The 56350-nt window shown below is 72.1% G+C and carries 51 protein-coding genes and 1 pseudogene (1 of these 52 only partly in view); 24 read left to right on the top strand and 28 right to left on the bottom strand.

Going from position 1 to position 56350, the window contains the following annotated elements:
* The 4 genes in view from ACZ56E_RS23225 to ACZ56E_RS23210 are tightly spaced (each overlapping or abutting the next) and all read right to left on the bottom strand, a layout consistent with a single transcriptional unit that may run on beyond the window.
* Positions 1–96, bottom strand: partial view of an ABC transporter permease gene (locus ACZ56E_RS23225; RefSeq protein WP_471216895.1) — the 5' end (the start) only. The gene continues 1125 nt to the left of window position 1, outside the view; 96 of the gene's 1221 nt are visible here — the first part of the coding sequence; its start codon is at positions 94–96; the stop codon falls past the left edge of the window.
* On the bottom strand, positions 93–812 hold the full coding sequence (locus ACZ56E_RS23220) for an ABC transporter ATP-binding protein (protein WP_471216893.1): 720 nt from the start codon (positions 810–812) through the stop codon (positions 93–95). Before ACZ56E_RS23220 ends, ACZ56E_RS23225 begins: the two co-directional genes overlap by 4 nt.
* Positions 809–1879 carry an efflux RND transporter periplasmic adaptor subunit gene (locus tag ACZ56E_RS23215; protein ID WP_471216891.1) on the bottom strand — a complete coding sequence of 357 codons (1071 nt, stop codon included), beginning with the start codon at positions 1877–1879 and terminating at the stop codon, positions 809–811. Before ACZ56E_RS23215 ends, ACZ56E_RS23220 begins: the two co-directional genes overlap by 4 nt.
* Positions 1876–2409 (bottom strand): hypothetical protein, encoded by a 534-nt coding sequence (locus ACZ56E_RS23210; protein WP_471216889.1) that lies wholly within the window; start codon positions 2407–2409, stop codon positions 1876–1878. The genes ACZ56E_RS23215 and ACZ56E_RS23210 overlap by 4 nt, the downstream gene beginning before the upstream one ends.
* Positions 2410–2528: 119 nt before the next feature.
* On the opposite strand from ACZ56E_RS23210, the gene ACZ56E_RS23205 reads away from it, so the two are divergent.
* Both ACZ56E_RS23205 and ACZ56E_RS23200 read left to right on the top strand, forming a co-directional pair.
* Positions 2529–3197 carry a response regulator transcription factor gene (locus tag ACZ56E_RS23205; protein WP_468610556.1) on the top strand — a complete coding sequence of 223 codons (669 nt, stop codon included), beginning with the start codon at positions 2529–2531 and terminating at the stop codon, positions 3195–3197.
* On the top strand, positions 3194–4405 hold the full coding sequence (locus ACZ56E_RS23200) for a sensor histidine kinase (protein WP_471216887.1): 1212 nt from the start codon (positions 3194–3196) through the stop codon (positions 4403–4405). Before ACZ56E_RS23205 ends, ACZ56E_RS23200 begins: the two co-directional genes overlap by 4 nt.
* Before the next feature lie 8 nt (positions 4406–4413).
* On the opposite strand, the gene ACZ56E_RS23195 is transcribed toward ACZ56E_RS23200, so the two are convergent.
* Positions 4414–5190 carry an SIS domain-containing protein gene (locus ACZ56E_RS23195; protein WP_471216885.1) on the bottom strand — a complete coding sequence of 259 codons (777 nt, stop codon included), beginning with the start codon at positions 5188–5190 and terminating at the stop codon, positions 4414–4416.
* A 160-nt stretch (positions 5191–5350) separates the two neighbouring features.
* Between ACZ56E_RS23195 and ACZ56E_RS23190 the strand changes: the two genes are divergently transcribed.
* Both ACZ56E_RS23190 and ACZ56E_RS23185 read left to right on the top strand, forming a co-directional pair.
* Entirely contained in the window at positions 5351–6043 is a 693-nt protein-coding gene (locus tag ACZ56E_RS23190) for a metal-dependent transcriptional regulator (RefSeq protein ID WP_355807864.1), read from the top strand.
* 511 nt (positions 6044–6554) lie between these two features.
* The gene (locus ACZ56E_RS23185; protein WP_471216884.1) at positions 6555–7421 is read left to right on the top strand and encodes an alpha/beta fold hydrolase; all 867 of its coding nucleotides are present in this window, start codon (positions 6555–6557) and stop codon (positions 7419–7421) included.
* Between the two features lie 116 nt (positions 7422–7537).
* Here the strand turns inward: ACZ56E_RS23185 and pdxH are convergent, their stop codons facing one another.
* A complete protein-coding gene (gene pdxH, locus ACZ56E_RS23180; protein ID WP_471217218.1) occupies positions 7538–8173 on the bottom strand; it encodes a pyridoxamine 5'-phosphate oxidase in 636 nt (211 codons plus the stop codon).
* A gap of 293 nt (positions 8174–8466) precedes the next feature.
* Between pdxH and ACZ56E_RS23175 the strand changes: the two genes are divergently transcribed.
* Positions 8467–9567: a citrate synthase 2 gene (locus ACZ56E_RS23175; protein ID WP_306334899.1), complete on the top strand. Its 1101-nt coding sequence runs from the start codon at positions 8467–8469 to the stop codon at positions 9565–9567.
* Between the two features lie 12 nt (positions 9568–9579).
* On the opposite strand, the gene ACZ56E_RS23170 is transcribed toward ACZ56E_RS23175, so the two are convergent.
* From ACZ56E_RS23170 to ACZ56E_RS23135, 8 genes and pseudogenes are all read right to left on the bottom strand, one after another.
* Complete coding sequence (locus ACZ56E_RS23170) at positions 9580–10215, bottom strand: TetR/AcrR family transcriptional regulator (RefSeq protein WP_468610563.1); 636 nt, start codon at positions 10213–10215, stop codon at positions 9580–9582.
* Entirely contained in the window at positions 10203–10937 is a 735-nt protein-coding gene (locus ACZ56E_RS23165; protein ID WP_471216881.1) for an enoyl-CoA hydratase family protein, read from the bottom strand. The genes ACZ56E_RS23170 and ACZ56E_RS23165 overlap by 13 nt, the downstream gene beginning before the upstream one ends.
* 11 nt (positions 10938–10948) lie before the next feature.
* On the bottom strand, positions 10949–12139 hold the full coding sequence (locus tag ACZ56E_RS23160) for an acyl-CoA dehydrogenase family protein (protein ID WP_471216880.1): 1191 nt from the start codon (positions 12137–12139) through the stop codon (positions 10949–10951).
* Positions 12140–12195: 56 nt separating this feature from the next.
* Positions 12196–14091 carry an acetyl/propionyl/methylcrotonyl-CoA carboxylase subunit alpha gene (locus ACZ56E_RS23155; protein WP_471216878.1) on the bottom strand — a complete coding sequence of 632 codons (1896 nt, stop codon included), beginning with the start codon at positions 14089–14091 and terminating at the stop codon, positions 12196–12198.
* Positions 14092–14103: 12 nt separating this feature from the next.
* Complete coding sequence (locus ACZ56E_RS23150; RefSeq protein ID WP_471216876.1) at positions 14104–15711, bottom strand: acyl-CoA carboxylase subunit beta; 1608 nt, start codon at positions 15709–15711, stop codon at positions 14104–14106.
* A gap of 16 nt (positions 15712–15727) precedes the next feature.
* Positions 15728–17494, bottom strand: coding sequence for an acyclic terpene utilization AtuA family protein (locus ACZ56E_RS23145; RefSeq protein WP_471217214.1), 1767 nt, complete (start codon positions 17492–17494; stop codon positions 15728–15730).
* A gap of 2 nt (positions 17495–17496) precedes the next feature.
* On the bottom strand, positions 17497–18342 hold the full coding sequence (locus ACZ56E_RS23140; protein ID WP_471216875.1) for a TIGR03084 family metal-binding protein: 846 nt from the start codon (positions 18340–18342) through the stop codon (positions 17497–17499).
* 307 nt (positions 18343–18649) lie between these two features.
* Positions 18650–19606, bottom strand: a pseudogene (locus ACZ56E_RS23135) (EamA family transporter); the annotation flags it as partial.
* A 221-nt stretch (positions 19607–19827) separates the two neighbouring features.
* Here ACZ56E_RS23135 and ACZ56E_RS23130 point away from each other — a divergent pair.
* On the top strand, positions 19828–20709 hold the full coding sequence (locus ACZ56E_RS23130; protein WP_471216873.1) for a LysR family transcriptional regulator: 882 nt from the start codon (positions 19828–19830) through the stop codon (positions 20707–20709).
* 42 nt (positions 20710–20751) lie between these two features.
* Here ACZ56E_RS23130 and ACZ56E_RS23125 read toward each other — a convergent pair whose 3' ends face one another.
* Complete coding sequence (locus ACZ56E_RS23125) at positions 20752–23634, bottom strand: FAD-binding and (Fe-S)-binding domain-containing protein (RefSeq protein ID WP_471216871.1); 2883 nt, start codon at positions 23632–23634, stop codon at positions 20752–20754.
* 167 nt (positions 23635–23801) lie between these two features.
* Here ACZ56E_RS23125 and ACZ56E_RS23120 point away from each other — a divergent pair, with 167 nt between their 5' ends.
* From ACZ56E_RS23120 to serC, 7 genes are all read left to right on the top strand, one after another.
* A complete protein-coding gene (locus ACZ56E_RS23120; RefSeq protein ID WP_471216869.1) occupies positions 23802–26000 on the top strand; it encodes a sensor histidine kinase in 2199 nt (732 codons plus the stop codon).
* Positions 25997–26443 carry a roadblock/LC7 domain-containing protein gene (locus tag ACZ56E_RS23115; protein WP_468086956.1) on the top strand — a complete coding sequence of 149 codons (447 nt, stop codon included), beginning with the start codon at positions 25997–25999 and terminating at the stop codon, positions 26441–26443. The genes ACZ56E_RS23120 and ACZ56E_RS23115 overlap by 4 nt, the downstream gene beginning before the upstream one ends.
* Positions 26440–26796 (top strand): DUF742 domain-containing protein, encoded by a 357-nt coding sequence (locus ACZ56E_RS23110; protein WP_468610583.1) that lies wholly within the window; start codon positions 26440–26442, stop codon positions 26794–26796. The genes ACZ56E_RS23115 and ACZ56E_RS23110 overlap by 4 nt, the downstream gene beginning before the upstream one ends.
* Positions 26777–27496, top strand: coding sequence for a GTP-binding protein (locus ACZ56E_RS23105; protein WP_471216866.1), 720 nt, complete (start codon positions 26777–26779; stop codon positions 27494–27496). Before ACZ56E_RS23110 ends, ACZ56E_RS23105 begins: the two co-directional genes overlap by 20 nt.
* Positions 27493–28767: a cytochrome P450 gene (locus ACZ56E_RS23100; RefSeq protein ID WP_471216864.1), complete on the top strand. Its 1275-nt coding sequence runs from the start codon at positions 27493–27495 to the stop codon at positions 28765–28767. Before ACZ56E_RS23105 ends, ACZ56E_RS23100 begins: the two co-directional genes overlap by 4 nt.
* The gene (locus ACZ56E_RS23095) at positions 28764–29984 is read left to right on the top strand and encodes a cytochrome P450 family protein (protein ID WP_471216861.1); all 1221 of its coding nucleotides are present in this window, start codon (positions 28764–28766) and stop codon (positions 29982–29984) included. The genes ACZ56E_RS23100 and ACZ56E_RS23095 overlap by 4 nt, the downstream gene beginning before the upstream one ends.
* A gap of 169 nt (positions 29985–30153) precedes the next feature.
* Positions 30154–31272, top strand: a complete 1119-nt coding sequence (serC, locus tag ACZ56E_RS23090) for a phosphoserine transaminase (RefSeq protein WP_471216858.1) — start codon at positions 30154–30156, stop codon at positions 31270–31272.
* 81 nt (positions 31273–31353) lie between these two features.
* On the opposite strand, the gene ACZ56E_RS23085 is transcribed toward serC, so the two are convergent.
* Positions 31354–32193, bottom strand: coding sequence for an ABC transporter permease (locus tag ACZ56E_RS23085; RefSeq protein WP_471216856.1), 840 nt, complete (start codon positions 32191–32193; stop codon positions 31354–31356).
* Complete coding sequence (locus tag ACZ56E_RS23080; RefSeq protein WP_471216854.1) at positions 32190–33176, bottom strand: ATP-binding cassette domain-containing protein; 987 nt, start codon at positions 33174–33176, stop codon at positions 32190–32192. Before ACZ56E_RS23080 ends, ACZ56E_RS23085 begins: the two co-directional genes overlap by 4 nt.
* Before the next feature lie 139 nt (positions 33177–33315).
* On the opposite strand from ACZ56E_RS23080, the gene ACZ56E_RS23075 reads away from it, so the two are divergent.
* On the top strand, positions 33316–34092 hold the full coding sequence (locus ACZ56E_RS23075) for a TetR/AcrR family transcriptional regulator (RefSeq protein ID WP_471216850.1): 777 nt from the start codon (positions 33316–33318) through the stop codon (positions 34090–34092).
* A 15-nt stretch (positions 34093–34107) separates the two neighbouring features.
* Here ACZ56E_RS23075 and ACZ56E_RS23070 read toward each other — a convergent pair whose 3' ends face one another.
* A complete protein-coding gene (locus ACZ56E_RS23070) occupies positions 34108–35121 on the bottom strand; it encodes a TolB-like translocation protein (RefSeq protein ID WP_471216848.1) in 1014 nt (337 codons plus the stop codon).
* A gap of 85 nt (positions 35122–35206) precedes the next feature.
* On the opposite strand from ACZ56E_RS23070, the gene ACZ56E_RS23065 reads away from it, so the two are divergent.
* Positions 35207–35938 (top strand): GDSL-type esterase/lipase family protein, encoded by a 732-nt coding sequence (locus ACZ56E_RS23065; RefSeq protein WP_471216846.1) that lies wholly within the window; start codon positions 35207–35209, stop codon positions 35936–35938.
* A gap of 92 nt (positions 35939–36030) precedes the next feature.
* Here the strand turns inward: ACZ56E_RS23065 and ACZ56E_RS23060 are convergent, their stop codons facing one another.
* Both ACZ56E_RS23060 and ACZ56E_RS23055 read right to left on the bottom strand, forming a co-directional pair.
* Positions 36031–36936 (bottom strand): hypothetical protein, encoded by a 906-nt coding sequence (locus ACZ56E_RS23060; protein WP_471216844.1) that lies wholly within the window; start codon positions 36934–36936, stop codon positions 36031–36033.
* A 106-nt stretch (positions 36937–37042) separates the two neighbouring features.
* Complete coding sequence (locus ACZ56E_RS23055; RefSeq protein ID WP_471216836.1) at positions 37043–37453, bottom strand: hypothetical protein; 411 nt, start codon at positions 37451–37453, stop codon at positions 37043–37045.
* An 83-nt stretch (positions 37454–37536) separates the two neighbouring features.
* Here ACZ56E_RS23055 and ACZ56E_RS23050 point away from each other — a divergent pair, with 83 nt between their 5' ends.
* Positions 37537–38346 carry a helix-turn-helix domain-containing protein gene (locus ACZ56E_RS23050; protein WP_471216833.1) on the top strand — a complete coding sequence of 270 codons (810 nt, stop codon included), beginning with the start codon at positions 37537–37539 and terminating at the stop codon, positions 38344–38346.
* Positions 38343–38588 carry a DUF397 domain-containing protein gene (locus ACZ56E_RS23045; RefSeq protein ID WP_471216830.1) on the top strand — a complete coding sequence of 82 codons (246 nt, stop codon included), beginning with the start codon at positions 38343–38345 and terminating at the stop codon, positions 38586–38588. Before ACZ56E_RS23050 ends, ACZ56E_RS23045 begins: the two co-directional genes overlap by 4 nt.
* Before the next feature lie 5 nt (positions 38589–38593).
* Here the strand turns inward: ACZ56E_RS23045 and ACZ56E_RS23040 are convergent, their stop codons facing one another.
* Positions 38594–39100 (bottom strand): carboxymuconolactone decarboxylase family protein, encoded by a 507-nt coding sequence (locus tag ACZ56E_RS23040; RefSeq protein WP_471216828.1) that lies wholly within the window; start codon positions 39098–39100, stop codon positions 38594–38596.
* A gap of 41 nt (positions 39101–39141) precedes the next feature.
* Between ACZ56E_RS23040 and ACZ56E_RS23035 the strand changes: the two genes are divergently transcribed.
* The 4 genes from ACZ56E_RS23035 to ACZ56E_RS23020 all read left to right on the top strand — a co-directional run bounded on the left by ACZ56E_RS23035 (position 39142) and on the right by ACZ56E_RS23020 (position 42111).
* Positions 39142–39663: a MarR family winged helix-turn-helix transcriptional regulator gene (locus tag ACZ56E_RS23035; protein WP_471216827.1), complete on the top strand. Its 522-nt coding sequence runs from the start codon at positions 39142–39144 to the stop codon at positions 39661–39663.
* A gap of 81 nt (positions 39664–39744) precedes the next feature.
* Complete coding sequence (locus ACZ56E_RS23030) at positions 39745–40350, top strand: Uma2 family endonuclease (RefSeq protein ID WP_471216825.1); 606 nt, start codon at positions 39745–39747, stop codon at positions 40348–40350.
* Between the two features lie 134 nt (positions 40351–40484).
* Entirely contained in the window at positions 40485–41069 is a 585-nt protein-coding gene (locus tag ACZ56E_RS23025; RefSeq protein ID WP_471216823.1) for a Uma2 family endonuclease, read from the top strand.
* Between the two features lie 49 nt (positions 41070–41118).
* Positions 41119–42111, top strand: a complete 993-nt coding sequence (locus tag ACZ56E_RS23020) for an aldo/keto reductase (RefSeq protein WP_471216821.1) — start codon at positions 41119–41121, stop codon at positions 42109–42111.
* A 139-nt stretch (positions 42112–42250) separates the two neighbouring features.
* Here ACZ56E_RS23020 and thpR read toward each other — a convergent pair whose 3' ends face one another.
* The 3 genes from thpR to ACZ56E_RS23005 all read right to left on the bottom strand — a co-directional run bounded on the left by thpR (position 42251) and on the right by ACZ56E_RS23005 (position 44855).
* Positions 42251–42844, bottom strand: a complete 594-nt coding sequence (gene thpR, locus ACZ56E_RS23015) for an RNA 2',3'-cyclic phosphodiesterase (RefSeq protein ID WP_471216819.1) — start codon at positions 42842–42844, stop codon at positions 42251–42253.
* Between the two features lie 79 nt (positions 42845–42923).
* A complete protein-coding gene (locus ACZ56E_RS23010; RefSeq protein ID WP_471216817.1) occupies positions 42924–44270 on the bottom strand; it encodes an MFS transporter in 1347 nt (448 codons plus the stop codon).
* A 147-nt stretch (positions 44271–44417) separates the two neighbouring features.
* A complete protein-coding gene (locus tag ACZ56E_RS23005) occupies positions 44418–44855 on the bottom strand; it encodes a MarR family winged helix-turn-helix transcriptional regulator (RefSeq protein ID WP_362998070.1) in 438 nt (145 codons plus the stop codon).
* Between the two features lie 143 nt (positions 44856–44998).
* Here ACZ56E_RS23005 and ACZ56E_RS23000 point away from each other — a divergent pair, with 143 nt between their 5' ends.
* The gene (locus ACZ56E_RS23000) at positions 44999–45181 is read left to right on the top strand and encodes a ribbon-helix-helix protein, CopG family (RefSeq protein ID WP_362998072.1); all 183 of its coding nucleotides are present in this window, start codon (positions 44999–45001) and stop codon (positions 45179–45181) included.
* 11 nt (positions 45182–45192) lie between these two features.
* Here the strand turns inward: ACZ56E_RS23000 and ACZ56E_RS22995 are convergent, their stop codons facing one another.
* Positions 45193–46641: an NCS2 family permease gene (locus ACZ56E_RS22995; RefSeq protein ID WP_468612313.1), complete on the bottom strand. Its 1449-nt coding sequence runs from the start codon at positions 46639–46641 to the stop codon at positions 45193–45195.
* A 190-nt stretch (positions 46642–46831) separates the two neighbouring features.
* On the opposite strand from ACZ56E_RS22995, the gene ACZ56E_RS22990 reads away from it, so the two are divergent.
* Both ACZ56E_RS22990 and ACZ56E_RS22985 read left to right on the top strand, forming a co-directional pair.
* Positions 46832–47089, top strand: coding sequence for a DUF2530 domain-containing protein (locus ACZ56E_RS22990; RefSeq protein ID WP_468612314.1), 258 nt, complete (start codon positions 46832–46834; stop codon positions 47087–47089).
* 117 nt (positions 47090–47206) lie between these two features.
* Positions 47207–49609, top strand: a complete 2403-nt coding sequence (locus tag ACZ56E_RS22985; protein ID WP_471216814.1) for a cation-translocating P-type ATPase — start codon at positions 47207–47209, stop codon at positions 49607–49609.
* 39 nt (positions 49610–49648) lie between these two features.
* Here the strand turns inward: ACZ56E_RS22985 and ACZ56E_RS22980 are convergent, their stop codons facing one another.
* From ACZ56E_RS22980 to ACZ56E_RS22970, 3 genes are all read right to left on the bottom strand, one after another.
* The gene (locus ACZ56E_RS22980) at positions 49649–50491 is read right to left on the bottom strand and encodes a calcium-binding protein (protein WP_471216812.1); all 843 of its coding nucleotides are present in this window, start codon (positions 50489–50491) and stop codon (positions 49649–49651) included.
* Positions 50492–50699: 208 nt separating this feature from the next.
* Complete coding sequence (locus ACZ56E_RS22975) at positions 50700–53942, bottom strand: sacsin N-terminal ATP-binding-like domain-containing protein (RefSeq protein WP_471216810.1); 3243 nt, start codon at positions 53940–53942, stop codon at positions 50700–50702.
* 899 nt (positions 53943–54841) lie between these two features.
* Complete coding sequence (locus tag ACZ56E_RS22970) at positions 54842–55780, bottom strand: DUF3027 domain-containing protein (protein ID WP_471216808.1); 939 nt, start codon at positions 55778–55780, stop codon at positions 54842–54844.
* Between the last annotated feature and the right edge of the window lie 570 nt (positions 55781–56350).

Below are 56350 nucleotides of genomic sequence, written 5' to 3'. Positions count from 1 at the left end.
GCTGCGCAGCCCGGCGGAGCCGACGTGCAGGACGTCGCAGGGGCTGAGCCGCGCCGCCTTCAGGACGCGCCCCTTCGCACGCTTCCGCGCCCTCACGCCACGACCTCCGCGCCCCGCGTGTCCGCGACGAGCCGCCCGTCCCTGATCCGCACCTGCCGGGGCAGGCGTCCGGCGATCTCCGTGTCGTGGGTGATGACGGCGATGGTCGCGCCCTCCGCGTTGAGGTCGTGGAGCAGGGCCATGACGGCCTCGCCGGACTCGGTGTCGAGCGCGCCGGTGGGTTCGTCGGCGAGAAGCAGATCGGGTTCGCCGACGACAGCGCGGGCGATGGCGACGCGCTGTTTCTGCCCGCCGGAGAGTTCGTGCGGCCGGTGCCGCATGCGGTCGGCGAGCCCCACGCGCTCCAGGGCGTACGCGGCCCTGCGGCGCCGTTCGGCGCGGGAGAGGCCGGAGTACAGCAGGCCCTCGGCGACGTTGTCGCGGGCGCTGACGCCGGGGACCAGGTGGAACGCCTGGAAGACGAAGCCGATGTGCCGGGCGCGCAGCGCGGAGAGGCTGCGGTCGGTGAGCGCGGCGACGTCGTGCCCCGCGATGGCGACGGAGCCCGCGGTGGGGCGGTCGAGGGTGCCGACGATGTGCAGGAGGGTGGACTTGCCGGATCCGGAGGGCCCGACGATGGCGAGGAGTTCACCGGCGGCGACGGTCAGGTCGACGCCGCGGAGGGCCGCGACCCCGCCCGGATACTCCTTGGTGACGCCGGCCAGCTCCACGACAGGGGGCGCGTCCTGGGGTGCGTCCTGGAGGGTGCTCATGCCTTCGGCACCCCGACCTTCGCGCCTTCCCGCAGCCCGCCGCCGCGCACCTCGACCCTGCCCTGCCCGAACATGCCGAGCTCGACCTCGACCTCCCGGGTGCGGCCGCCTTCGACGACCTGGACGCCGAAGCCGCCGCCGGGCAGCGCGAGGAGCGCGTTGACGGGGACGGACAGGACGTCCTCGCGGGTCTCGCCGGTGAGGTGCACGGTGACCGGCGACTGGTCGAAGCCGCCGACCTTGCGCGGGTCGTCGAAGGTGACGGTGACGGGGATCTTGGGGGTCTTGTCGGACGGGTCGTCGCCGGGCTTGGCTGTCCTGCCGACGGCGGAGACCCTGCCGTCCGCCGTGGAGCCGTCCGGGAGCGTGACGGTGACCTCGGTGCCCTTCTTCGCCGTGCCCGCCTCCGCCACGTCGAGCTGGACGCGTACGACACGTTCCGAGCCGGTCGTCGAGAGCACCGGCCTGCCCGGCGCGACCTGGTCGCCGACGGTGGACCCGGCGGACTTCACGCGGACCGCGGACGGCTGGAAGGAGACCTGGTCGGGGCCGACGCGGCCGGTCCGCTTGCGGTCGTGCGCCTGCTGCCACCGCTTGACGGCGGCCGCCGTGCCGTCGGTGTACGTGTCGTCGACGGCGAGCCCCGCCCCGTACCCGAGCGCGACCAGATTCTGTTCGAGCTGGCGTACGTCGTTGCCCTTGGCGCCCGTCTTCAGCGTGCGGTACATGGGCTCGGTGCCGTACATGAGGCGGACGGGGACGCCGTCGACCTCGTAGAGCCGGCCGTCGCGCCGGATGGTGGAGCCGGCCGCGGCGGACCAGGTGAGCGTGCCCGTCGTACCCGCGTTGACCTTGCGTTCCTTGGCGTAGCCGAGCGTGCCGTCGACCTGGGTGCCGCTGCTGAGGTCGCCGCGTTCGACGGGCGCGGTGGCCGGCGGGAGGCCCGCGTTCCGGTGGCCTGCGTCCTGGGTGCCGCCCGCGTCGGCGAGGGCGGTGACGGCGATGCCGCCGCCCGTGACGGCGAGCAGCGCGACGACGGTGGAGACCACGGCGGTGCGGCGCCTCATCCGACGATGCCCTTGCACGCCTCGGCGGCCTTCTCCATCTTCTTGGCCTCGGCGCCCTTGGGCATGGGCTGGGCCTGCATCGCGCCGCCGTCGAACTTGGGGTCCGGCATGTCGAAGCCGTTCTTGCGCATGCACTGCGCGTACTTGAGCATCTTGTCCTTGTCGGCCTGCGAGACGCCGCCGCCCTTGGAGCCGCCGCCCAGGCCGCACTTCTTCATGGCGGCCTGCATCTTCTCCTTGCTCATGTCGCCGCCGATGGTGATGCCGCGGCTGTCCTGCCCGCTCTTGGGCTCGGGCACCTTCAGGCCCTGCTCGCGCAGGCATTCGCGCTCCTTGAACGCCTTGTCGGCGTCGGCGCCCTTGCCGCCGTCGGCGCTGTTGCCCTTGGTGTCGGACCCGGAGTCCGAGCCGGCCGAGCAGCCCGCGGCGAACAGGGCGAGCGCGGCGAACGCCGACGCGACGGCCACTGAGCCGGTACGGGTACGGGTACGGGTGCGGGTATGGGTACGGGAGACGGTCCTGGTCTTCATGGCTTCCCCTTCACGTGCGGCGTGAGTGACGCGCACAGGCTGGCGGGGAGCGGGGTTTCGTTTCTCTCAGCGGAGACGCTTACACCGGCGAAAGGTCACTCTCGGGTACACAGAGCGGCATGCGCGTACTGCTGGTGGAGGACGAGGAATTCCTGGCCGAGATGATCGCCGAGGGGCTGCGCCGCGACGCGCTTGCCGTCGACGTCGCCGCCGACGGACTGACCGCGCTGCGAAAACTGCAGCTCGGCGAGTACGACGTGCTGATCCTCGACCGCGATCTGCCGGGCGTGCACGGCGACGAGGTGTGCCGCAGGGTCGTCCGGCAGCGCCTGCTGACCCGGGTGCTGATGCTGACGGCGTCGGGCACGGTGCGTGACCGCGTGGCGGGTCTGGGTCTCGGCGCGGACGACTATCTGACCAAGCCGTTCGCGTACGACGAACTGCTCGCCCGGGTCCTCGCGCTCGGCCGCCGCGCGCGGCCCGCGCTGCCGCCGGTGATCGAGCGGGCCGGTCTCGTCCTCGACACCGCGCGCCGCCAGGCGAGCAGGGACGGCCGTCATCTGACGCTTTCCCGCAAGGAGTTCGCGGTCCTGGAGGCCTTGCTGCGGGCGGACGGCGCGGTGGTCAGCGGCGAGGACCTGATCGAGCAGGTCTGGGAGGAGGACACCAGTTACCGCACGAACGCGGTCCGCGTCACCCTCTCCAAGCTCCGCGCGAAGCTGGGCGAGCCGCCGGTCGTGGAGACGGTGCAGGGAGCCGGGTACCGGATCGCGGGGCAGTCGCTGTGAAGGTGACGGCAGGCGGCGAGCGGGCCCGGCTGACCGCCCTGTACGGAGGGCTGCTCGTGCTGGCCGGTGCGCTTCTGACGGGGCTCGTGTACCTGCTCGTGCAGCAGGGCCTGTACACGTCGATCAGTACGGCGGTGACCACGGCGGTGCCGCGCGGCCCGGTCCCGCCCTGGAACACCGTCCCGCTGCCCGCGACCTCCGCGGTGCCCGCCCAGCGGGTGGAGGGCGCACCGGTGGACCCCGACAAGGGCCTCGCCGTGACGAGGATCAGCGACCTCGCGGGTGAGGCCGCGCTGAACCGCCTCCTCACGGTCTCCGTGATCGTCCTCACCGTCTACGCCGTCCTGTCGATCGCCCTCGCCTGGTGGATGGCGGACCGGGTGCTGCGCCCGGTGTCGGTCATCGCGGAGACCGCGCGCCGCCTCTCGGGCGCCAATCTGCACGAGCGGATCGCGCTGGACGCGCCGCCGGGCGAGCTGAAGCACCTCGCCGACACGTTCGACGAGATGCTGGACCGGATGGAGCGGCTCGTCGGCGCGCAGCAGCGGTTCGCGGCCAACGCGGCGCACGAGCTGCGCACTCCGCTCGCGGTGCAGCGGGCGGCCGCCGAGATCGGTCTCGCCGGGGAGCCGGACGCGGAGCGCGTGGCGAGAATCCGTACGAAGCTGATCTCCGTCGCCGACGACAGCGAGCACCTCATCGAGGGGCTGCTGCTGCTCGCCGCGTCGGAGCAGGGCCTGGAGCGGCGCGAGCCCGTCACGGTGGACGTCCTCGCGCACGCCGTCGCGGACGGCCTGGCCGAGGAGGCCGCCGGGCGCGGCGTCACGGTGGCCGTGCGGGCGGATCCGCTGACCGTGGCGGGCGACGGGGTGCTGCTCGACCGGCTGGTCCACAACCTGGTGGCGAACGCGGTGCGGTACAACACGCCGGAGGGCCGGGTGAGCGTCCTCGTCACCGGCGACGGCACCCTGGAGGTCGCCAACACGGGCCCGGAGGTCCCGCCGGACACCGTCCCGCAGCTCTTCGAGCCCTTCCGGCGCCTCGCGGAACGCACGCACGGGCGCGGGGAGGGCGCGGGTCTCGGGCTGTCCATCGTGGCGGCGATCGCGCGGGCGCACGGCGCGGAGGTGACCGCGGAGGCGAACCGGCGGGGCGGCGGCCTCACCGTGCGGGTGGGCTTCCCGGGCCCCACGGGAGCCGACGGGTGATTCAGTGCTCAGTGCCGGTAGAAGATCCGGTCCCCGTACTCCCGGAAGACGCGGCCGTTCCAGTCGTGGCCGCCGTCCACGTTCCCGGACCTGAGGAGCGGTGGCTGGATGCCGCGCTCGGCGAGCTGCTCGACGGCCGCGGCGGTCATGGCCTGCATCAGCGCGTTGGTGACGACGCTGGAGGCGGGTCCGAACGGGGCGTCGACCCCGTCGAGGGAGAGCTCCGCGTCGCCGACGCCGATCTTGGAGTCGACCACCACGTCGCAGTGATCCTTCAGGAAGGTGCCCGAGACGTGCCGCGACCTGGTCTCCGTCGCGTACGCCACCGAGGTGACGCCGATGACCTTCAGGCCGAGCGCGCGGGCATTCATGGCCATCTCGACCGGCAGCGAGTTCCGCCCGGAGAGCGAGACGATCACGAGTACGTCGCCGGGGCGGGCCGGCGAGGAGTCGAGGACGGCGCCCGCGAGGCCGTCGACCCGCTCCAGGGCGGAGCCCAGCGTGGCGGGCATCACGTCGACGCCGACCACGCCGGGCACGGCGAGGAGATTGACGAGGGCGAGGCCGCCCGCGCGGTAGACGACGTCCTGCGCGGCGAGGGAGGAGTGCCCGGCGCCGAAGGCGAAGAGGCGTCCGCCGGCCTCGACCGCGTCGGCGAGCAGCGTGCCGGCCTCCGCCACGTGCCCGGACTCCTCGTCGCGGACCCGCTGGAGCAGTCCGATCGCGGCGTCGAAGTACCGACCTGCCGACTTGCTCTCGCTCTTGCTCTCGCTCTTCGAGCTCATTCGCATCACGTTGCGGTCTGGACCAGTGCCCTGTCAACACCGTCGCAGGCCCTCACAGGCCGGTACTGGGCGGGAATTCCACCGGCGCGACACGGTTGTCAGTGGTATGCGTCAGAATTGAGGGCAGGGCCAGCGCACGAGCGAATTCTGAGGGGCACCCATGTCGGGGCTGATTGACACCACTGAGATGTATTTGCGCACCATCCTCGAGCTGGAGGAGGAAGGTGTGGTCCCCATGCGCGCCCGGATCGCCGAGCGGCTCGACCAGAGCGGACCGACGGTGAGCCAGACCGTGGCGCGCATGGAGCGCGACGGCCTGGTGGCGGTCGCCAGCGACCGGCACCTGGAGCTGACCGAGGAGGGCCGCCGCCTGGCGACCCGCGTGATGCGCAAGCACCGCCTGGCGGAGTGCCTGCTCGTCGACGTGATCGGTCTCGAGTGGGAGCAGGTGCACGCCGAGGCCTGCCGCTGGGAGCACGTGATGAGCGAGGCGGTGGAGCGCCGCGTCCTGGAGCTCCTGCGCCACCCCACCGAGTCTCCGTACGGCAATCCGATCCCGGGCCTGGAAGAGCTGGGCGAGAAGGACGGCGCGGACCCGTTCCTGGACGAGGGCATGGTCTCCCTGACGGAGCTCGACCCGGGCTCCGAGGGCAAGACGGTCGTGGTGCGCCGCATCGGCGAGCCGATCCAGACGGACGCGCAGCTGATGTACACGCTGCGGCGGGCCGGCGTGCAGCCGGGCTCCGTGGTGAGCGTGACGGAGTCGGCGGGCGGTGTCCTGGTGGGCAGCAGCGGCGAGGCCGCGGAGCTCACCGCGGAGGTCGCGTCGCACGTCTTCGTCGCCAAGCGCTGAGGTCAACTCCCGTTGCGGATGAGGTAGTTGACGGTTCTTCATGGTCTCCGGGGGATTTTGCGGAGTCCAAGATTCAGTGTGCGGAATCGCAGCGCCCGAGCGTTTTGCGTGCGAGGCTGTCGCGAGAGGCATATGACCTGAGGGCTCTTGACCGTGTCGGCGCCAGGTCTGGCCGGTCGGCCGGAGAGGGGGCTGGAGGATGTGCCCGTCTGGTGAGCGCGAGCAAGGCGAGGGCCCCGGCGCTCAAGAGCGCCGGGGCCTGTCCTCCCCTGTACTGACCCGGAGCCCCGAGCTCTCAGGGTCATTCCCCTCGGACCGAACTCCCCGAGCGGCCCGCCTCCCGATGAAGATCTCCCCTCGGCCGCGCCGGTCAATCCTTGAGCGTGGTCACCCGAAGGTGGGGTGTTATCGGCGAAACGGCCGATTTCGAAAGGGAGTTCGATAGCGTGCGGGGGTGTGAAGCAGGGCCAGGCGTGAAACCCGAGCGGAACCAAGGGGGGTGCCAGGAACCATGGTGCGGCGCATCGACGTGACGGGTGCGGGTGGCGTACGCCTCGCCGCCTGGGAGTACGCCGACCCTCCCAAGCTCAGGGAGGCCGACGGGGCGTCCGGCGGGGTGCTGTTGCTGCACGGCCTGATGGGCCGCGCCTCGCACTGGGCCGGCACCGCCCGCTGGCTCGCCGAGCGGCACCGCGCGGTCGCCCTCGACCAGCGCGGCCATGGCAGGAGCGAGAAGCCCGCCGACGGTCCGTACACCCGCGACGCCTATGTGGACGACGCCGAGGCCGCCCTCGTCCAGCTCGGTCTCGCCCCCGCCGTCCTCATCGGCCACTCCATGGGCGCCCTCACCGCCTGGCAGCTCGCCGCGCGCCGCCCCGACCTCGTCCAGGGCCTCGTCATCTGCGACATGCGGGCCTCCGCCCTCGGGGCCGCGTCCCAGCGCGACTGGGAGGACTGGTTCAAGTCCTGGCCGGTGCCGTTCGCGACCCTCGCCGACGTACGCAAGTGGTTCGGCGAGGACGACCCCTGGGTGGAGCGCCCCAACCCCGCGCGCGGTGAGTTCTTCGCCGAGGTGATGGCCGAGGGCCCGGACGGCTGGCGGCCCGTCTTCGACCGCGCCCAGATGCTCAGCTCCCGCGAGACGTGGGTGCACGACGCGCACTGGGAGGAGCTCATCCAGGTCCGCTGCCCTGCGCTCGTCGTGCGCGGCCAGGACGGTGAGCTCGGCCGGGCCGAGTCCCAGGAGATGGTCCGCGTGCTGCCCCGCGGGGAGTATGCCGAGGTGACCGACGCGGGGCACCTCGTGCACTACGACCAGCCGGACGCGTGGCGCGCCGCGGTGGAACCGTTTCTGGACGGGGTCCTGGCCGGCGGGTGACGTGGTGCCCCGTGCGGTGCCCGGCGTGTACGGCGCCGTCGATCGTGGCCTTCGGCCTACTCGTCCTCAAACGCCGGACGGGCTGATGATCCCCGGCCCGGAAGGCCGGCGCCGCCTCACGGGCTGAGGCGTTCCACCCGCCAGCCCTCGCCGCTCTCCGCGCGCACGTACCGCAGGCGGTCGTGCAGACGGTCCACGCGGCCCTGCCAGAACTCCACCGCCTGCGGGCTCACCCGGAAGCCGCCCCACTCCGGCGGCACCGGGACCTGCTCGCCCTCGGGGTAACGGGCCGCCAGGTCGGCGTACGCGCGGTCCAGTTCGGCGCGCGAGGCGAGCACGGAGGACTGGGCGCTGGCCCAGGCACCGAGCTGCGAGCCGTGCGGGCGGGTGCGGAAGTACGCGACCGTCTCCTCGCGCCCCACGCGCTCCGCGGTGCCGGAGACGATCACCTGGCGGGCCACGGCGTGCCAGGGGAAGAGCAGCGACACGTGCGGGTTCTCGGCGAGCTCACGGGCCTTGCGGGAGCCGTAGTTGGTGTAGAAGACGAAGCCCCGCTCGTCGAAGCCCTTCAGGAGCACCGTGCGGGAGCTGGGCCGGCCCTGCGCGTCGGCCGTGGAGACGACCATGGCGTTCGGCTCGTGGACGGCGTCCCTGTCGCGTGCCGCCTCCTTGAACCAGAGGGCGAACTGGTCCATGGGGCCGGCGGGCAGCTCGGCCTCGGAGAGCCCTCCGGTGACGTACTGCTCGCGCATGTCAGCCGGTTCCGGAAGAGGAGCACTGGAGTCGGTCACGCGGTCATCTTGCCGTATTGGCCTCGGCCGCAGGGCTGCCCTAAGAGGCACGTCGCGCGGCGGAGAGGTGACGTGTGGCACTGAGTGCCGCATTCCATCGCCAAAGGTGGCACCAAGGGATATCGTCCCTCTGCCGTATCGGTTGGGTGACCGCCGGCCTCACGGGGCATCACCGGGTTACGTTCCGGTCCGCGAGTCGCCGAAGCCGCCTCTCTCGCCACCATCATGTCGAACCCATCACGAGGAGCCGCCTGATGTCCGACTTCGTACCTGGTCTTGAAGGAGTCGTCGCGTTCGAGACGGAGATCGCCGAACCGGACAAGGAAGGCGGCGCGCTCCGCTACCGCGGCGTCGACATCGAGGACCTGGTCGGCCACGTCTCCTTCGGGAACGTGTGGGGCCTGCTCGTCGACGGCGCCTTCAACCCCGGTCTGCCGCCCGCCGAGCCCTTCCCGATCCCGGTGCACTCCGGCGACATCCGCGTCGACGTCCAGTCCGCCCTGGCGATGCTCGCGCCCGTCTGGGGCCTGCGGCCGCTGCTCGACATCAGCGAGGAGCGGGCCCGCGAGGACCTGGCGCGCGCCGCCGTCATGGCCCTGTCGTACGTCGCCCAGTCGGCCCGCGGGCAGGGCCTGCCGATGGTGCCGCAGCGGGAGATCGACAAGGCCGGGACGGTCGTCGAGCGGTTCATGAAGCGGTGGCGCGGGGAGCCCGACCCCAAGCACGTGCAGGCCGTCGACGCGTACTGGACCTCGGCCGCCGAGCACGGCATGAACGCGTCCACGTTCACCGCCCGCGTCATCGCCTCCACCGGCGCGGACGTGGCGGCGGCGCTGAGCGGGGCCGTCGGCGCGATGTCCGGCCCGCTGCACGGCGGTGCCCCGTCCCGGGTCCTCGGCATGATCGAGGAGATCGAGCGGACGGGCGACGCGGTGGCGTACGTGAAGCAGGCCCTGGACAAGGGTGAGCGGCTGATGGGCTTCGGGCACCGGGTGTACCGGGCCGAGGACCCCCGCGCGCGCGTGCTGCGGCGCACCGCCCGTGAGCTGGGCGCGCCCCGCTTCGAGGTCGCGGAGGCGCTGGAGAAGGCGGCCCTCGACGAGCTGCACGCCCGCAGGCCCGACCGTGTCCTCGCCACGAACGTGGAGTTCTGGGCGGCGATCGTCCTCGACTTCGCCGAGGTTCCCGCGCACATGTTCACGTCGATGTTCACGTGCGCGCGGACCGCGGGCTGGTCGGCGCACATCCTCGAGCAGAAGCGGACGGGACGCCTCGTCCGGCCTTCCGCCCGCTACACCGGGCCCGGCAGCCGGTCCCCGCAGGCCATCGAGGGGTACGACGAGATCGCGCGCTGACGTCCGGGGGGGTCAATCCTTCGTCCTCAACGCCTCCTCCACCAGCACCGTCCACTGCGCCACCACCCTCTCCCGTCTCGTCCCGTCGTCCGTCAGCAGGTTCGCGAGGCCCAGGCCCCGCGCCATGTCCAGGAGGCCCTGGATCGTCTCGCGGACGCCGGGGCGTGACTCGTCGGCGTGCAGGAGTTCCACCGCGATGCGGTGTGTCTCGCGGCCCACGCGGGATTCGAGTTCCGTGACGCGGGAGCCGAGCTGCGGCTCGTTCGACGCGGCGACCCACAGGTGGAGGGCGGCGCGGAAGAGCGGGCCGGTGTAGAGGTCGACGAGGGCGGCGACCACCGAGGCCCTGTCCTGGGCGGGCAGGGCGCGCAACGCCGTGGAGCGTTGTTCCGCGACGTACTCGACGGCCGCCGTGAACAGGTCCTCCCGCGTGGGGAAGTGGTGCTGGGCGGCGCCCCGCGAGACGCCCGCCCGTTCGGCGACCACCGAGACCGTGGAGCCCGCCCAGCCGTGCTCGGCGAGGCAGGACACCGCCGCCTCCAGGAGTTTCTGCCGCGTCGCGCGACTGCGGTCCTGCTTCGGCGCACGCTCCTGCTTCGTCGCACGCTCCTGCCGGGGCGCGCGGTCGTCGGCGGTCACAGCACCCATGGGCGCTCCCGTCGTTCGAGGAACGCCGTCATGCCTTCGCGCGCCTCGGAGGAGCCGAAGAGCCGCGCGGACAGGGCCGTGAGGGCGTCCGATTGGTCGTCGAATGCGTCGAGCACCCTAGCCGTGAGCAGCTTCTTCGTCTCGGCCAGGGCGCCCGGCGCCGCCGTGCGGAACCCGTCGAGCAGCGGTTCCAGTGCGGCGTCGACGTCGGCCGCGGCCACCGTGACCAGCCCGGCCCTGGCCGCCTCCGCCGCGTCGAAGCGCTCCCCGGTGAGGTAGTAGCGGGACGCGGCGCTCGGGTCGAGGCGGGGCAGCAGGGGCAGGGAGATCACGGCGGGGGCGACGCCGATGTGCACTTCCGTGAACGCGAACGACGCCCCCGGGCCCGCGACCGCCACGTCGCAGGCGCCGAGCAGCCCGAGCCCGCCCGCCCGCACATGCCCGTCCACCCGCGCGGCGACCGGTTTGGGGAGCGCCACGAGCTGCCGGAGCAGCGCCACGAAGTCCCGCGGGTCGGGCGGCGCCTTCAGGTCGGCGCCCGAGCAGAACGTCGTGCCGGTGTGGGTGAGGACGACCGCACGCGTGTCACGGTCCTCGCCGAGGTCGCCGAGCGCCTCGGCGAGGGCGCCCACCAGCTCCGCCGAGAGCGCGTTGCGCCGCTCGGGCGCGTCCAGCGTGACGGTGGTGATGCCGCGCACCGGTGAAGAGACGGAAAGACTCACGGGAGCGCTCCTCAGTAGGACTTGGGCAGGCCGAGCGTCTGGTGCGAGACGTAATTGAGGATCATCTCCCGGCTCACCGGGGCGATCCGCGCCACGCGTGACGCCACGATCAGCGAGGCGAGGCCGAACTCCTTGGTCAGGCCGTTGCCGCCCAGCGTGTGCACGGACTGGTCGACGGCCTTCACGCAGGCGTCGGCGGCGGCGAGCTTGGCCATGTTGGCGGCCTCGCCCGCGCCGACGTCGTCGCCCTCGTCGTAGAGCCTGGCGGCCTTCTGCATCATCAGGCGGGCGAGTTCGATCTCGACGTGGGACTGGGCGAGGGGGTGCGCGATGGCCTGGTGGGCGCCGATCGGGGACTTCCACACGCTGCGTTCCTTGGCGTACTCGACGGCGCGGGACAGCGCGTAACGGCCCATGCCGAGCGCGAACGCGGCGGTCATGATGCGCTCGGGGTTGAGGCCCGCGAAGAGCTGGAGCAGCCCCGCGTCCTCGTCGCCGACGAGCGCGTCGGCGGGCAGCCGCACATCGTCGAGGGTGAGCTCGAACTGCTTCTCCGCGGCCTGGAGTTCCATGTCGATCTGCCGTCGCCCGAAGCCGGGGGCGTCGCGCGGGACGATGAACAGGCAGGGTTTGAGGTTGCCGGTGCGCGCGTCCGACGTACGGCCCACGATGAGCGTCGCGTCGGCGATGTCGACGCCGGAGATGAACACCTTGCGGCCGGTCAGGAGCCAGTCGCCGGAGTCGGGGTCGCGGCGGGCCGTGGTGGTGATGCGGTGGGAGTTGGAGCCCGCGTCGGGCTCGGTGATCCCGAAGGCCATGGTGCGGGAGCCGTCGGCGAGGCCCGGCAGCCAGGCCCGCTTCTGCTCCTCGGTGCCGAAGCGGGCGATGACGGTGCCGCAGATCGCGGGCGAGACGACCATCATGAGGAGCGGGCAGCCCGCGGCGCCCAACTCCTCCAGGACGATGGAGAGTTCCGCGATGCCGCCGCCCCCTCCGCCGTACTCCTCGGGCAGGTTGACGCCCAGGTAGCCGAGCTTGGCGGCGTCCGCCCACAGCTCGTCGGGGTGGCCGCCGGCGCCCGCGACGCGGGCCAGGTAGTCGCGGCCGTACCGCTTGCCGAGCGCGGCGACGGCGGCGCGCAGGGCCTGGTGCTCATCGGTTTCGAGGACGGTGCTGCGAGCGGTGCTGCGAGCGGTGCTCATGAGGCGTTCTCCTCCGGGACGGCGGCTCGGGCTGGGGCGGCGGCTCGGGCTGCGGCTCAGGCGGTGGCTTGGGCTGCTGCTGGAGCTGCTGGGGTCGCGGCTTGGACGACGGCGAGCAGCGCGCCGACCTCGACCTGGCGGCCGGGCACGGCGTGCAGGGCGGTGAGCGTTCCGGCGGCGGGGGCGCAGATGCGGTGCTCCATCTTCATGGCCTCCAGCCAGACGAGGGGCTGCCCGGCCGTGACCGGCTGCCCTTCGGCGATCCCCTCGGCGACGCGGACGACGGTGCCGGGCATCGGGGCGAGCAGCGAGCCGGGCGCGCGGCGGGCGGCCGGTTCGGGGAGCAGCGGCAGCGGGGTGAGGGCGGTGTCCCCGTCGGGTGTGCCGACGTGCACGCGGTCTCCGTAACGGTGGACCCTGTACTGCCGCCGTACGCCGTCCGCTTCGAGGACGACGAGTCCGGAGCCGACGTCGACGACGGTCACGCCGTCGGCGACCGGGCCCTGCCGGGTGTGGTGGTAGCGCACCTCGTGCTCGGTGCCGTCGGGCTCGGAGCGGTAGCGCTTGAGGTGGGGCTGGGAGCGGAGGTTGCGCCAGCCGCCGAACCGGGAGCGGCCGTGCGCGTCGGCGAGGGCGGCGGCCAGTGGGGCGTGCGGGTCGGGCGCGGGCGCCGTGAGCGCGGCGGCGTGCCGGTCGTAGAAGCCGGTGTCCATGCGGGCCTCGGTGAACTCGGGGTGCCGCAGGGAGCGTACGAGCAGATCGCGGTTGGTGACCGGGCCGTGGACGGCGGCGCGTTCCAGGGCGCCCGCCAGCTTGCGCACGGCCTCGGCGCGCGTCGGCGCGTACGCGACGGCCTTGGCGAGCATCGCGTCGTAGTGCACGCCGATGGTGTCGCCCGCGGCGTACCCGGTGTCGAGACGCACTCCGCCGGGCACGTCGAGGCGGTGCAGGGTGCCGGTCTGCGGGGCCCAGCCGGCGGCCGGGTCCTCGGCGTAGAGGCGGGCCTCGACGGCGTGGCCGCGCGCGGCCGGCGGGTCCTTCTCCAGGGCGTCGCCTTCGGCGATCCGGATCTGCAGCGCCACGAGGTCGAGGCCGAACACGGCCTCGGTGACCGGGTGTTCCACCTGGAGCCGGGTGTTCATCTCCAGGAAGTGCGCCCGCCCTCCGGCGACCAGGAATTCGACGGTGCCCGCGCCGCGGTAGTCGGTGACGCGGGCGGCGCGCACGGCCTGCGCGTGCAGCTCGGCGACGAGTTCCGGCGCGAGGCCGGGGGCCGGGGACTCCTCGACGACCTTCTGGTGCCGGCGCTGGAGGGAGCAGTCGCGGGTGCCGAGCGGCCACACGGTGCCGTGCGCGTCGGCCATGATCTGCACCTCGACGTGCCGGCCGCCCTCGACGTACGGCTCGACGAACACCTCCCCGTCGCCGAAGGCACTGGCGGCCTCGGCCCGTGCGGCCGCCAGCTCCCCCGGCAGATCGGCCAGATCCCGTACGACGCGCATGCCGCGCCCGCCGCCGCCCGCGGCCGCCTTCACGAGGACGGGCAGGTCGGCCTCGGTGACGTCGCCGAGCGGCTCGACGCCCATCAGCTCCTTGGCGCGCGTCTTGGACGCCATCGCCTCGATCGCGGCGGGCGGCGGGCCGATCCAGGTGAGGCCCGCGGCGAGGACGGCCCGCGCGAAGTCGACGTTCTCGGAGAGGAAGCCGTAGCCGGGGTGGACCGCGTCGGCGCCCGCGGCCTGCGCGGCCTTCACGACGAGGTCGCCGCGCAGATACGTGTCGGAGGGCGCCGCCCCCGGCAGCCGCACCGCGGTGTCGGCCTCGCGTACGTGCAGGGCGTCCGCGTCGGCGTCGGAGTGCACGGCGACCGTGGCGATGCCGAGCTCGCGGCAGGTGCGGAAGACGCGGCAGGCGATCTCGCCCCGGTTGGCCACCAACAGGGTGGAAATCATGGGGTGTTCTCCTCACATCCGGAAGACGCCGAAGCCGCCGCGTGCGCCCTCGTAGGGGGCGGTGTGGATCGCGGACAGGCAGAGACCGAGGACGGTGCGGGTGTCGCGCGGGTCGATGACCCCGTCGTCGTAGAGCCGCCCGGACAGGAACATCGGCAGCGACTCCGCCTCGATCTGCTGCTCCACCATGGCGCGGAGCCCGGCGTCGGCCTCGGCGGCGGCTTGATCGTATGGCTGTCCCTTGGCGGCGGCGGAGGCGCGGGCGACGATCGACAGGACGCCCGCGAGCTGCTGCGGGCCCATGACGGCGGACTTGGCGCTCGGCCAGGCGAAGAGGAAGCGCGGGTCGTAGGCGCGCCCGCACATGCCGTAGTGCCCGGCGCCGTAACTCGCCCCCATGAGCACCGACAGATGCGGCACCCGCGAGTTGCTGACCGCGTTGATCATCATCGCGCCGTGCTTGATGATGCCGCCCTGCTCGTACTCCTTGCCGACCATGTAGCCGGTGGTGTTGTGCAGGAACACCAGAGGGATGTCGCGCTGATTGGCCAACTGGATGAACTGGGCGGCCTTCTGCGACTCCTCGCTGAAAAGCACGCCCTGCGCGTTGGCGAGGATGCCGACGGGATAGCCGTGCAGGGCGGCCCACCCGGTGACGAGGGAGCTGCCGTACAGCGGCTTGAACTCGTCGAAGTCGGAGCCGTCGACGACGCGGGCGATGACCTCGCGCGGGTCGAAGGGCTTCTTCAGGTCGCCGGGAACGATGCCGAGGAGCTCGTCCTCGTCGTACTTGGGCGGCTCGGCGGGGCCCGGATCGGCGTACGCCTTGCGCCAGTTGAGGCGCGCCACGACCCGGCGGGCCTGGCGCAGGGCGTCGCGCTCGTCCTCGGCGAGGTGGTCGGCGAGGCCGGAGGTGCGGGCGTGCATCTCGGCGCCGCCCAGCGACTCGTCGTCGCTCTCCTCGCCGGTCGCCATCTTCACCAGCGGCGGCCCGCCGAGGAAGACCTTCGCACGCTCTTTGACCATGATCACGTGGTCGCACATGCCGGGCACGTACGCACCACCGGCGGTCGAGTTCCCGAAGACGACGGCGATCGTCGGAATCCCGGCCGCCGAGGACTGCGTGAGGTGTTTGAAGAGGGCGCCGCCCGGGATGAAGATCTCCTTCTGGGAGGGCAGGTCGGCGCCTCCGGACTCCACGAGATGGATGGAGGGCAGCCGGTTCGCGTGCCCGATCTCGTGCGCCCGGAAGGCCTTCTTCAGCGTCCAGGGATTGGAGGCACCGCCCCGCACGGTCGGATCATTGGCGGTGATCAGACACTCCACGCCCTCGACGACGCCGATGCCGGTGACCATGGACGCGCCGACGGGGTAGTCGCTGCCCCAGGCGGCGAGCGGCGACAGCTCCAGGAAGGGCGTGTCCGGGTCGAGGAGCAGCTCGATCCGCTCCCGGGCGAGCAGCTTGCCGCGCTTGCGATGCCGCTGGACGTACTTCTCCCCGCCCCCTTCCAACGCCTTGGCCTGCTCGGCATCGAGCTCGGCGAGCCGGTCCGACATGACCTGCCGGTGCTCGGCGTACTCGGCGCTCGCGGGGTCGAGCGCGGAGGCGAGGACGGTCACAGCAGTACCTCCTGGGTCACAGCAGTACCTCCGGTATGTCGAGGTGGCGGGCGCGCAGCCATTCGCCGAGCCCCTTGGCCTGCGGGTCGAAGCGGACCTGCGCGGCCACGCCCTCGCCGAGCAGCCCGTCGACGACGAAGTTCAGGGCGCGCAGGTTGGGCAGGTCGTGGCGGGTGACGGGCAACCCCGCCGTCTCCGGCAGGAGTTCACGCAGCCGGTCCACCGTCAGCTCATGGGCGAGCCACCGCCACGCGTCGTCGGTGCGCACCCACACACCGATGTTCGCGTCGCCTCCCTTGTCACCGCTGCGGGCCCCGGCGACGAGGCCGAGGGGGGCGCGGCGGGTGGGGCCGGGCGGGAGGGGTGCGGGGGGCGGGGGCGGATCGAGGTCTTCCAGTACGGGGCGGTCTTCCGGTGCGGGGAGGTCTTTCGATACGGGGCGGTCTTCCCGTACGAGGATGTCTTCCGGTACGAGGATGTCGGCGCCGGACGGGATCGGGCGCCGCTCCCCGTCCGGCAGGACCGCCACGTGCTGGACGGTGTCCCGGTCGACGTAGGCCGCCTCGAAGACTCCGTAGGGGGAGCCCCTTCCGGGTGGTGCCGTCACATGGAAACCGGGGTAGCTGGCGAGGGCGAGCTCGATGGCGGCGCCGCTGAGGGTGCGGCCGACCGTGTCCGGGTCGGGGTCGCGCACGACGAGGCGGAGCAGGGCGCTGGCGCTCTCCTCGGTGGGCGCGTCTGCGCGGTCGGTGCGGGCGAGCTCCCACCGCACGTGCGCGGGGCGGGACTTGGCGCGGTCGAGGGCGTCCTCGATCTGGGTGCGGACGAGTGCGGCCTTGGCCTCGATGTCGAGCCCGGTCAGCACGAAGACGACTTCGTTGCGGAACCCGCCGAGGCGGTTGAGGCCCGCCTTGAGGGTCGGGGGCGGCGCCTCACCGCGCACGCCGTCGATCCGGACGCGGTCGGGGCCGGCCTGGGTGAGGGTGACGGTGTCGAGGCGGGCGGTGACATCGGGTCCGGCGTACCGGGCGCCCTGCGTCTCGTACAGGAGCTGCGCGGTGACGGTCCCGACGTCGACGAAACCGCCGGTGCCGTCGTGCTTGGTGATGACGCACGAGCCGTCCGCGTGGATCTCGGCGAGGGGGTACCCGGGGCGCCGCAGGCCGTCCGCCCCGTGCTCGGCGAAGAAGGCATAGTTCCCCCCGGTTGCCTGCGCCCCGCACTCCAGCACATGCCCGGCGACGACGGCGCCCGCGAGCCGGTCGTACTCCGTCGGCCCCCACCCGAAGTGGGCCGCGGCGGGCCCGGTGACCAGGGCGGCGTCGGTGACGCGGCCGGTGACGACGACGTCGGCGCCCGCGTTCAGGCACGCGGCGATGCCGGCGCCGCCGAGGTAGGCGTTGGCGGTCAGCGCACCGGGGAAACGGGCGCCGAGGTCGTCGCCCTCGACGTGCGCGACCCGCGTCTCCCCGAGCCCGAGCCGCCCCGCCAACTCCCGCACGGCCTCGGCGAGTCCCCCCGGATTGAGCCCACCCGCATTGACCACGATCCGCACGCCCCGCTCCCGGGCGAGCCCGAGACACTCCTCCAGCTGCCGCAGAAACGTCTTGGCATACCCGCGCCCCGGATCCTTGAGCCGGTCCCGCCCGAGGATGAGCATGGTCAACTCGGCGAGATAGTCCCCGGTGAGCACATCGAGCTCCCCACCGGTGAGCATCTCCCGCATGGCGTCGAACCGGTCACCGTAGAAACCGGAGGCGTTGCCGATACGGAGAGGTCGCACGGTCACTGTCCGGGTCCTTTCGTCGGACGGCCGGGTGGGGTCACTGGGCCGGGGCCTTCCGGCGTCTTCCGGGGGCGGCCGGGGCCCGGTGGGCCTGCGAAGGACTGGGCGATGGTCAGCCAGTGGGTGGCGTCGGGGCCCTCGGCCCGGACGGACAGGTCGGCGCGGTGGGCGCGTTGGGTGACTAGGAGGCAGAAGTCGAGCGCCGGGCCGGTCACGCGTTGCGCGGCGTCCTCCGGGCCGTACGACCACACCTCGCCCGTCACCGGTGAGGTCAGTTCGACGCGGAACTCCTCGCCCGGGGCGCTCAGTCCGCGTACGGCGAAGGCGAAGTCACGCGCTCGCACCCCGATCCGCGCCACGTGTCGCAGCCGGTCCGTCGGGGCCCGCGTCACGCCGAGCGCGTCCGCCACGTCCTGGCCGTGCGCCCAGGTCTCCATGAGCCGCGCCGACGCCATGGAGGGGACGGCCATGGGCGGCCCGTACCAGGGCAGTCGCGTACCGGCGGGGGCCTCGCTCAGGGCCTGCCACAGTTCGTCGCGCCCGGCCCGCCAGCGGGCCAGCAGCTCGGCGGGCGGCAGCGCGGCGCCTTCCTCCGCGCCCTCGTCCACGAAGGAGTCGGGCGCCGCCACCGCCTTCCTCACCTCCACGGCGAAGGCGTCCGGGTCCGTGGCGGCGAGCAGCGCGGCCCGGTCCGTCCAGGTCAGGTGCGCGATCTGGTGAGCCACGGTCCAGCCGGGCGCGGGCGTCGCGAGCGACCACCGCTCCCCGCTCAACTCCGCCACGATGCGGTCGAGTTCCTCGCTCTCGCTGCGCAGGTCGTCGAGCACGGCCAAGGCATCTGACACGGAACGCTCCCCTCAGGGCACGGTCGGGTCTCCCCCGCCCGACCCGAACGGAGTCAGGAGCGTGGGGAAGTGCCTCGGAGCATGGCAGCGCCCGTAGAAACAAGCAAGCGTGCTTGCATTACTTTTCGGACGGCCGCCCGACGGATTCGGCGCCCGGGGCGTGGGTGCGGGCGTGGGCGGGGGCGGCCGGGTCGCCCGGATCGGCCGGATCGCCCGGATCGGCCGGATCGCCCGGATCGGCCGGATCGGCGGGGGTCGCCGCGGCCACCCCCGCCACCGGATCTGCCCCCGCCACCGGATCCGCCCCCGCCCGCACCCGCCGCCGCCCCACCTGCGTCCGCACCGCGCCCATGCTCGCCGCGATGACCAGGCTGATGGCGACCGCCTCGACGGCGGAGAGCGCCTGGCTCAGGACGAGGAAGCCGGCGACGGACGCGATGGCCGGTTCCAGGCTCATCAGGACCGCGAAGGTGTGCGCGGGCAGCCGCCGCAGGGCGAGGAGTTCGAGGGTGTACGGCAGTACGGACGACAGCACCGCGACGGCCGCGCCGAGCGCCAGCGTGCCCGGCTGGACGAGCCGCGACCCGGACGCGGCGATGCCGAGCGGCAGGAAGAGCACCGCCGCGACCGCCATCGCGAGGGCCAGACCGTCGGCCTGCGGGAAGCGCCGCCCGGTGCGCGCGCTGAAGAGGATGTACACCGCCCACATCGCGCCCGCGCCCAGCGCGTACGCGACGCCGACCGGGTCGAGGCCGTCGAAGCCGCCCCCGCCGCCGAGCAGGAAGACACCGCAGAGGGCGAGCCCCGCCCAGACGAGGTTCACGGCGCGGCGCGAGGCGAGGACGGAGAGCGTGAGCGGGCCGAGCACTTCGAGGGTGACGGCGGGGCCCATGGGGATGCGGGCGACGGCCTGGTAGAAGAGGCCGTTCATCCCGGCCATGGCCACGCCGAACGCGACGACCGTCCCCCAGTCGGCCCGCGAGTGCCCGCGCACCTTCGGCCGGCACACGACGAGCAGCACGAGCGCGGCGAAGACGAGCCGCAGCGCCACGATGCCGACCGCGCCGACCCTCGGCATCACGCTCACGGCGAGCGCGCCGCCGAACTGCACGGAGACGCCGCCCGCGAGCACGAGTCCCACGGGGCCGAAGCGCCTACGGAGGTCCGAGCCGCCGCCAGGGTTCGCGGCCGGGGTCGCCGTCGAGGTCGCGGTCGCGGTCGGAGCCGCCGTCGGCGCTGCCTGATCGCTGCGGGAGACGTTCACGCGCGAGCCTTTCCCGAGGTGCGGAGTCGGAGTCCTGAAGTCCAAGCCGAGCCGAGTTCGGCGAAGTTCATCATGCTGTACTGCACCATTCAACGTAGTGCACCACGTCAGGATTGTGGAGCGATTTCACTGCTGTACGCAAACCACGTCCACATGTCGAAGCTACGGCGCCGGGCACGGCTTGAGAAATACCGATTGCGCTCCGGTTATGCTCCGGCGACATGACCGATCCGCCGCCCGGCACGCGTGCCGTCGAAGTGCGCCACCTGCGCTGTTTCCTCGCCGTCGCCGAGGAGGGCAGCGTCACCCGTGCCGCCGCCCGCCTCCGCATCACGCAGCCCGCCGTGTCCCGCACGCTCGCCGCGCTGGAGGCCGCGCTCGGCGTACGGCTCGTGGACCGTTCGACGCACCACCTCACGCTCACCGCAGCGGGGCACGACTTCCGGGACCGGGCGGCGGTCGCCGTCGCCGCGTTCGAGGACGCGCTGGACGCGGGCCGCTCGGTACGCCGGCCGCTGCGGCTCGGCCACGCGTGGTCGGCGGCCGGCCCCTATACCACCCCTCTGCTCCGCCGCTGGCGCGTGGCGCACCCCGACGTCCCGCTGGAACTCCTCCGCATCGACGACCGCACGGCGGGGCTGACCCGGGGCGCGGTCGACGTCGCGCTGCTGCGCGGGCCGGTCGACGCGCCCGGTCTGGTCACCGAGCTCCTTCACACGGAACGCCGGGTGGCCGCCGTCCCCGCCGACAGCCCGCTCGCGGACCGCGCCACGCTGGCCCTCGCGGACCTGGCGCACCGCACGATCGCCCTCAACTCCGTCTCCGGCACCACGACGCTCGACCTGTGGCCCGCCGACGCGCGCCCCACATCCACGGTGACCGTCGCCAACACCGACGACTGGCTGGCCGCGATCGCCGCCGACCGCGCGGTGGGCGTCACGACCACGGCGACCCCCGACATGCACCCGCACCCGGCGGTCACCTACGTCCCCCTCACGGACGCCCCGCCCCTCCCGGTCTCCCTGGCCTGGCGCGACGGCCCGGCGCCACATCCGTGTGTGCGGGAACTGGTGGAGCTGGCCAGGGAGATCACGCGCGGGTAGCCGCCTCCCCGGCACCCGCCTCCCCCGGCATCCGCCTGCCCCTCACCCGCCCCCGGAGCCCCGCTCCCGGCCCTCGCCCCCGGCGCCGGCGGGGCGCAGCCCCTCCGCGAGCGCCTCCGCAAGGTGTCGCCCCCGTACCCCCGCCAGCTGGTCCAGCTGGGTGCGGCAGGAGAAGCCGTCGGCCAGGACCACCGCGTCCCCGTCGGCCGCCGCCACGGAGGGCAGCAGCTGTTCCTCGGCGCAGGCCTTCGAGACGTCGTAATGGCCGCGCTCGAAACCGAAGTTCCCTGCGAGTCCGCAGCAGCCGCCGCTCAGTTCGCCTGTCAGCCCCGCCTTCGTCCGGAGCCGCCGCTCCGCCGCGTCGCCCAGGACGGCGTGCTGGTGGCAGTGGGTCTGGCCGACGACGGGGCGGCCGACGTGCGGGGGCTGCCACTGCGGGGCGAGTTCTTCGAGGACCTGCGCGAAGGTACGGATCGCGGCGGCGAGCCGGGGGGCGCGGGGGTCGTCGCCGAGGAGTTCGGGCAGGTCCGACTTCAGCGCGGCGGCGCAGCTGGGCTCCAGGACGACGACCGGGATCCCGGCGTCCAGGAGGGGCTCCATCCGGTCGAGGGTGGCGCGCAGGACGGCGCGGGCGCGGTCGAGCTGGCCCGTGGAGACGTACGTCAGGCCGCAGCACACGCGACGCGGCGGCACGGCGACGCGGAGCCCCACATCCTCCAGAACCACCACCGCGGCCTGCCCCACGGCCGGGGCGAGATGGTCGGTGAAGGTGTCCGGCCACAGAACGACGTCGACCACCTCCGCACCCCGCGACCGGCTCCCACTCCTCCCCCTGCTCCCCCACCACTGCCTGAACGTCCTCGGTGCCAGCTGCGGGATGGTGCGCTCCGGGGCGATGCCGCCCAGCCGCTTGCCCAGCGCGGCCAGCGGGGCGAGGCGGGACAGTGTGTTGACGAGCCGGGCCGTGCGGGTCGTCGCTACGGCGCGGAGCCAGCGGGGGAGTTGGCCCATCGTGTAGTGGGCGGCGGGTCGGCGGCGGCCCTTGTAGTGGTGGTGGAGGAACTCCGCCTTGTACGTGGCCATGTCGACGCCCACCGGGCAGTCCGAGCGGCAGCCCTTGCAGGAGAGGCAGAGGTCGAGGGCGTCCCGCACCTCCGTGGAGCGCCAGCCGTCCGTCACCACCTCGCCGGCGAGCATCTCGTGCAGCAGGCGGGCGCGGCCGCGCGTGGAGTGCTCCTCCTCGCCCGTGGCGCGGAAGGACGGGCACATCACGCCGGTGGGCGAGGCCGGTGACGCGGTCCGGCACTTGGCCACGCCGACGCACCGCCTGACCGCCGCCGTAAAGTCGCCGCCGTCCTGCGGGTAGCCGAAGACGACGTCGACGGGTTCGCGGGGCAGGGGTGCGAACCGCAGGTCGGCGTCGAGGGGCGCGGGCCGCACCAGCATGCCCGGGTTGAGCAGGCCGGCGGGGTCCCAGACGTCCTTGACGCGTTCGAAGAGGCGGATCAGTTCGGGGCCGTACATCTTCGGCAGGAGCTCCGCGCGGGCCTGCCCGTCACCGTGCTCCCCGGAGAGCGAACCGCCGTGCGCGACGACCACGTCGGCGAGGTCCTCGGAGAAGCGCCGGAAGCGGGCCACGCCTTCGGGGGTGAGCAGGTCGAAGTCGATGCGTACGTGAATGCAGCCGTCTCCGAAGTGTCCGTACGGCGTGCCGCGCAGCCCGTGTTCGCCGAGCAGAGCCCTGAAGTCCCGCAGGTAGGCGCCGAGTCGGGCGGGCGGCACCGCGCAGTCCTCCCAGCCGGGCCAGGCCTCGGACCCGTCCGGCATGCGCGTGGCCGTCCCGCTGGCGTCCTCGCGCACCCGCCACAGCGCCCGCTGCCCCGCCGGGTCGTCGACGACCACGGCGTCCACGGTGTCGGGGGCGGCCGCCCGCACGATCGTGGCGGCACGCGCGCGTGCCTCGGCCGGGCTGTCGCCGCCGGTCTCCACGAAGAGCCAGGCGCCGCCCTTGGGCAGCCCGCTCTCCCGGGCGGCTCCGCGCACGAGGTCGGCGGCCATGCCCTCGACGGTCAGCGGCCCGTGCGGCAGGAGTCCGGCCGCGGCTTCGGCGGCCGCGCTCTCGTCGGCGTAACCGAGCACGGCGAGCGCACGCGCGCGGGGTGCCTCGACGAGGCGTACGACCGCTTCGGTGAGGACGCCGAGCGTGCCCTCCGAACCGCAGAAGGCGCGCGCCAGGTCCGGGCCGCGCTCGGGGAGCAGCGCGTCCAGGGCGTAGCCGGAGATGCGGCGCGGCAGGTCGGGGAAGCCGGTGCGCAGGAGCGCCAAGTCGGCGTCCACGAGCGCGCGCAGGCCCGCCGGTGCGCTGTCCCATCCTCTGGCGAGGTTACGGAGTACGCCCGCGCCGTCGACCACGGAGAGGGCGGAGACGTTGTCGGCGGTCGTGCCCCAGGCCACCGAGTGGGAGCCGCAGGAGTTGTTGCCGATCATTCCGCCGAGGGTGCAGCGGCTGTGGGTGGAGGGGTCGGGGCCGAAGGTGAGGCCGTGCGGGGCGGCGGCGGTGCGCAGGTCGTCCAGGACGACGCCCGGCTGCACCACGGCTGTGCGGTGCTCCGGGTCGAGGGCGACGAGACGGTTCATGTGGCGGGTGAAGTCGAGGACGACGCCGGTCCCCGTGGCCTGCCCGGCGATGGAGGTGCCGGCGCCGCGCGGCACGACCGGCACGTTCCGCTCGCGGCAGACCGCGAGGGCCGCCGCCACGTCGTCGGCGTCGCGCGGCGCCACCACCGCGGCGGGCACCCGGCGGTAGTTGGAGGCGTCCATGGTGTGCAGGGCCCGCGCGGTGACGGAGAGATCGACCTCCCCGCGCACGGTGGCGCGCAGCTCCCGTGCAAGGCCGGTGGCGGCGTCGGCGTCGAGATCGCTCATGTCGTCCAGGATGCCCCCGCGGAGGCTCCCTGCGGCCACGCCGTCCCAGCCCGCCCCACCCGATTTCACACGATCCGGACGGGAAGGTTCCCAAGCCGGTCTCTAACTCTCCTATAGTGATCCCGACTTGAGCAGAGTGTGTCGCTTCCGATCGAGGACCCCGATTGATGACCGCGCAAACCCCCCTCGCGCGCCCCGGGACGAGTGGGGCCTCCCCTGCTCGAGCGGAGACAGGAACGGCGGAGAAGCCCCCGCTGCGCCCGGCCGCGCTCGTCCTGCTGGCCTGCGCCCTGACCACCGCGGCCCTCACCGGAGCCGCCGTGGCCGTCGCGCCCGGCTCCGTGCGGGCCCCTCTGGCGTGGGGTGCCGGCGCCGCCTCCCTCGCGCTCAGCGTCGCCGTGACGCTTGCCTTCCACTTCTTCCGCGCCGGCGCTCTGCTGCGCCGCCGCGTGGCCGCCGTACGGCAGGACGCGGAACGGCTCGTCCTTGAACAGGCCGCCCGCGCCGCGGAGTTCGCGCGTGAACGCACCGCCCTCACCGAGTACTTCGCCCGGGAGCGGAACGAACTGACCATGCGGGCCCGCACCGCCGAGTCCGAGCGGGCCGCCGCGCTCGCCGCGTGCGCCAACGCAGCGGGACGCATGCAGGCGCTGGCCACCGGCATGCTCGCGGACCTGCGCGAGATGGAGGGCAGGCACGCCGACGAGGACGTCCTCACCGACCTCCTCCACCTCGACCACAGGACCGCGCAGGCGGGCCGCATCGCCGACTCCGTCGCGGTGCTCACCGGCGCCCGCTCGGGCCGCCGCTGGGCCCGGCCCATCGTCATGGAGTCGATCCTGCGCGGCGCGATGGGCCGCATCGGCGCCTACCAGCGCGTGCGCGTCCACTCGGCGAGCGAGGTCGCGGTCGCGGGCCACGCCGCCGAGGGCGTCATGCACGCCCTCGCCGAAATCCTGGACAACGCGGCGAACTTCTCGCCGCCCACCTCCGAAGTGCACGTCTACATCGAGGAGGTCGCGGCCGGCGTCATCGTCTCCGTCGAGGACAGCGGCCTGGTGATGGGCCCCGTGCAGCAGCGCCGCGCCGAGCGCGCCGTCTCCGGCGAGACGAAGGGGCTCAGCGGGCTCTCCGGTACCCGGCTCGGTCTCGCGGTGGTCGGCAGGCTGGCCCGCAAACACGGGCTCACGGTGTCGTTCCGCCCGTCGGCCCGCGGCGGCACAGGCGTACTCCTGCTCATACCCCAGGAGCTCCTCTCCCGCCCCTCGGAGCCGACAGCACCAGGCCTCCCGGCCCCGCCCCCGCCCGCCGCCGCACTCCCGCCGAAGCCGCCGACCGACCTCCCGTCCCAGGACCAGCCCGCGCTCCCCGCGCAGGATCAGTCCGCGCTCCCCGCACAGGATCAGGCGGCCCTCCCCTCCGGGGACCAGGCGAGCCTCCCGTCCCGAGACCAGGCCGGACTCCCCGCGCAGGAGCAGACGCCCCTCCCCTCCGGGGACCAGGCGAGCCTCCCGTCCCAAGACCAGGCCGACCTCCCCTCCCGACAGCGAGCCGACCGCTCCTCCCCGGACCAGGACGACCTCCCGCCCCGGGACCAGGCGGGCCCCCCGTCCCCGGACGAGGCCGGACTCCCCTCCCGAGAGCGAGCCGACCTCTTCTCCTCGGAGCAGGCCGACCTCCCCTTCCGGCAGCGAGCCGCCCACCCCTCCCCGGACCAGGGCGACCTCCCGCCCCTGGACCAGGCGGGCCTCCCGTCCCCGGCCCAGACCGACCTCCCCACCCGAGAGCAAGGCGACCTCTCCTCCTCGGACCAGGCCGGCCTCCCGTCCCGGGCCCAGGCCGAACTCCCCTCCCCGGCCGACCTCCCCTCCCGAGAGCGAGCCGACCTCTCCTCCTCGGACCAGGGCGACCTCCCGTCCCGGGCCCAGGCCGAACTCCCCTCCCCGGCCGACCTCCCCACCCGGGGCCAGGCCGAACTCCCCTCCCGGCAGCGAGGCGACCGCACCGGGCTTCCGTCGGGTACCGGTGCCCCCGCCACCCCGGACGCCTACACCCTCGAAGCCCCCCTCGGCCGCGTCGACCCGGAGCCCGTGCCCGCCCACCAGTCGGCCGCCCCCGCCCCCGCGGAGAGCGTCGAAGCGCCGCTCCCCAAGCGGCCCCGTGGTCGTACCCTCGCCGCTGCCGAGCGGGCCCGTGGCAGCAGTGACACCGGGGAGACCCGCAGGCCCCGCGCGCCCGGCGCCGCGAGCACCGCCGATCGCTTCAGCAGCTTTCGTCAGGCCGTCCGCACCACTCCCCCGGCCCCCTCGGAGCCCTCGGACGCCCCCGCAATCCCCCAGCACCCGGAAGGCGACACCCCCCGATGACCACCGGCACCTCCCCCGGCAGCACCACCGACGCCAAGCTGACCTGGCTGCTCGAAGGGCTCCTGGAGCGCACCCCCGGCGCCCGCCACGCCCTCGTACTGTCCCGTGACGGCCTGAAGCTGTGCCGCACCCCCGAGCTCTCCGTCGACCAGGCCGACCAGCTCGCCGCGATAGCCGCCGGCATCCAGTCCCTGTCGCACGGCGCGTCCGCCGAGTTCGGTGACGGCACCGGCGGGGTCCGCTCGGCGATGGCCGAGTTCTACGGCGGCATCCTCTTCATCGTCGAGGCCGGCGAGGGCGCGCACCTCGCCGTCATCGCCGCCGAGGACGCCGACGCGGGTCTCGTCGGCCACACCATGAGCGAGCTGGTCGAACAGCTCGGCGAGCACCTGCGCGCCGCGCCCCGCGCGGAGGACGCCCCCCGCGGCCGGCCCGCGTCATGAGCCGCCCCGGCCGGGACGACTCCCCCGACCGGCTGTACACCCTCACCGGGGGGCGCAGCCGGTCGGCGCCCGACGCGCCCTTCGACCTGGTGACCCTCGTCGTCGCCGAGTCCGCGCCGGTCCCCGGCATGCAGTCCGAGCACGTCGCGATCCTGCGGATGTGCGGACTGCCCACGGCCGTCGTGGAGATCGCCGCCGAGCTCCGCCTGCCGGTGAGCATCACGCGCATCCTGCTGTCCGACCTGCTCGACGCGGGCCGGATCAGCGCCCGCCACCCGCGTTCGGGCCCCGCCCACAGCCTTCCCGATTCCGACCTCCTGGAGCAGGTGCTCGTTGGACTCCGCAATCTCTGAACGCAGCGCTGGACGCAGCGCCGCCGGGACCACCCCGGCCGCCGGGCCCGCCCGCACCGAGCTGACCGCCACCGCCGACAACGGCCTGAAGATCGTCGTGGTCGGCGGCTTCGGCGTCGGCAAGACGACGCTGGTCCGCTCCGTCAGCGAGATCCGTCCCCTCAACACCGAGGAGACGATGACGCAGGCCGGCCAGGGCATCGACGAGACGGGCGGCCTCGAAGGGCTGCGCGCCAAGACGTCCACGACCGTCGCCTTCGACTTCGGCCGCATCACGCTCGACGCGCACAACGTCCTCTACCTCTTCGGCGCCCCCGGCCAGGAACGCTTCTGGTTCCTGTGGGACCGCCTCTTCGCCGGCACGCTCGGCGCGGTCGTCCTCGTCGACACCCGCCGCCTGGAGGACTCCTGGTACGCGATCGACCGCCTGGAGCGCCACGGCACGCCGTTCATTGTCGCCCGCAACGACTTCGGCGGCCCCGCGCACACCACCGAGCAGCTGCGCGAGGCGCTCGACCTCGACCCCGGCGTGCCGCTCATCGACTGCGACGCACGGTCCCGCCAGTCCGGCAAGGACGTGCTGATCACCCTCGTCGAACACCTCCAGACGCTGTACGCCCCGCAGCGCGCCGCCGCCCAGCGCACGGCCGCCCAGCGCGCCGCCGTCCAGCCGCACACGCCCCAGGAGACCGCCCAGTGACCTGCCCCGTGACCGGCACCGGACAGGGCGCCGCCCCCGGCCCCGTCCCGCTCTCCGGCCCGCGGTTCGCCACCGAACCCGCCCAGCTGTACCGGGAGATGCGCCGCGACCACGGCCCCGTCGCCCCCGTGCTCCTCGACGGCGGCATACCGGCCTGGCTGGTGCTCGGCTACCGCGAACTGCACCAGGTCACCGGCGACCCGCTGCTCTACAGCCGCGACTCCGAGCTGTGGAACCAGTGGCCGAACGTCCCCGCCGACTGGCCGCTGCTCCCCATGATCGGCCACAAGCAGCCGTCGATCCTCTACACCGTCGGCGAGCGCCACACCCGGCGCGCCGCGGTGATCTCGCACGCCCTCGAAGCGATCGACCCCTTCGAACTCAAGGCGCACGCCGAGACGTTCGCGGACGAGCTGATCGACCGCTTCTGCGGCAAGGGCACCACGGACATCATCTCCGAGTACGCGATGCTGCTCCCGGTCCGCGTCCTCGCCCGTATCTACGGCTTCTCCGACGAGCAGGGCCCCGGCCTCGTCACCGCGATGAACGACATGATCGACAGCCGCGAGCGGGCCCTCGCGGGCCAGCAGCACCTGGCGGGCTCCATGATGCGGCTCATCGCCGACAAGCACGCGAAGCCGGACGAGGACGTCGCCTCGTACATGATCGGAGCCCAGCTCACCGAGGAGGGCGCGGACTTCACCGACGAGGAGATCGCCCAGGACCTCATGGTGATGATGGCCGCCGGCCACCAGCCGTCCGCCGACTGGATCGGCAACTCGCTGCGCCTGATGCTCACCGACGACCGCTTCGCCGCCTCCCTGTTCGGCGGCCGGCACAGCGTCGCCGAGGCCATGAACGAGGTCCTGTGGGAGGACACCCCGACGCAGAACGTCGCGGGCCGCTGGGCCTCCCGCGACACCCAGCTCGGCGGCCGCCGCATCAACGCGGGCGACCTGCTCCTCCTCGGTCTCGCCGCCGCCAACTCCGACCCGCAGGTCCGCACCGACGGCTCCACGCTGACCGGCGGCAACAGCGCCCACTTCTCCTTCGGCCACGGCGAGCACCGCTGCCCCTTCCCGGCCCAGGAGGTCGCCGAGGTCATCGCGCGGACCGGCATCGAGGTGCTCCTCGACCGGCTGCCCGACCTCGACCTCGCGGTCCCGGCCGGTTCCCTGACCCGCCGCCCTTCGCCGTGGCTGCGCGGCCTGACCGAACTGCCGGTGAGCTTCACCCCGACCCCGACCTCAGCGTTTGGAGACTCCAGATGACGCGCATCGCCCTGGATCCGTTCGTCACCGACCTCGACGGCGAGAGCGCACGGCTGCGGGCGGCGGGCCCGCTCGCGGAGGCGGAGCTGCCGGGGGGCGTGCCGGTGTGGGCGGTCACGCACCACGCCGAGGCGCGGCAACTGCTCACCGACAAGCGCCTGGTGAAGGACATCGAGGTCTGGGGCGCCTGGCGGCGCGGCGAGATCCCCGCCGACTGGCCGCTGATCGGCCTCGCCAACCCCGGCCGCTCCATGCTGACGGTCGACGGCGAGGAGCACCGCAGGCTGCGCACGCTGGTCGCGCAGGCGCTGACGCCGCGCCGCGTGGAGCTGATGCGGGGCCGCGTCGCGGAGCTGACGGAAGGCCTCCTGGCCAAGCTCCCCACGGACTCCGGGGTCGTCGACCTGAAGGCCGAGTTCGCGTACCCCCTGCCCATGTACGTCATCAGCGACCTGATGGGCATCGACGAGGCGGACCACCCCCGCCTGAAGGTCCTCTTCGACAAGTTCTTCTCCACGCAGACGCCCCCCGAGGAGGTCGTGGCGACGCTCGGCGAACTCGCCGGGATGATGGCCAAGGTCGTCGCGGCCCGCCGCGAGCAGCCCGGCGACGACCTGACCAGCGCGCTGATCCAGGCCTCCGAGAACGGCGACCACCTCACCGACGACGAGATCGTCTCCACCCTGCAACTGATGGTCGCGGCCGGCCACGAGACGACGATCTCCCTCATCGTCAACGCCGTCGTCAACCTCTCCGCACACCCCGAGCAGCTCGCGCTCGTCCGCGCCGGCGAGGTCGGCTGGGACGCGGTGATCGAGGAGACCCTGCGCTACGCCACCCCGACCTCGCACGTCCTGATCCGCTTCGCGGCGGAGGACGTCCCCGTCGGCGACAAGGTGATCCGTGCGGGTGACGCGCTGATCGTCTCCTACGGCGCGATAGGCAGGGACGAGCAGGCGCACGGGCCCACGGCGGGCGCCTTCGACATCACCCGCACGTCCCCCACCCGCCACATCTCCTTCGGCCACGGCCCGCACGTGTGCCCCGGCGCAGCGCTTTCCCGCCTGGAGGCGGGCGTAGCCCTCCCGGCCCTGTACGCCCGCTTCCCGAACCTGACCCTGGCGGCCCCGCACACGGCCCTGCGCAACAAGCCGGTGGTGACGCAGAACGATTTGTATGAGCTGCCGGTTGTGCTCGGGCCGAGTGCGGGGGTTTGAGCCTGCCCGGCGATTGAGGACGAGCGCGGGAGCGCGAGGAAGTAGCCCCTCCGGCGTTTGAGGAGCGGGGGCCGGGGCGGAGCCCCGAGGCGTCCACGCAGGGTGGGGCCGCGATCTCAGTCGACGGACACCACCAGAACCCCGTGCCCTGAGCCGCTAGGCTCGCGTCGTGGCTGAGATCCAGATTCCCGCTGACATGAAGCCCGCCGACGGCCGTTTCGGCGCGGGCCCCTCCAAGGTGCGTACGGAGGCGCTGGACGCCCTGGCCGCCACCGGCACCTCCCTCCTCGGAACCTCCCACCGCCAGGCCCCGGTCAAGAACCTGGTCGACCGCGTGCGCGAGGGCGTCAAGGACCTCTTCTCCCTCCCCGAGGGATACGAGGTGATCCTCGGCAACGGCGGCTCCACCGCGTTCTGGGACGTGGCGACGCACGGCCTGATCGAGAACAAGTCGCAGCACCTCAACTTCGGCGAGTTCTCCTCCAAGTTCGCGAAGGCGGCGAAGCTCGCCCCGTGGCTGGCCGAGCCGACCGTCATCGCGAGCGACCCGGGCACGCACCCCGACCCGAAGGCGGAGGCAGGCGTCGACGTCTACGCCTTCACGCACAACGAGACCTCGACCGGCGTCGCCGCCCCCATCAAGCGCGTCGAGGGCGCCGACTCCGGCTCCCTCGTCCTCGTCGACGCCACGTCCGGCGCGGGCGGCCTCCCGGTCGACATCGCCGAGACGGACGTCTACTACTTCGCCCCGCAGAAGTCCTTCGCGTCGGACGGCGGCCTGTGGATCGGCGTGTTCTCCCCGGCGGCGATCGAGCGCGCCGAGCGGATCCACGCGTCCGGCCGGCACGTCCCGGAGTTCTTCAGCCTGCCGACGGCGATCGACAACTCCCGCAAGAACCAGACGTACAACACCCCGGCGCTCGCCACGCTGTTCCTGCTCGCCGAGCAGCTGGACTGGATGAACTCGCAGGGCGGCCTGCAGTTCACCACCGGCCGCACGGCCGCGTCGGCGCGGGCGCTGTACGGGTGGGCCGAGGAGTCCAAGTACGCGACGCCGTTCGTCACGGATGCGGCGAAGCGGTCGCAGGTCATCGGCACGATCGACTTCTCCGACGAGATCGACGCAAGTGCTGTCGCGAAGACTTTGCGGGCCAACGGGGTCGTTGATACCGAGCCGTACCGCAAGCTGGGCCGCAACCAGCTGCGCGTCGCGATGTTCCCGGCGATCGATCCTGCGGATGTCGAGGCGCTGACCAAGTGCATCGACTATGTGATCGAGCGCCTCTGACGTTTCGCTGCGCGGCCGGCCGCGGGTTTGTTGTGGCTGGCCGCGCAGTTCCCCGCGCCCCTATCGGGGCGCCCCCGGCACCTAACGGCTCAGTCGCCTGAACCTTCGTACCGCCAGCGGCAGGAACACCAGCGAGATCACGATCGGCCATACCACCGCCATCAGGACCGCGTTCTGTTCCACCCAACTGGCGCCGCCCGCGCCGGGGTTGCCGAAGAGCTCCCGGGTGGCCGTACCCGTCGACGAGACGGGGTTCCACGCGGCGACCGGTGCCAGCCAGTCCGGCATCAGGGACGGTGCCACGAAGACGCTGGAGATCATCGTGAGCGGGAAGGCCACCGCGTAGAGGCCGCCCGCCGCCTCCGGGGTCGGCACGACCAGGCCGAGGAAGACGCCCACCCAGATCAGGCTGAAGCGCAGGAACAGCAGCAGCCCGAAGGCGAGCAGCGTGTCGGGCACGCCCGCGCTGGAGCGCCAGCCGATGGCGAGCGCGGTCAGCGCGAGGATGGTCAGCTCGGCGCAGGCCACGATGAGGTCGGCGAGGCCGCGTCCCGACGCCACCGCCGAGGGGGCCATCGGCATCGAGCGGAAGCGGTCGATGACGCCCTTCGTCGAGTCCGTGACGACGCCCATCGCGGTGTTCATGAAGCCGAAGGCCATGGTCATCACGAACATGCCGGGCATCAGGAACTGCTTGTAGTCGCCGTCCTCGCCGCCGCCCGGCACCTTCATCGCCTCGCCGAAGACGAAGCCGTACAGCAGCACGCTGATGATGGGGAAGCCCAGCTGCCAGGCGATGGTGACGGGCTGGCGCAGGAAGTGGGTGAGGTAGCGGCGGGTGACGTTCCAGCAGTCGGAGAGGGCCCAGAAGAGGCGCCCGTGCGCCGCCTGCGAAGTGCCGGTGGTGAGGGCGACGCTCATGCCGCGACCTCCGCTTTCTCGTCGTCCTTCTCGGATGTCTGTCCCGTCAGGCGCAGGAACACGTCGTCGAGGCTGGGCCTGCGCAGGCCGATGTCCTCGACCGCGATGCCCTCGTCCCGCAGGTTCCGCGCCACTTCGGTCAGCGCGCCGACCCGGTCGGTGACGGCGGCCTGCACGCGGCGCTCCACGTCGACGGTGAGCGGTTCGCCGTCGCAGACGCGGGCGACGGCCTTCACGGCGGCGGGCAGGTCGGCGATGTCGCGGACCACGACGTCGAGGTGGCTGCCGCCGACGGTGTTCTTCAGGCCGTCGGGGGTGTCGTCGGCGATGGCCCGGCCCCGGTCGATGACGGTGATGCGGGAGGCGAGCCGGTCGGCCTCTTCGAGGTACTGGGTGGTGAGCAGCACGGTGGTGCCGCGTGCGACCAGGTCCCTGACGGTGTCCCACACTTCGAGGCGGCTGCGCGGGTCGAGTCCGGTGGTCGGCTCGTCCAGGAAGAGGACGGCGGGCGCGAGGATCATCGAGGCGGCGAGGTCGAGCCTGCGCCGCATGCCGCCGCTGTACTGACCTGCGCCCTTCTCCGCCGCGTCCTGGAGGTGGAACTGTGCCAGGAGTTCGTCGGCGCGCTGCCTGGCCCGCCGGCCGCCCAGGTGGAAGAGGCGGCCGAACATCTCCAGGTTCTGCCGCCCGGTGAGGATCTCGTCGACCGCCGCGTACTGCCCGGTGAGGCCGATGCGGCCGCGGACCAGGGCCGGTTCGCGCACCACGTCGGCTCCGGCGACCTCGGCGCGGCCGCCGTCGAGCCGGACGAGGGTGGAGAGGATCCGGACGGCGGTGGTCTTGCCCGCGCCGTTGGGTCCGAGGAGTCCGTGCACCGTGCCCTGCTCGACGTGCAGGTCGAAGCCGTCCAGGGCGCGCTTCTCCCCGTACCGCTTCTCCAGTCCTTCGGCCCGTACCGCGAAGCCGTTCCCGTTGCCGTTCATCGCCCGCTCCTTCTCACAGCCACGCCCACACCCGGCGACCCACCCATCTGAGTACGCCGTACCCAATAGAGAGTACACCGTACTCAGTTTCGCGCGTACGCCGTACTCAATTTCTTGGCCTGCGATTAGGGTGAGAGCCATGACGAGCACGAACGGCGGCGGCGACGACCGGCGCACCGGCGACGACATCGCCCGCAGCCTGGAGCTGCTCTGGGGTGAGGGCGGCCGCCCGACCCGGGGCCCCAAGCCGGGCCTCACGCTGGACCGGATCGTCACCGAGGCGGTGCGCCTCGCGGACGCGGAAGGCCTCTCGGCGGTCTCGATGCGCCGCCTGTCCACGGAGCTCGGCACCGGCACGATGTCCCTGTACCGGTACGTGCGCGGCAAGGGCGACCTCGTCGACCTGATGCTGGACCGCGTGTACACGCCGCCCGAGGACCCCGAGGGCACGGCCCCCTGGACCGGCACCTGGCGCGAGGGCGTCGAGGAGTACGCGCGGGAGACCCTGGTCCTCTACCGCCGCCACCCCTGGCTGCTCCAGGTCAACCAGGCCCGCCCGGTGCTCGGCCCCGGCGCCGTCGGCGGCCTGGACCGCACCCTGTCCCGGATCAAGCCGATGGGCCTGACCGACCCCGAACTGATCGGCGTGATCGTGATGACGGAGGGGTACGTCACCGGGGTCGCCCGCACCCAGGTGCACGAGGTGGAGGCGACGAAGGAGTCGGGCCTGTCGGACCAGGCGTTCTGGGAGGCGCAGACCCCGGTCCTCGAACGCGTCATGAAGAGCGGCCGCTACCCGACCCTCGCGGGCCTCTCCGAGGACTCGTTCGGCCCGGACTTCGACCACTTCGAGTTCGGTCTGCAGCGCCTGCTCGACGGCCTGGACGTCCTGGTGGCCCGGCGCACCGGGAAATGACCCGGGGGCGGGCCGCTACCTCCTGCCGCGCCGGCCGCCTCGCCCCAGCCGCTTCAGCCCGAACACGGCGAGCAGAACGGCCCCGAGGACGATGGCGCCGGTCTTGACGTTGCCGTCGATCCCGGAGTCCCCGCTCCCGCCCCCGTCACCGTCTGCACCGCCGCCGCCCGACGAGCCGGAGCCGCCGCCGGAGCCGCCCGGCGCCTCGACGGGCTCGACCTCGCTCCGCTCGCCCTCGGTGCCGTACATCAGCGTGGTCCCGTCGAGCGTGTAGGTGACGGACTCGCCCTGCCGCTGGAGCGGCACACTCAGCCGCCCCTTGCGCTGCGGCTTCTTCCCCTCGCCCTGCCAGGCGTACCAGATGCCGCCGAAGTACCCGCGCAGCGCGAGCTGTTCACCGTCGGGCGAGAAGGCTCCGTCGGTCACCCACAGATCAATCTCTCCGACCCGCTTGAAGACGTTCGTCCCCGACGCGGACATCTGCTTCGGGCCCTCGTACAGCCCGCCGCCGTCCTCGTTCTTGCTGACGATGTAGATCCGTCCGGTCTTCGGGTGCACCATCAGCGCCTCCGCGTCCCGCGCGCCGTCGGCGTACTTCACGACGTACTGCGTGGCGCGGATCGTCTGGTCCTTCAGCTGCTTCGGCTCGGGCAGCTTGTAGACCCAGACGTTCGACCAGGTGCCGTTGAGGTTGTCGCCGATGTCGCCGACGTAGATGTTCCCGTCGCTGCCGACCGAGACGGCCTCGACGTCGCGCGGGGCGCCCACGCCGGTCATGGTCACGGTGGCGACGGTCTTCCCCGTCTTCGAGTCGACCGCGTAGAGGAAGGCGCCCTTGTCCTGGTCGTTGTGCGTCCAGTAGACGCCCGGGTGGGCGCGGGACGCGGCGAGGCCGCTGGACTCGATGATCCGGGGGTCCTTGATGTCGAACCCGTCATGGTCGTCGGCGGCAGCGGGCACGGCGGCGGCGAAGACCAGCACGGCACCAGCAGCAAGGACGGATGACGGAACAGCCCGAAGCGAACGCATGCGCCCAAGAGTGCCATCCGCGCTCCTGGGCGGAGTGCGCAGCCTCACATCGCAGGCGCGGGCCGTGATCCGGGATGATGTCCGGATGCTCAGGTTCATGTTCGTCGGCGACTCGATGACCATCGGAAGCGCCGGGGAACACACCTGGCGCTACCGGATGTGGCAGCACCTGCGCGCCACCCTCGGCCCCGAGGGCGTCGCCGTGGTCGGCCCGCGCACCGCCCTCTACGACAAGGCGGCGGGAGAACCCCTCTCGTACGACTATGCCGACGCGCCCCCGGAGTTCCCCCGCCACCACCTGGCGGGCTGGGGCGAGGGCTGGCTGCACATGGCGCCTCAAATAGCCGACGCCCTGCACCGCGACCCGGCCGACGTCCTCCTCATCTCCCTCGGCCTGATAGACCTCGGCTTCTACACGAACGCGGACCAGACGACGGCCAACGTCCGCGCCTTCATCACGGCGGCCCGCACGGCGAACCCCCGCATCCGGATGGTCCTGCTCCCGGTGATCCCGAACATCCGCGCGGCCTCGGACGCCCCGTTCGCGGCGGAGGTCTCCCACTTCAACGACCTCCTCGCGAAGACGGTGGCGGACCTGGACACTCCCGCTTCCCCCCTACTCCTGGCGTCCCCGCCGCGGTCGTACGACATCCACGCGGACACGTACGACGGCACGCACCCGAACGCGTCCGGCGAACACAAGCTGGCGGCGGCGTTCGCGGTGGCGATGGCGCAGGCGTGGGGTATCGGCGGGCCCTACGCCACCCTCGCGGGCGATGGCACTCCGCCACCCCTCGAAGTAGCTTCCAACCCATGAGCCACGGCCACAGCCACATGGAACCGTTCCTCGACCTGCTGGCCGCGCTTACCAGGGACCACGGCGCGGACTGACGCGGGCCACGTCGGCCGTCACGCCGTCGCGTTGGCCAGCCGGTCGCGCCACGGCAATGGCCGTGCGCGACGGTCGTCCGCCGCGCCCACGACCCCTTCGGTCCGGCACCGTCCGCACCGGGTCTCCTCGCCCAGCGGCCGGAAAACGTGCTCGGCGCCGGGCCCCGCGCAGGTGACGAGGCCAAGCCTCGCCGCCTCCCCCGCGGCGGGTACCGGCCCCACGCGGTCCGGCAGCTTCTGCACCAGCCGATGTCGTACGAACCCGACCGCCGACCGGACCCCGCCCGGAGGCAGCCCGACTGTCAGCGCCTTGCGGAGGTCGCCCGCCGAGACGCCCCGCCGGAGCCACTCCGCCGCCGTCCCCGCCAGGGCTCTCGCCTCCCGCACGCCGAGCAGCAGGTCCCGGTTCACGTGGCGGAGCGACAGCAACACCCGCTCGGCATCGATCAGTTCAGCGTCGGCTGCGGGCTCCGGGTCTTCGGGTGGGGGGTGGGGAAGATTCTTCTCCCGTTGTTCTTCCGGGTAAGAGCCGCCGGGTTCCCGCCTCCCCGGACCGCCGACCGTCGGACCGTGCGCAGTCGGTGACGGCCCGTCTCCGACCCGGGCACGCCCCGCCTCCTCACCCGTCAGGGTGACGTTCGCCAGGAGTTGTTCCGTGACCCAGCGGCCCCGCTCCCCCTGCCACCGCCACGCGTGCAAGTAGCCGGATTCGGTGAGGAGTTGCTTGGCCCGCTGGTAGGCGCGGCCCTTGATGCCGAGACGCGCCGCGTGTTCGCCGAGCGATCTGGCGGAGGCGTCCGCCTCCGGGAGCCCCTGCACGTACAGGAGCAGGATCTTCGCGTCGCTGTTCAGGCACTGATGCCGTACGACGTCGTGCGAAGCCTTCGTGTAGCGCCGGGTGGGCGCGATAGCATGCCGAAGCATCCCGGTGGACCTCTGATCCATTCGGTGGTGAAGGTCCTCGGACGGTGTTGCTAGCACCTCCGGGGACCGCCCCATGCCCAGCCGAGCACAGAGCGTGATGACGCGGTCACCGTACCGCACGTTTAGTCGTCTCGTGCAACAAATCACCCTCCACGAAGGGGACTTCACTCGTGGGGCGTGACCTCCAGTCCAACGGCCACGTGTAGCCGTCCAGCGCGGGCACGCCCACGTACGCGAGGTTTCCCGCGCGCCGGCTCAGCGCACGCGCGCCGACCGGCCAGGTGTACGAGTCCGCTGTCTGCGGGGGCAGCAGGAAGTAGAGGTAGCGCCCACCCGTCGCCTCGCGGACGATCGGGCCCGCACGGAATTCCGTGAACTGCATCAGGTCGTACGCGACTTGCTCGCCGAGCGCGCCCTCGATTCGTACGGCGTCGAAGTGAATGCCCGCGTGCCGCAGGGCGTGACCCGTCGCCGGGATCCAGTCGTGGACCCTGAGTGATGACGTTTCCGAGTTCATGCAGCAGATGCTGTCGGGCGCTCACATACTGTGACCAGGGATTTGCAGGTGTCGTGCTGCGCTGTGCACTTGGGGAGGACGTTGTGCACTCCGGTGAACGAGGTTCGGAGACGTTCGGCGCGTTGTTGCGGTTCTACCGCGAGCGGGCCGGGATCACCCTTGAGGCGCTGGGCGCGCATGTCCAGTACTCCAAGTCGCAGGTGGCGATGGTGGAGCGCGGGGAGCGACCGCCCAAGGGCAAGTTGGTCGAGATCGCTGATGAGGTGCTGGGTGCACAAGGTGCACTGACGCTGCTCGCGGAGAAGGAGTTCGGGGGCAGTGGGCTGCGCCCGTGGACCGAGGATTACCTGGCTGAGGAGCAAAAGGCTGCCTCGCTCCTGTCGTACCAGAATCATGTGATCCCCGGATTGCTCCAGACCAAGGCGTACGCGCATGCGGTCTACAACTGCAACTACTGCCCCCCGCTGGAAGACGAGGAGATCGCGAAACGGGTGGAAACCCGCATCCAGCGCCAGCGCGTCTTTCAGCGTAAGCCCGCGCCGATCCTCGGCTTCATCGTGGAGCAGAGCGTCCTGACCAGACCTCTCGGCGGCCCGTTGGTTCTCAAGGAGCAGCTGCACCACATGCTTGAGGTCGGTCAGCTCCGGCACATCCAGATCCAGGTCATGCCCCACGATCGGCAGACCCACGCCGGGCTCATGGGAGCCATGATCATCTTGGAGACAGCGGAACGTCGCCAGCTTGCCTACATTGAAGGACACAAGGGGGGCTACTTCGTAAGCGAGCAGCCTGACTTGGGAGACCTGCTCGGCAAATATGGCATTCTGCGGGCGCAGGCTCTCACCCCCGAGGAGTCCGCAAAACTAATCGGTGAGGTGGCACAGGAGCTATGAACAAGAACCTCACGTGGTTCAAAAGCAGTTACAGCGGCGAGGAAGGCGAATGCGTGGAGGTGGCCCTCGCCTGGACCAAGTCCAGCTATAGCGGCAGCCAGGGCGGCGAATGCCTGGAGGTCGCCGCCACCCCCGCCACCATCCACATCCGCGACTCAAAGCTGAACCCCACCGGCCCCACCCTCCGGATAGCCCCCGCCACCTGGACCGCCTTCCTGGTGGGCCACGACGAGGCGGACTGACACGCTCAGGTCGCCCGCGTCAGCCGGTTCGCGAGCGTCGACATCGTGTACGTACCGATGCCCATGACGACTTCGAGGGCGTTGCGCTCGGTGTAGCCGTGGGCGAAGAACTCCTTGAGGCCGGCGTCGTCGACCCCGCCCGCCGTCGCGAGGACGGTGAGCGTGAACTGGCGTACCGCTTCGAGGTGTTCGTCGGGCAGAGCCCGCTCCTCGCGGAGGGCCGCGATCAGCTCGGTCGACGCGCCCAGCTTGCGCAGCTTGCCCGTGTGCATCGTGACGCAGATGTGGCAGTCGTTGCGCGTCGCGACCGTCATGATGACGACCTCGCGGGCGACGGGGTCGAGGGTCGTGCGGTCGAAGGCCGCCGTCATCTCCAGGAAGCCGTTGAGGAGTTCGGGCGACTCGGCGAGGCGGGCGACCGCGTCCGGCACCTGTCCGAAGGCGGCGGCGGTGCGCTCCATCGCGGCTCGTGAGTCGGACGGTGCGGTTTCCAGTGTGTGCTCGGTGAACATCCGTACCCCCTGTGGGCCTATCCGGCCCTAAAATGGACAACATGGTTGACGACAAGAAGAAGGTAAACCAGGTTGACGGTTTGAGCAAGGGAAATGACGGTTCGGGCAAGGGACATGAGCTGCCCCTGCTCCTCCTCGCCGGCTTCCGCACCCTCATCGACCGCCTCCACGCCGAGCTCGCCCACCAGGGCCACCCCGACCTCCGCCCCGCCCACGGGTTCGCGATGCAGGCCATCGGCGCTGGCGGCGCCACCGCCAGCGAGGTCGGGCGGCGGCTCGGCGTCTCCAAGCAGGCGGCGGGCAAGACGGTCGACCGCCTCATCGCCCTCGGCTACGCGGCCCGCACCGACGACCCCGCCGACGCCCGCCGCAAACTCGTCCGCCTCACCCCGCACGGCATCGATGCGCTGCGCCGCTCGGCGGCGGTCTTCGACGAGCTGCGGGCGGAGTGGGCACAGGCCCTCGGGGCCCGGCGGCTCGGCGAGCTGGAGTCAGACCTTCGCACGGTCGTTCCCCCGGACGCGTTCCGCCTCGACGCGGCGGGGTGGCTCGGCGGCTCGTGACCGGATGTGACCTCGGCTCCGTGCGTATCGTTGTACTGCGCGGCTGCCCGTCCCAAGAAGCGGTCGGGGAGGAGCGCCACGGTGTCCGTCGTAGAGACCGACAGGATCGACATGGCTGAGAGCGGCGACAAGAACGCTTTGGACGTGATGTTCAAGGCGCTCGGGCGAGACCACTTCCTCGAAGGCTACCGAGTCGAGATCGTCGGGGGAGCCGTCTTCATGACGCCGCAACGGAACACGCACTGGCAGATCATCCGTCGAGTCGTCCGCGCCCTGGAGGACAGATTCGGCATGGATGTGCTGGTGCTCTCCGACGTGCGCATCGACTTCCCCGGAGGACAGAACGGCTTCTGCCCCGACGTGGCGAAACTGCGGGACGAGGCGGAGTGGACTCATGAGCGCGGCTGGCGCCACGAGGACGTCGAATTCGTCACCGAGGTCATCTCCAAGGGCACTGCCGAGAACGACTACCACGCCAAGAAGTACGCATACGCGGAGGCCGGAGTCCCGGCCTATCTGCTCGTGGATCCATACGAAGGGCAGTGCCGCCTCTACACCCGGCCCAAGGAGAGCGACAACGGCTTCGACTACTCCAGCGAACTCCCGTTCTCCTTCGGCTACGAAGTCGACCTGACCGGCACGCCCGCCGACCTGATCCTCAAAACCGACGCCTTCCCCCGCGACTGACCGCCCCGGCGGCGTTCCGCCTCGACGCGGCGGGATGGCTCGGCGGCTCGTGACCGGATGTGACCTCGGCTCCGTGCGTATCGTTGTACTGCGCGGCTGCCCGTCCCAAGAGGCAGCCGGGGAGGAGCGCCACGATGACTCTTGTGGACGACAGGATCAAGATGGCCGACAACAACACCGCTCGTCTGGACACGATGTTCGAGGCGCTTGAGCGGGGGCCCTTCCTCGAGGGATACAAGATCGACATCATCGAGGGGGCCGTCCACATGACGCCGCAGCGGGCCAACCACTGGGACATCACCCTCGGCATCATCGAGCAGTTGAGGACCAAATACCCGCGTCAGCGCCTGCTGTCCGACGTCCGCATCGACTACCCCGGTGAGCTGAATGCCTTCTGCAGCGACGTGGCGCTGGTCGCCGACGGTGCCGAACGCACGAAGCGGGGCGGGTTCCTGTGCGGCGACGTCGAATTCGTCGCCGAAGTGATCTCCCGGGGCACGGACTCGAACGACTACGGCCCCAAGAAGACCGGCTACGCCACCGCCGGAGTCGCCGCCTACCTCATCGTCGATCCCTACCAGGGCAAGTGTCACGTCTACACCCGGCCCGGGGAGGACGACTACCACGTGCATACGACCGTCGACTTCGGCGAGAAGGTCGACCTGACCAACACGTTCCTCGGCCTCACCCTCGACACCTCCGACTTCCGCCGCGACTGACCCGAGCCCCCTTGCCTGGAGCGCACTCCACCCCGTTGGCTAGTGCCCCATGAGGTACACGCAGCTGGGACGCACAGGGCTCAAGGTCAGCCGGCTCACGCTCGGCACCATGAACTTCGGGCCGCTCACCAACGAACCCGACAGCCACACACTCATGGACGCCGCGCTCGACGCGGGCGTCAACTTCTTCGACACCGCCAACACCTACGGACAGAGCGTCGGCAAGGGCCGCACCGAGGAGATCCTCGGCACCTGGTTCACCCAGGGCGGCGGCCGGCGCGACAAGGTCGTGCTCGCCACCAAGGTGTACGGGAACATGGCCCCGGACGGGGAAGCCTCCTGGCCCAACCACGACCGGCTCTCCGCACTCTCCATCCGCCGCGCCGTGGACGCGTCGCTCAAGCGGCTGCAGACGGACCACATCGACCTCTACCAGTTCCACCACATCGACCGGCTGACGCCGTTCGAGGAGATCTGGCAGGCCATCGACGCCCTCGTCACACAGGGCAAGATCCTCTACGCGGGATCCTCCAACTTCCCCGGCTACAAGATCGCCCAGGCCAACGAGACCGCCCGCAGGCTCGGCGGCTACGGCCTCGTCAGCGAGCAGTGCCTCTACAACCTCGCCTCGCGCGACGCCGAGATGGAGGTCATCCCGGCCGCCCAGGACTACGGCCTCGGCGTCATCCCGTGGTCGCCGCTGCACGGCGGGCTGCTCGGCGGCGTGCTGCGGAAGGAGGGCGAGGGGTCACGGCGCACGGGCGGGCGCGCCGCCGCCGAGCTCGCCAAGCCGGAGGTCCGCGCGCAGGTCCAGGCGTACGAGGACCTGCTCGACAAGCACGGTCTCGAACCCGGCGAGGTCGCGCTGGCCTGGCTCCTGACCCGGCCCGGCGTCACCGCGCCGATCGTCGGCCCGCGGACGGCGGAGCAGCTCGACTCCGCGCTGCGCGCCGTCGACCTCGAACTGTCCGCGGACATCCTCGACGCGCTCGACGAGATCTTCCCCGGGCCCGGGCCGTCGCCGGAGTCCTTCGCCTGGTGAACCGCAAGGGAATCTGAGGGGCGGTGGCGCCCGCGCCGGCTAACCGCCGACGGCGGCCGCCACCGCCACCACGACGAACATCAGCACGAGCACGCCGGCCATGATCCGGTTTCTGGTCTTCGGGTCCACACCGTCGAGGTTAACCGGCGCCGCCCGGCTCCCGGACGCCGCCTCCCAGAATCCAGCGCCCGACCGCCTCGTACCGCGGCCGCTCCCCCGGCACTCCGCTCCTCGGCAGATCACTGCGTACGAGGCTCAGCTCCCGTACGGTCCACGCCGTGCCCTCGAAGGTGCCGAGCGCGTCGGCGTACGGGCCGAGGTCCGTCTCGCCGCGGCCGCGCGCCACCGTGAGGTGCGGGCGGTAGGGCCGGTGCTGCTCCTCCATCGTGACGCCCGCCTTGCGGGCCGCCGCGTCCGCCCGCGCGGCGAGCAGCCGCAGCGCGGCCACATCACCCGCGGCGCCCACCCAGAGCGCCCGGTCCCCGAAGTGTCCGCCGCCGCGCAGGGAGAGGCTGAAGGGCGGCGTCCGGCCCGCGACCCGCGCCAGCCGCGCACCGAGTTCCGGCACCACCCCGTCGTCGACCTCCCCCATAAAGGCAAGCGTGAAGTGCCACCCGCCACTCACCGCCCAACGCAACTCACCGGCCCCCGGCAGCCCCTTCAACGCACCGACGGCGGCGCCCAGTTCGGCGACCACAGAGCCCGGCGGGAGGACGGCGGCGAAGAGTCTCATGGGGCTGAACGCTAGCCGCTCGCGGACGCCGGCCACCTGCCGAGAGCCGGGCACCAAGCCCCCGACTCCGGGCAGCTGGCTACGCCGCTGTCGCCAGCTCTCGTTCCCTCGGGACGAACTGCACGTGGCGGTGGCCGCGGCGTAGGTCCACCTTCAGGCGGAGGTTCGCGGCGCGGGCCAGCATCAGGCCTACGGCGATGGCGGCGAGCGCGCAGATGAGGCCGCCGGCGGCCATGCTGACGCGGACTCCGTAGGCGTCGGCGAGCCAGCCGAAGAGCGGGCCGCCGAGCGGGGTGCCGCCGGTGAAGACCATCATGAACAGCGACATGACGCGGCCCCGCATCTCCGGGTCCGTCGCCATCTGGACGGAGGAGTTGGCGGTGACGTTCACCGTCAGGCCGAGGATGCCGATCGGCACGATCAGCGCGACGAACATCCACAGGTCGGGGGCGAACGCGGCGGCGACCTGGAGTACACCGAAGGCGATGGCCGCTCCCGCGAGCAGCCGCAGCCGCGAGGTGCCGCGCCGGGCGGCGAGCAGCGCGCCGGCCAGCGAACCGATCGCCATCAGGGTGTTGAACAGCCCGTACATCCCCACGCCACCGTGGAAGATGTCGTCCGCGAAGGCGCTCAGCCAGATCGGGAAGTTGAAGCCGAAGGTACCGATGAAGCCGACGAGGACGATCGGCCAGATCAGCTCGGGGTTCTTCGAGACGTAGTTCAGGCCCTCACGGAGCTGTCCCTTGCCGCGTGCCTTGCGCGGGGTGTGCTTCAGCTCGGAGGTGCGCATCAGGAGTAGGCCTGTGAGCGGCGCGAGGAAGGACAGGCCGTTGGCGAGGAACGCCCAGCCGGGTCCCACGGCGGCGGTCAGCGCGCTCGCCACGGCGGGGCCGATGAGGCGGGCGGACTGGAAGTTGGCGGAGTTCAGCGACACGGCGTTGCGGACCTGGTCGGGGCCGACCATCTCGGACACGAAGGACTGCCGCGTCGGGTTGTCGACGACGGTGACGAGACCGGTGAAGAACGCCGCGAAGTAGACGTGCCAGACCTGGACGTGACCGCTGAGCGTCAGCGCGGCGAGGAAGAGCCCGCTGAGACTCATCGCGCCCTGGGTGACGAAGAGCAGGTTCCGCTTGGCGAAGCGGTCGGCGATCACACCGCCGTACAGGCCGAAGAGGAGCATCGGCAGGAACTGCATCGCCGTGGTGATGCCGACGGCCGCGGACGATCCCGTGAGGCTCAGGACCAGCCAGTCCTGGGTGATGCGGGCCATCCAGGTGCCGGTGTTGGAGACGACCGCGCCGGTCGCGAAGAGCCGGTAGTTGCGGATCTTCAGCGAGCTGAACATCGAGGTTTTCTGGGGGCGGACGGGCTTGTCGAGGGTGGTTGGTGCGGGGGCGGAGTCTGCTCCGGATCCCGTACTCAAAGTAGGTTCGCCTCCTTGGCGTACGTGCGCGTACGTAATGTCTGACGCCCCCGGCCGGTCGGCGGGAGTCCCGCCGGGCGCGGGGGCCCCACAGGCCACAGGGGCACCCGCGAGGTACTGCGGGAGTACCCACGGGGCTCCGCGGGACTACAGGTGGGCGAGCTTTTCCAGGACGGGGGCGGCGGCACGCAGCCGCTCCCACTCGTCCTGGTCGAGGTGCTCGACCAGACCCGCGAGCCAGGCGTTCCGCTTGCGGCGGCTCTCTTCGAGCATCGCCTCGGCGGTCTCCGTCTGGGTCACCACCTTCTGGCGGCGGTCCTCGGGGTGCGGTTCGAGCCGGACGAGGCCCTTCGCCTCCAGCAGGGCCACGATGCGGGTCATCGACGGCGGCTGCACATGCTCCTTGCGGGCGAGCTCGCCCGGGGTGGCGGAGCCGCAGCGGGCGAGGGTGCCGAGCACCGACATTTCGGTGGGGCTCAGCGACTCGTCGACCCGCTGGTGCTTGAGTCGACGGGAGAGGCGCATCACAGCGGAGCGCAAGGCGTTCACGGCGACGGCGTCGTCACCATGGGAGAGGTCCGGCATGGTTGTTAGGGTAACTCATTACCCTAGCTAAGGACCACTCGGTTTTCCCCACATCCCACGCCGAACCATTTCGTCACCCGAACGAGTGAGGTGACTTCGGAAAGCGACGCGCGGCCCGCCGGGCGCCCGGGACCCTGTCCCGCATGGGATCGCCAGTGCTCAGCCTGCGCATAGACGGTGAGCTGCTCGACCGGCTCCGACAGCACGCGGCCAAAAGAGGAATGAGCGTCCAGGACTATGTGGTCCGGACGCTCATTCGAGACGACTTCGACGAACGGTTCAAGACGTCCGTCGAGGAGACGGAGAAGTTCTACGGCGCGGCCTGAACCGCGCACCGCTACGTCAGATCCAGCGCCGGCATCAGGTAGTAGAAGGCGAACACCGCCGACACCGCGTACATCGCGACCGGCACCTCGCGGCCGCGCCCGGACGCGAGCCGCAGCACGGTGAAGGTGATGAAGCCCATGCCGATGCCGTTCGTGATCGAGTACGTGAACGGCATCATCAGCATCGTCACGAACGCGGGGATCGCGATCGTGTGGTCCGCCCAGTCGATCTGCCGGATGGACCCGGACAGGATCAGGAAGCCGACCGCGAGCAGCGCGGGCGTGGCCGCCTGGGACGGGACCATCGTGGCGAGCGGCGTGAGGAACAGCGCGACGGCGAAGAGCCCGCCGGTCACGACGTTCGCGAAGCCGGTGCGCGCCCCCTCGCCGACGCCCGCCGTGGACTCCACGAAGCAGGTGGTGGCGGAGGAGGACGAGGCGCCGCCCGCGGCGACGGCGATGCCGTCGACGAAGAGGACCTTGTTGATGCCGGGCATGTTGCCGTTGGCGTCCGTCAGCTTCGCCTCGTCGCCGACGCCCATGATCGTGCCCATCGCGTCGAAGAAGCACGAGAGCAGCACGGTGAAGACGAAGAGGACGCCGGTCAGGACGCCGACCTTCTCGAACCCGCCGAACAGGCTGATCTCGCCGACGAGCCCGAAGTCCGGCGTCGAGACGGGGTTGCCGGGCCACTCCGGGGAGGTCAGGCCCCAGGAGGGGACGTCCGCCAGGGAGTTGATGATCATGGCGACAATCGTCATGACGACGATGCTGATGAGGATGGCGCCCGGCACCTTGCGTACCAGCAGGGCCAGGGTGAGCAGCACGCCGAGCACGAAGACGAGGACGGGCCAGCCGTTGAGGTGTCCGTCGCCGCCGAGCTGGAGCGGGACGGTGGTGTGCGCGGCGTCCGGCATGCGCGAGACGAAGCCGGAGTCGACGAGGCCGATCAGCATGATGAAGAGGCCGATGCCGATCGCGATGCCCTTGCGCAGGCCCAGCGGCACGGCGCTCATCACGCGCTCCCGCAGCCCGGTCGCGACGAGCAGCATCACCACGAAGCCGGCGAGGACGACCATGCCCATCGCGTCGGGCCACGACATGCGGGGCGCGAGCTGGAGGGCGACGACGGTGTTCACGCCGAGGCCTGCGGCGAGCGCGATCGGGACGTTGCCGATGACGCCCATGAGGAGCGTGGTGAAGGCGGCGGTGAGCACGGTCGCGGTGACCAGCTGCTTGTTGTCGAGCTGGTGCCCGTACATGTCCTTCGCGCTGCCCAGGATGATCGGGTTCAGCACGATGATGTAGGCCATCGCGAAGAAGGTGGCGAAGCCGCCGCGGACCTCCCTGGCCAGGGTCGAGCCCCGCTCGCTGATCTTGAAGTAGCCGTCGAGGCCGCTCCGCGGGGGCATCGGTGGCTCTTTGCCGGCGTCGACCGGGGCAGGGGCCGAGGGGGACATGGAAAACCTCGTGACTTGTATTTTCGTACGAAAGCTATTGGCCAGTCATAAGCCGTTTCAGTATGAATACATGAGGCGGAAATCGCTATCTCCGCGCGTAGACCCGCCATGGACCCCACGTAGACCCCGCGTAGACCCCCGTAGACCCCACGGAGAACCCAGACCCGCAGGCCCCGCATAAGCTGGGGCCATGACGAAGTGGACCCCACAGCACGAGGCGCCGGAGCCCCTTGAGGGCCCCGTGGTCGCCACCATCACGGGCGGCACGATCCTCTGGTTCGTCCTCTTCCTGGTCCAGCTCCCGTTCTACGGCTGGTTCGACGACCGCGACGCGACCTGGTGGGTGTGGACCTGCCTGGCCGGTGCGGGCCTCGGCCTCATCGGCATCTGGTACGTACGGGGACGCGACGCCGCGATCAAGAGGGCGAAGGTCACCCAGCCCCAGTAGGAAGGTCACCCGGCCCCGGCAGCCCGTACAACCACGGGACGGTACGAGTCCTACCCTGGTCGGATCTTTGGGGCATTCAAGGGGTGAAGCCCAGGCGCCACCCTTACCGTCGAATGCATGACGCATATCGACGCGGGCGCCGAGCTCGACCCGGTCCACCCGGTGCCGCCGCCCCAAGGGCGGGCCACCGGACTGACCACCGCGGAGGTCGCCGAGCGGGTCGCCCGCGGCGAGGTCAACGACGTACCGGTCCGCAGCTCACGCTCCCTGGGCGAGATCATCCGGGCCAACGTCTTCACCCGCTTCAACGCGATCATCGGCGTGCTCTGGGTGATCATGCTCTTCGTGGCGCCGATCCAGGACAGCCTCTTCGGCTTCGTCATCGTCGCCAACACCGGCATCGGCATCATCCAGGAGTGGCGCGCCAAGAAGACCCTGGACTCGCTCGCCGTCATCGGCGAGGCGAAACCCACCGTCCGGCGCGACGGCAGGGCGGCGGAGATCTCCACCTCCGAGATCGTCCTCGGCGACGTGGTGGAGCTCGGCCCCGGCGACAAGATCCCGGTGGACGGCGAGGCCGTCGAGACCGACAGCCTGGAGGTCGACGAGTCGCTCCTGACCGGTGAGGCCGACCCGGTCGTCAAGAAGCCCGGCGACAAGATGATGTCCGGCTCGTTCGTGGTCGCGGGCGGCGGCGCCTTCACCGCCACCAAGGTCGGCCGCGAGGCGTACGCCGCGCAGCTCGCCGAGGAGGCGAGCCGCTTCACGCTCGTCCATTCCGAGCTGCGCTCCGGCATCTCCACGATCCTCAAGTACGTGACGTGGCTGATGGTCCCCACCTCCATCGGCCTGGTGATCTCCCAGCTCGTCGTCAAGGACGACAACTTCAAGGAGTCCATCGCGTACACCGTCGGCGGGATCGTCCCCATGATCCCCGAGGGGCTCGTCCTGCTCACCTCCGTGGCCTTCGCGATCGGCGTGATCCGCCTCGGCCGCCAGCAGTGCCTCGTGCAGGAGCTCCCGGCCATCGAGGGCCTGGCCCGCGTCGACACCGTCTGCCTCGACAAGACCGGCACGCTCACCGAGGGCGGCATGGACGTCACCGAGCTGCGGCCGCTGAACGGCAGCGACGAGGGGTACGTCCGCAAGGTCCTCGGCGCCCTCGGCGAGTCGGACCCGCGGCCCAACGCCTCGCTCCAGGCCGTCATCGACGCCTACCCCGACAGCGAGGACTGGCGCTGCACCGAGTCCCTCCCCTTCTCCTCGGCCCGCAAGTACAGCGGCGCCTCCTTCAGCGAGGGCGACGGCACCGACTCGACCTGGCTGCTTGGCGCGCCCGACGTCCTGCTGCCCGACGGCGACGCGACCCTCGCCGAGATCGAGGAGCTCAACCAGCAGGGCCTGCGCGTCCTGCTGCTCGCCCGCGCGAGCGGCGCCCTCGACGACCCCGACGTCGCCTCGGGGGCCCGCGCCACCGCACTGGTCGTCCTCGAACAGCGGCTGCGCCCCGACGCCGCGGACACCCTGCGCTACTTCGAGGAGCAGGACGTCGCCGCCAAGGTCATCTCCGGTGACAACGCCGTCTCGGTGAGCGCGGTCGCGGGCAAGCTCGGCCTGCCCGGCGCGGAGAACACCGTGGACGCGCGCAAGCTGCCCGCCGAGCGGGACGAGATGGGCGAGGCCCTCGACGACAACTCCGTCTTCGGCCGCGTCACCCCGCAGCAGAAGCGCGACATGGTGGGCGCGCTCCAGTCACGCGGCCACACGGTCGCGATGACGGGCGACGGCGTCAACGACGTCCTGGCCCTCAAGGACGCCGACATCGGCGTCTCGATGGGCTCAGGATCGGAGGCCACGCGCGCGGTCGCCCAGATCGTGCTGCTCAACAACAGCTTCGCGACGCTGCCGTCCGTCGTCGCCGAGGGCCGCCGCGTCATCGGCAACATCACCCGCGTCGCCACGCTGTTCCTGGTCAAAACCGTCTACTCGGTGATCATCGCGCTGCTCGTGGTCTGCTCGCAGGTCGAGTACATCTTCCTGCCGCGCCACCTGACGCTGCTCTCCACCCTGACGATCGGCGTCCCGGCCTTCTTCCTCGCCCTCGCCCCCAACAAGGAGCGCGCGAAGCCGCACTTCGTCCGCAGGGTGATGCGGTACGCGATCCCGGGCGGCGTCATCGCGGGTGTCGCGACCTTCATGACGTACATCCTGGCCCGGCACCACTACGAGGGTGCGGGCGCGCGGGAAGCCGAGACCAGCGCGGCGACCCTGGCGCTGTTCCTGATCGCCATGTGGGTGCTCGCCATCATCGCCCGCCCCTACACGTGGTGGCGGATCGGCCTCATCGGCGCGATGGGTCTCGGCTTCCTGCTCGTGCTCACCGTGCCCTGGCTCCAGGACTTCTTCCAGCTGAAGCTGGTGGGCACGACGATGCCGTGGGCGGCGGTCGCGATCGCGGCGGTGGCCTCACTCGCCATCGAGGTCGTCTACCGCGTGGTGGACCGCCGCTTCCCCGCCTGACGGCGGACGGCTGCTACGGGTTTCTGCTGCCGGTGGCTACTACTGGACGTCGACGAAGTCGCTGGTCGACGTCACCGACGGGGTCGTGGACGTGCCCGCGAAGACGTAACGGTAGTAGCCGTCGGCGGAGGCCGTCACCGTGGTCTTCAGGTTGCCCTTGGTGTCGGACTTGACCGTCTTGAGGGTGGTGTAGCTGGTGGCACCCTTCTTCTTGTACTGCAGCTTCACGTCCTGCTTGGTGTAGCCGGCGTACTTCGAGGTGTCCCAGTTGGCGCGCGTCAGGGCGCCGGTGACCGTGAGGGTCTTGCCCTTCTTGATGGGCTCCGGGGAGGCGTTGGTGGTGAGCTTGGCGGCGCGCTTCACCGAGACATTGGTCGGGTACGAGTCCGTGGAGACGTGGTCGCCGTCCTTGCCCTGGGCGATCGCCCAGACCTTCCACTTGCCGGCGAGGATGTTGCTGTAGATGTTCGCGTTCGGGTCGGCGACGACCGTGACGCTGCAGGTGGAGGTGGTCTCGTCGACGACCTTGCAGTCGCCCTCCATGACGTCGGGGGTCATCGAGCCGTCGATGCCGTCGTCCGAGTCGAAGTCCGTGCCGTGCCACAGGAACGCGGCGGCGTCCTCGATGCCGGTCGGGTCCGTCGCGGTGACCTCGATCTTGACCGACTTCTTGGCGGAGGTGCCGACGACGATGTCCTTGCCGGCGTTGACGGAGATCTTCGTGATCTTGGTGTCGCCCACGACCACGTCGGCCGGAGCCTTGGCGGCGAAGGAGGAGAGGTTCGGAGCCTTCGGGGCGTCGTCGGCCTGGGCAGCCGGGACAGCGAGTGCGGAAAGGGCCAGGGTGCCGGACAGTGCGGCCACGGTGGCACGGATGCGCATGTGTTTCCCCAGTTGGAGAAGGGGGCCTCGCGGTGCATTGCCGTCACGCGAGGCCCAAGTGATCTAGGAGTCTGTTGACTCGCAAGATCAGACACGCCACCGAGGCGAACGGTTGTACGACGGGTGAAGAAAATGTGACCGCGTTACGGAATGTCCTGTTCCGCCCCTTGAAGTCAGGGCGGAACAGTCCATTCCGAGCTGTGCCGCCTCAGTCGAACCAGCGGTCCCGTGCCAACTCCGCCGTCCGTGACGGATCTTCGAGCAGCGCTGCCACCTCGAAGCGGCGCGGCCACTGGCCCGCCGCCCAGGCGAGACCCGCCGCCACACCCTCCAGAGTCGCCGCGTGCACGACACCGTCCGGGGTGCGGCGCCAGTCCAGCTCCACACCGCCCGCGACCAGTTCGTCGTACTCGACGTACGTCTCCGGAGTCGACGCCCCCAGCAGGGTCCGCACCGACTCCGGCACCGCGTGCTCGACGCCCTCGCCCGACGGCTCCACGGCCGCCGTCTCGCTCAGCCGCCGCACCTGGAACAGCTCCGCCAGGTCACCCGCCCTGCCGGGCCGCACGGGCAGCAGAGCCACACCGTCGGCCAGCGGCAGCAGATCGGGCGCGTCGGCGACCACCGCGTCCGCCGCGTCGACCACCACGACCTCGCCGTCCACCACCGCGCGCAGCTCGTCCGGGAGGGTCACCTGCTCCGGGTCGAGATCGGCCAGCGCCCCGTACAGGGCGTGCAGTTGCGCGGCCGAGACGGGCCTGTCCGGGTCCGCGAGCCGGTCGAGCAGTTCGGCCGCGCCGCCCGGCTCCGCCAGGAGGGCGGCCACGGACGTCCGTACGCCCAGCGCCCGCAGCACCTGCTCGTCGCCGAACCCGGACGCGTCCGCCGCGTCGTAGAGCCCGGCGAGCAGCGGATCGCCGCCCGCCGCGCGCAGCCCGGCGGGCCTGCGGCCGTCGAGGACCGGGTGGCCACGCAGCCACCACGCCGTGTACGAACGGACCGTCTCCGTCGTCCCGTCCGGCAGCAGCACCCGCAGCGGCTGCGTCAGGGCGTCCCGCAGCGGCGGGCGCGACAGCATCGCCAGCGCCTGCGGCCAGCAGTCGTCGTCGACCAGGTCGAGATCCCGCACGGCGACGATCTCCGTGGCCACCGGCGGCACCGGCGTGTCCGGCAGCCGGTCGAGTACGTCCTCGCACCACACGTCCACGGCGTCGAGCAGACCCGCGTCGTCCGGCTCGGCGAAGTCGCCGTCGCGGGGCTCCAGTTCGTCGGGGTCGAGGACGACGTCGGTGGCACGTACGAGAGCGAACGTGGCGAGCACACCACAGGCGGCGAGCGGCTGCTCACCCCAGCGCTCGGCCAACTCGGCGTCGGTGAGGGCCAGTTCCCCATCCCTCATGACCTGCGCGAAAGGGCTGCCCGGCAGAACGAGTTCGCCCGCCGGGGAGAGTTCGCCGTCCTCGTCGGGCAGCGCGAGGGCGGCCAGCCACGGCTCGTCGCCCGGGGCGAGGTTCGCGTCCCGCACGAGCGCGAGCACGACGTCCGCCAGCTCCTCGGCGTCCAGCGCGTCCTCGTCCCACGTGTCGTCGTCGAGCGACGCGGCCACGGCCGCCCGGACCTGCGGCGTCGTGAGGACGGCGCGGGGCGTCGCGGGCAGCGCGCCGAGCTTCTCCAGGAGCGGGTGGACGGCGTCCGGGTGGGCGACCTTCAGACCGAGGCGGGCCAGGGACGCGGGATCGGGCTGGTCGCGGTCGTGCGCGTGCTCGTCCCCATGCGGATCGCGCTCGTCGCGGTCGTGCTCGTGCTCATGCGGATCGCGCCCGTCCCGATCGCGCCCGTCCCCGGACGTGGGGAGCAGAACGTGCCGGGGTCCGATGGTGGTGCGGCTGTCGGCCAAGGGCACCGGCAGCCCGGACAGCCGGTCCGGGTCGACCCCCGCCAGGGTGTCGTACAACCGCCGCCACCAGCCCGGCTCCCGCTCGAGACCGGCGAGCCGGTCGACCGCCTCGGTCAGCGGAACGCGCGCGACACCGAGCGTGCGCAGCTCGGCGCGGCGCTCCAGGCCCGCGGGCAGCAGGCTCGGCAGCACCTCGGCGAGCACCCGGACGGTGTCCGCGCCCGCGCCCTCGACGACCTCCGCGTCCCGTGGCCGCAGCGTCTCCGGCAGCTCGTCCTCCTCGCCCTCGGCGCGGGGCAGGGCCGGCGGCAGGAAGGCGGTGCGGGGCAGCCGGTCCAGGATGGCCTGTCGCAGCGCGCCGTCCAGCTCGCTCCTGCCGAGCGGTCCCGGCACCAGGGAGATGATCTCCTCCGTGACAGGCCGCCAGTCGGCGAGCAGCTCGACGTACGCCTCCGCGGCCCGCTCCACCAGGAAGTCGGTCAACGGCCCGGGGGCCGCGTGCCGTCGCGCGGTGTCCAGCGGGAACGACGCGAGGAGCAGCGCCGGTACGCCCAACGGCTCGTCGCTCGGCGTCGGCGCGTGGACGACGGGGCTGGTGCGGGGCCGCTCCGGGGCACCCTCGGCGCCCGCGGGGACGGCCCACGTCACGGACCAGTGCGGGCGCAGCCGCTCCTCGACGGGCCGGTCCTTCAGGAGGACGGCGTCGAGCGGACCCTGCCGGCTGACGGTGCGCCAGCGGGTGGTGCCCTCCCGGCTGTCCTCGACGATCGTGTACGGGGGGTCGGCTCGGCGGCGCAGGGTGCGGGTCGCCCCGTCCGGCGTCTCGACGGTGACTTCCTCCAGCCCCGGCAGGGCGAGGAGCAGCGCGTCGTCGACGCCGTCGAGCAGCCGCGCCACGAGGTCCTCCGCGGCGGCGTCGCGCAGCGGCAGGATGACGACCGTGTCGTAGCCGGCGGGGGCGGTGCCCTCGGCGGCGAACGGGAGCCTGAGCAGCGGGACGTGGCCGTCCCGCCGCCTCACCTCGTCGCCGAGGCCCGGGCTGAACCTGGCCGTCTCCGCGGCGAGTTCCCGCGCCTCGGAGAGCGACCAGCGGACGCCGCCGGTGCGTCCGACGACGGCGGGCTCGTCGCTGACGGCGAGCACGGCGGCGAAGCCGACGCCGTAGCGGCCGACGCTGTGCTGCTGGTGTTGCTGCTGGTGTTGCTGCTGCGCCGGGGTCTCCTCCCGCTTCGCGGAAGCGCGGAGGGTGGAGAGCGACTCGACTCCGGCGGCGTCGAGCGGCGCGCCGGTGTTCGCCGCGGCGAGGACCCCGCCGCGCAGCGTCAGCGCCAGCCGCCCCGGCACGCCCGCGCGGGCGGCGGCGTCCGAGGCGTTCTGGGCGAGCTCCACGACGAGCCGGTCGCGGTAGCCGCCGAGGGCGAGGTCCTCCTCGGCGTTGGCGTCCTCACGGAAACGGGCCGGTGCCGCCGCCCATGCGTCGAGGACTCCGCGGCGGAGGCGGGCGGTGCCAAAGGGATCGGTGCCCTCGGCCGCCGGCCGCACGGTCTTGCTCACGGTCGACTGTCTCCTCTGGTGATGGCTCTCGGCGCGGTGCGTGTTGTGGGTCCTGGTGGTGATGGTGATGCTGGTGCTGGTGGTGGTGCTTCTGCTGCTGGTGGTGGTGCTTGGCCTGCGGGCGAACGGTATCGCGTCTCGCCGGGGGTGTCGGGGGGACTAAGCGGGGGGCACCCCATGAGGGGACCGCCTCCCCCACAGCTCCGCCCAACCCCCCAAGCGCACCACGCCGCTGCGCGGCGACTCCCCACCCACCCACCCGTTCACCCCGCACCGCAAGGTGGGCGTAGGTGCGCCGCCGCTACGCGACGGAAGGCAGCCCGGCTTCCCCCAGCCCACTCCACAGGGCCACCGTTCCCCCGCCGCTGCGCGGCGTCTCTCCCACCCACCCACCCGTTCACCCGGCACCACAAGGTGAACGCAATGCGCCGCTGCGCGGCGGTCTTCCCACCCACCCACCCACCCGTTTGCCCCGCACCGCATGGTGGGCGTAGGTGCGCCGCTGCGCGGCAGGTGGGCCGGCTTCACGCAACCCGCGGGGCGAACGCTCCCCCGCCGTGTGCCCGGCACCGCGGGGGGCGCCGCTGCGCGGCGAGGCCGGCGAAGCGAACGCTTCTCCGCCGCTGCGCGGCGGGCGCCCGCTCGCCCGGGGTTTGCTCGGCACCGCATGGTCGGGGCGTTGCTGCGCGGCGGGGCGCCCGCCCGTCCGGCCGTTTGCCCGCGCCGCAGCGTCGGCGTGTTGGGCCGCTGTGCGGTGGGGGCCAGCCGGTGCCCGCCCACCCCCGGGGGTGGGATGGAAGGGCGGGTGGGTGGGGAGGACGCCGCGGAGCGGCGACGGGGGGTGGGAGCGTGCAGGGGGAGTGGGGGGCGCCTCAGGCGCCGGGGCGCCGCTGTCGGAACTAGGAGTGGCCTAGGTCCTCCGCCGGCCCCTCCCCGCCGACCGACCCGGAATCCGCCGCCGGCCGCAGCGGCAGTACATCCACCCGCGTCTCGTCCAGAACCGGCGGCGCCGGCCGCGGCGGCTTCGGCATGACCGCAGCCTCCGAGTGCCCACCACACCCGTACGACAAAGACACCACGTGCCCGTCCGCCGGCCCGAACTCATTGCCGCAGATACCGAACGCCTGCCCGAGCGAGCCACCGATCCGCACCAGGAACCCACAGCTGACGCACGCCGCGGGCGCCGCCTGCGCCATCGGGGTCTTCGCCCCGTACGCCTCGTCCCAGCGGTCCGCGGCGACATGCAGCCCGTAACGCGACAGCACCCGCGCGCGCCGCATGCCCAGCTCGTCGGCGACCGCCGCGATGGAACCCCTGGCCGGCGCGACCGGCAGCTCGGCGGGCGACACCGGCGTGAGGTCGGCGTCCTCCGCCTCGACGAGCTCGGCCATCTCCTCCGACATCGCGGAGTTCGGCGGCGGCTCCTCCTCGCCGGAGAAACCGGGCTCCAGACGCAGATCCTCGGCGTCCGTCGGCAGCAGGTCGCCCGGCCCCATGTCGCCCGGCCGGAGCCGCTCGCTCCACGGCACCCACTCGGGGGCGAGGAGCGCGTCGGGGCCCGGGAGCAGCACCGTCTCGTCCAGGGTGACGATCTTCGCCCGCGAGGCGCGGGCCACCGTCACGGCCCACCGCCAGCCGCGGTAGCCGAATTCCTTGCACTCGAAGAGGTGCGTGACGACGCGGTCGCCCTCGACCACGACCTCGACATGCTCACCGACCACACCGGGCGCGGCGGCCTCCTCGGCCGCGGCGCGTGCCAGGCCTACCGCCTCGGCGCACAGGCGGTCGGGGGTACGCGGGGTGCGCGGGGTACGGCTTCGCGTTGTCGCTGCGCTCACAAGTATCGCTTCTCTCCTACGCCGTCTCACGAGTGCGCCACCCTTACGCGGGGGTACGGACGGAGCGGACCAGAGGGCCGCGTCAACGTCCGCGCCCGACGTTCTCGGGCGCACCTACGTCACCCATTCTGCGGGATGACCGAGAGGCGCGCGGCCAAGAACAACCGCCGCAGGCGCGCTACGCACGCTACCTTCTCCTGGCCCCTGGGCCTACACCGACGTACGCCCCCGCGCCCCATCCCACCCCCACCTCCCCCTGCACGCTCCCTCCCCCCGTCGCCGCTCCGCGGCGTTTTCCCCACCCACCCGCCCTTCTATCCCCCCGGCCCGGGCGGACGGGGAACCCCCCACAAAGCACCCCAACACGCCCACACCACGGCGCGAGCCAAACGGCACCCACGCCCACCATGCGTCGCGCGGCAAACGGGTGGGCGGGCGGGAAAACCGCCGCGCAGCGGCGCCCATACGTCCACCATGCGGTGCGGGGTAAACGGGTGGGTGGGTGGGGAAGCCGCCGCGCAGCGGCGGAGAAGCGCTTGGCCCGGGGACTGCGACGCGCCGCCCGGCCCC

This window comes from Streptomyces sp. NPDC039480 (assembly GCF_055597165.1).
The sequence above is the reverse complement of the archived record's forward strand: the minus strand, read 5'-3'. Positions and strand labels throughout refer to the sequence as shown.

Bases quoted from the DNA above. Each gene is read 5' to 3' on its own strand.
- ACZ56E_RS23000 (WP_362998072.1), top strand. From the start codon at position 44,999: ATGGGATCGCCAGTGCTCAGCCTGCGCATAGACGGTGAGCTGCTCGAC.
- ACZ56E_RS23175 (WP_306334899.1), top strand. From the start codon at position 8,467: ATGTCCGACTTCGTACCTGGTCTTGAAGGAGTCGTCGCGTTCGAGACG.
- ACZ56E_RS23085 (WP_471216856.1), bottom strand. From the start codon at position 32,193: ATGAGCGTCGCCCTCACCACCGGCACTTCGCAGGCGGCGCACGGGCGC.
- ACZ56E_RS23005 (WP_362998070.1), bottom strand. From the start codon at position 44,855: ATGCCGGACCTCTCCCATGGTGACGACGCCGTCGCCGTGAACGCCTTG.
- ACZ56E_RS23080 (WP_471216854.1), bottom strand. From the start codon at position 33,176: ATGAACGGCAACGGGAACGGCTTCGCGGTACGGGCCGAAGGACTGGAG.
- ACZ56E_RS23155 (WP_471216878.1), bottom strand. From the start codon at position 14,091: ATGATTTCCACCCTGTTGGTGGCCAACCGGGGCGAGATCGCCTGCCGC.
- ACZ56E_RS23115 (WP_468086956.1), top strand. From the start codon at position 25,997: ATGACCACCGGCACCTCCCCCGGCAGCACCACCGACGCCAAGCTGACC.
- ACZ56E_RS23045 (WP_471216830.1), top strand. From the start codon at position 38,343: ATGAACAAGAACCTCACGTGGTTCAAAAGCAGTTACAGCGGCGAGGAA.
- ACZ56E_RS22995 (WP_468612313.1), bottom strand. From the start codon at position 46,641: ATGTCCCCCTCGGCCCCTGCCCCGGTCGACGCCGGCAAAGAGCCACCG.
- ACZ56E_RS23210 (WP_471216889.1), bottom strand. From the start codon at position 2,409: ATGAAGACCAGGACCGTCTCCCGTACCCATACCCGCACCCGTACCCGT.
- ACZ56E_RS23110 (WP_468610583.1), top strand. From the start codon at position 26,440: ATGAGCCGCCCCGGCCGGGACGACTCCCCCGACCGGCTGTACACCCTC.
- ACZ56E_RS23020 (WP_471216821.1), top strand. From the start codon at position 41,119: ATGAGGTACACGCAGCTGGGACGCACAGGGCTCAAGGTCAGCCGGCTC.
- ACZ56E_RS23060 (WP_471216844.1), bottom strand. From the start codon at position 36,936: ATGCTTCGGCATGCTATCGCGCCCACCCGGCGCTACACGAAGGCTTCG.
- ACZ56E_RS23035 (WP_471216827.1), top strand. From the start codon at position 39,142: ATGGTTGACGACAAGAAGAAGGTAAACCAGGTTGACGGTTTGAGCAAG.
- ACZ56E_RS23205 (WP_468610556.1), top strand. From the start codon at position 2,529: ATGCGCGTACTGCTGGTGGAGGACGAGGAATTCCTGGCCGAGATGATC.
- ACZ56E_RS23195 (WP_471216885.1), bottom strand. From the start codon at position 5,190: ATGAGCTCGAAGAGCGAGAGCAAGAGCGAGAGCAAGTCGGCAGGTCGG.
- ACZ56E_RS23215 (WP_471216891.1), bottom strand. From the start codon at position 1,879: ATGAGGCGCCGCACCGCCGTGGTCTCCACCGTCGTCGCGCTGCTCGCC.
- ACZ56E_RS22980 (WP_471216812.1), bottom strand. From the start codon at position 50,491: ATGCGCATCCGTGCCACCGTGGCCGCACTGTCCGGCACCCTGGCCCTT.
- ACZ56E_RS23130 (WP_471216873.1), top strand. From the start codon at position 19,828: ATGACCGATCCGCCGCCCGGCACGCGTGCCGTCGAAGTGCGCCACCTG.
- ACZ56E_RS23040 (WP_471216828.1), bottom strand. From the start codon at position 39,100: ATGTTCACCGAGCACACACTGGAAACCGCACCGTCCGACTCACGAGCC.
- ACZ56E_RS23220 (WP_471216893.1), bottom strand. From the start codon at position 812: ATGAGCACCCTCCAGGACGCACCCCAGGACGCGCCCCCTGTCGTGGAG.
- ACZ56E_RS23075 (WP_471216850.1), top strand. From the start codon at position 33,316: ATGACGAGCACGAACGGCGGCGGCGACGACCGGCGCACCGGCGACGAC.
- ACZ56E_RS23185 (WP_471216884.1), top strand. From the start codon at position 6,555: ATGGTGCGGCGCATCGACGTGACGGGTGCGGGTGGCGTACGCCTCGCC.
- ACZ56E_RS23055 (WP_471216836.1), bottom strand. From the start codon at position 37,453: ATGAACTCGGAAACGTCATCACTCAGGGTCCACGACTGGATCCCGGCG.
- ACZ56E_RS23025 (WP_471216823.1), top strand. From the start codon at position 40,485: ATGACTCTTGTGGACGACAGGATCAAGATGGCCGACAACAACACCGCT.
- ACZ56E_RS23095 (WP_471216861.1), top strand. From the start codon at position 28,764: ATGACGCGCATCGCCCTGGATCCGTTCGTCACCGACCTCGACGGCGAG.
- thpR (WP_471216819.1), bottom strand. From the start codon at position 42,844: ATGAGACTCTTCGCCGCCGTCCTCCCGCCGGGCTCTGTGGTCGCCGAA.
- ACZ56E_RS23160 (WP_471216880.1), bottom strand. From the start codon at position 12,139: ATGAGCACCGCTCGCAGCACCGCTCGCAGCACCGTCCTCGAAACCGAT.
- ACZ56E_RS23070 (WP_471216848.1), bottom strand. From the start codon at position 35,121: ATGCGTTCGCTTCGGGCTGTTCCGTCATCCGTCCTTGCTGCTGGTGCC.
- pdxH (WP_471217218.1), bottom strand. From the start codon at position 8,173: ATGCGCGAGCAGTACGTCACCGGAGGGCTCTCCGAGGCCGAGCTGCCC.
- ACZ56E_RS22990 (WP_468612314.1), top strand. From the start codon at position 46,832: ATGACGAAGTGGACCCCACAGCACGAGGCGCCGGAGCCCCTTGAGGGC.
- ACZ56E_RS23065 (WP_471216846.1), top strand. From the start codon at position 35,207: ATGCTCAGGTTCATGTTCGTCGGCGACTCGATGACCATCGGAAGCGCC.
- ACZ56E_RS23170 (WP_468610563.1), bottom strand. From the start codon at position 10,215: ATGGGTGCTGTGACCGCCGACGACCGCGCGCCCCGGCAGGAGCGTGCG.
- ACZ56E_RS23120 (WP_471216869.1), top strand. From the start codon at position 23,802: ATGACCGCGCAAACCCCCCTCGCGCGCCCCGGGACGAGTGGGGCCTCC.
- ACZ56E_RS23125 (WP_471216871.1), bottom strand. From the start codon at position 23,634: ATGAGCGATCTCGACGCCGACGCCGCCACCGGCCTTGCACGGGAGCTG.
- ACZ56E_RS22985 (WP_471216814.1), top strand. From the start codon at position 47,207: ATGACGCATATCGACGCGGGCGCCGAGCTCGACCCGGTCCACCCGGTG.
- ACZ56E_RS23190 (WP_355807864.1), top strand. From the start codon at position 5,351: ATGTCGGGGCTGATTGACACCACTGAGATGTATTTGCGCACCATCCTC.